The sequence below is a fragment of the Paludibacterium purpuratum genome (assembly GCF_004363805.1).
Lineage (GTDB): Bacteria > Pseudomonadota > Gammaproteobacteria > Burkholderiales > Chromobacteriaceae > Paludibacterium > Paludibacterium purpuratum.
On the sequence record NZ_SNZP01000013.1, the window covers coordinates 1 to 56686 of the forward strand.

The following is a 56686-nucleotide window of genomic DNA, read 5'->3' on the forward strand; positions in this document are numbered from 1 at the left end:
CCGATGATAGTGCGGCATTCGCCGTGTGAAAGTAGGACACTGCCAGACGCCTCTTGAGAAAAGCCCAGACCATTAGGTCTGGGCTTTTTGCTTTTGGCGTTGATGGTGCTTACTGCAGCGGTGGCGATGCGGGCGAGGTAGGTAGGATGTGAGTCACCTGGTCCGCCACGACTTGGCTCCAGCTGTCGAGCCAAGGCTGGAAATCGTCCATCGACACGGGGTCGGCACCGTACTTGTCTTCCTGGCGTAAACCCAGGGAGCCTGCGACCAATTTGCCGGTCAGGCTGTCGTTCAGTACCCCCATCGTGGAAATTTTGACGATGTAGGGCTCTTTCCCCGCGAGCCGGCGTGTCAGGTTGAAAACCATCTTGATCGGTAGCAGGTCGGTGGGATTAAGACTGTCATGTTCTTGTTGTACGTGTGTGACGGCTAGACGCAGCACGAGAACGTCCTCGCCTGGCTCGTCGACGACTGTCAGTCCTCGTTTTTGCAGTGCCTGACGCATCGTCTGCAAGAACATCTGTTCGGGCCGACTCTCCTTCTCTCCTACCAGGGCCTGCCATTGCTTGTGTGTATCCTCGGTGACGACCACGAGTGGCGCGATCATGACTCGGCTGTATTTGGCGAGAACGACATCGTGATTGATGTAGTAGTAGCGCTCCGGGTGCGCTTTGTCCTGCTGTAAGACCGATTTGTCCATGGTGAGTAACGCATCGGGATTAATGACCGGGAGGGCGGGCTCGACGGCCAATGCGGCGCCGCAGAACAGCAGCAGCGCGGAGGCCGCGGCAAATCGCGTATTGATAGGCATCGGGGTTCCTCGAAATGATAATGGTATATAGTGTCTACGAAAAGACATTATAGGAAATGTGCTGACTGACATCCTGATGGAGATTTGTGTGTCAGGCTGGCCGCCAGATGAATGGCTCGCCGCTGACGCTCAGACGATCGTCTGGCAGGCCGGGGTCGCCCAATAGCTGGCGCAGATCGCGCGTCGACAACTCGAATAGTATGCCGACACTGGCGCGCAGTTTGCGCAAGTGGACTTCGCCCGCCGATTGATCAATCTGGCAGGACACCGTATTCATGGCTTGCGTGCTTTGTTGGCGTAGCACGGAGGCACGGTGCACGAGTTGGTTTTGCTCCGCGATCAATACTTGAATCTGCTGATTGATGTTCGTCGCAGAGGCCAAGGTTGGTGTAATCCGCTGCTTTACTTTGACGAGATTGTCTTTCTGCGCGTCGTTCAGTGTCAGTTCTTTGCGCTGGATCTTGCCAGCGACAATGAGGTAATTGCGCACGTCCGCATCTGCGATCAGGGCGTCGTACTGGGTTCGCAATGCGGCGATATCGCTGGTGATTTCCGTGCTACGCAAGCGCATCTCCGCGATGCGAGCGCTCGCGCTGGCGAGATCCGGGAGGACGATCGACAGCATAGTCGGCGTGTTGCGCCGGCTGCCGACGTGGCCAATACGAATTTGCGTCGCGCCGATCATGCAGCTAAGCGCACTATTGATCGAGATCGACTCGGCCAGAATGCAGCAATTGGCTGCGATGTCGATTTCGACGGCCTGGCCGACAATGACAGCATTCTCCGCACGGGAGAGGACGATGCGGCCTTTTTTGGCAATCACGGTGGCGTTGCTGGTCAAGCCGGCGATATGGATGTCGCCATCGATATTGCTGGCTGCGCCGCCGACGAGATTTTGCTTGAGTTGGATCGTGCCGCCTTGCGATTCGACCTCGCCGAAGACGTCGGCCATCACCGTAATGTTCTTACCTTTGACGACCCGTTTTTCCTGAACCTCGCCATGTTCTTCGAAGTGCTCGCCCTTCAGTGCGATGTCGCCGGTCGTTCGCAGGCTGACGCCGGAGTAATTGATGATCTTTTCTGTGACGCTGATGCGATTGCTGGCGGCATCGACATTCAGGAAACCATCGATGTTCGCGACCAGGAACTCGTCTTTCGTTGTCTTGACGATGGCCGTACCGTCGCCGGCGAGTGGGGCGAGGTCGAAGTCCTCGGGGGGCGGCGGTAGCGTAGGGCGCGCCATCAGGCTGATACCGGGTTGGCCGGGCGTGCACGGGATTTTCTGCATCAGGCGTTCGCCTGCCTTGACCTGCGGAAAGCGATTGCCGAAGTGTCTTAGATCGATGGCGCCGTTGGGGAGCTTGAGCGGCGCGTCGTCGCGATGCAGCTTGCTGCCGATTTCTTGCAAGTCCGCATTCGTACCGGGCGTCGCCGGCAAGGCATGCGCGACGGCGATACGGGCAAATCGGCCATCGGCGATGGCGCTGCGTACGGCCGCTTCATCGATGCCGAAGCGGATGCCCTTGAGCCACATGGCGGCGACGAACTCATCGAAATTCAGTGTCGTTTTGACCTGTACCACTTTCTCTTCGAGGCCGATCGCGTTCTCTGTGCCATCTTCCAATTTTTCGTAGATCGGCACCGAGATGGTTTTTTCCATCATCACCGGTTCGAACAGGTATTCGGCACTCTCATCGGCCAGAAACGGATTGCGGTACAACGCCGAGCGTTCAGGCGGAAAGAGTTGGATTGAGCCCGCGAAGCGCACCACCCCGATTTTTTGCAAACTTACGCTGGCCCGGGTGGCTAATATTTCAGGGGCATAGCGACTGATCAGCTCGAGGAAGGCGGGGTAGTCGATTTCGTTTAGGTAATAGCCTGCCGTCACCACTCGTTCGATAAAGTCGCAGAACTGAGTGGAAGAATCTAGCGTAGACAAATCGACATGGACGCCTTGCCCATCCATTTTAATGAAATGAGCATCACCAAAATGTTTGAAGAATGGCGGGTGATTTGTCTTCATCGCTACGCTGCCTGAATGACCATGGGTTATGACAAAAGAAAGTCGGATTATGCCTCATCCCAATGCTTAAGCATTGCCTTTTGTCATGAAATTTCAAGCAGTCGCGTAGCGCGCGATTTAAAGAATGCGATAAAGCAGGCGATCGATCCGTACCCGGCTTAGGCGGGTGAGCAGTTTGCGCACGCTTTCGGGGTACTGACGCACTGTCTCCAATTCGCGGTGTTGCAGGATCGGGCGGGTGTGGCGGTGGATGTTGTCGAGTTCCCGCCGCTTCTGCGCGACGAGTTCGCCTTGTGGGTCGTGGATCAGCAGAGCGTTTTCCAAATCCAGGCTGAAGGCACGCGGATTGAGATTGTTGCCGGTGATCAGATGGAAGCGTTCATCGACCCAGATCCCCTTCAGGTGGTAGCTGTTACCGCCGTCTTGCCATAGGTGAAGCTTCAATTGCTGACGCAGCAGTGCGGAACGGTGACGCTTGGCAAAGCGGCGCAGATTGACTTCGTACAGGTATGGCAGTGCCCCGATGACCTTGAATGACTCTTGTGGCGGGATAAAGAAATCGTTGGCGGTCTTGTCGCCGACGATGATGTCGACTTTGACGCCGCGTAGGATCAGGCGGTTGATTTCGCGCGTTACCGCCTTGGGGAAATTGAAATAGGGGGTGCAGATGATGACCTGCTCGCGTGCGGTAGCCAGCAGTTCCAATAGGTGGCGGTTGAGCTGGTTGTTGCGTCCGATACCGACGAGCGGTGTCACCGCCAGACCAAAGTGGTGCGTCGCGGCGTGAGACAAATCATAGCGGCTGAGTGTCAATTGCTTGCGCAGCAGGCGGATTTCGCGTCGCAGCGATCGGGTCGGAGGGCAATCGGACTGATCTAGCCGGTGCACGGCCGGGGAGGACAGCAGACATTGCCGGAGCAAGTTCACCATGGCATCGGCCAATTCGCGGCTGTGCAGCAGGTGGTAGCGGTCATGGCGATACTTGTCGTGCCGCTGCAGGTAGACATCGTTCAAGCTGGCACCGCTATACAGTACCGTATCGTCAAGCACAAACCCCTTGAGGTGCAGTACGCCGAACAGTTCCCGCGTTTGCACCGGCACACCGTAGACCGGAATGGCACCGGCGGGGTCGGCCTCGCTACAGGCGCGATACCAGCCGGCATTGCCGGCTTGCTTCGCGGCGCCGATCAGCCCGCGCTCTGCGCGATGCCTGTCGACCAATACCCGGATGTCCAGCTGAGGATTGGCCTGTCTGGCCGCCTTCAGCGCGGCCATGATCTCGCGTCCGGCATCGTCCTCCTGCAAATAAAGTGCCGTCAGATAGATGCGCTGCCGGGCTGTTGCAATCAATTGCAATAGCGTGTGGCGAAAGTCGGCGGCGCTAGTCAGCGTTTGAACCGATTCGGCGGACAGGGGAAAGCGCGGAAGTTGCTCCAGGGACGGGCGAGGGTAGAGAAGCGCCATGTGATATCGATTGCCAGCGTTCAAGCAGAGCGAACTATGTTAACACTTCTTGCCTGCGCTGTGGCGCCTCAAATCGTCAAAGCCCGAGCCGGTCGCGCAGGCGGTAGAACGTCACACCGAGTCGGATCAGCGCATCGTCCGCCCGCCCCGCGAACGGGATCGTCGGCGCGCGTAGGCCTGCTAGCAGATCGAAGCCGGCATTATCCTCTTCGATGGCGCGCGCCATCAGTTGGCCGGCGATGCCGGTCAGCGCCACGCCGTGGCCGGCGAAGCCCTGGGCATACAGGATGCGCTGGCCCAGACGCCCGAATTGCGGCACTTTGTTGAGTCCCATGTCGATGTAGCCGCCCCAGCTGTAGTCGATGGCGACCTCTCCGAGTTCGGGAAAGATGCGCGCCATTTCCGCCCTGCGTTCGGCGCGGATGCCGGCCTGGTCGGCTTGCGGTCGTTTCAGCCTACCGCCGAACAATAGTCGACCATCGGATGAAAGGCGGAAGTAGTTGAGTACATGGCGGCTGTCGCAAACGGCGGCTTCGCGCGGCAAAAGGCGACTGCGCAGTTCGGCGGGCAGCGGCGCGGTGGCCACGATGTGCGAAGCCACTGGTAGAAAGCGTCGGGCCAAACCGGGCTTCAGCGCGCCGATGTCCACATTGCAGGCCAAGATCAGCCGGTCGGCGCGTATCGTGCCGCCGCCGGCGGTGTGCACGATGACGCCGCGGGTGTCCTCGTCGATCCGGCTCACGCGGGTGCGTTCGAAGAGTTGCGCGCCTTGCGCGACCGCGGCGCGTGCCAAGCCCAGGGTATAGCGAAGTGGGTGCAGGTGGCCGCAGCCGCTGTCGTGGAGGCCGCCGATATAGGCCGGCGAGTCGATCTCCTCGCGTAAATCGGCACCGGTCAGCAACGTTGTGCGCGGGTAACCCTGACCATGTAGTGCTTGTCGCCAATCGGCCAGCGCACGTAGCTGACGCGCGTTTTCTGCAACCGTGACGTAGCCCCAGTGCAGATCGCAATCGATATTGTGGCGCTCGACACGTTCTTTGAGCGCCGCCACGCCCGCCAGCGACAACGCCCAGCATAAGCGGGCGCCGTCGTCGCCGAGTTGGCGCGCCAGCCGTGTCTGCGGGCAGGCGAAGCCGTGCAGTACCTGGCCGCCATTGCGGCCGGAGGCGCCGAACCCTACCAGCGCGCCCTCCAGTACCACGGCGCGGATACCGTTTTCCGCCAGCGTCAGCGCGGTGGTTAGCCCGGTTAGCCCCGCGCCGACGATACAGACGTCGGTCTCAAGCACTTGCTGTTCCAACGCGGGGAAGACGGGTAGGTCGTCGAGGCTGTCGGCGTACCAGGAATCGGCATGGCGACCCTGGAAAGTGTCGAGGTGCGGGGCGGTATGCCGCATGGGAATTCCGATCGGAAAAGGCGGTTCCCCATCTTCGCGGCGGCCTACTCTAGAAGTCAATAGCCTGACGGCGGAAGCCGTTTATTCCTACTTTGCTATCGCCGTACGCCGAATCACGCGTGGCATGGATGGGCGAAATGTGCAAAAATTCAGCCAACTTGACGAATTGTAGGTTTTTTTCATGCTGGACCGGGACGGATACCGCCCCAATGTCGGAATTGTCATCGTCAATGCCCGTAACGAGGTCTTCTGGGGCAAGCGTGTGCGCGAGCACTCTTGGCAGTTCCCGCAGGGGGGCATCAAACCTGGCGAAAGCCCGGAGGCCGCGATGTATCGCGAACTCTTGGAGGAGGTCGGGCTTTTGCCGCAACATGTGAAGATCCTTGGGCGAACCCGCGACTGGCTGCGTTATGAAGTGCCTTCCAACTGGGTGCGCCGCGAATGGCGCGGCAGTTACAAGGGGCAGAAGCAGATCTGGTTTCTGCTGCGCTTGGTTGGACGCGACTGCGATGTCTGTCTGCGCGCCACCAATCATCCGGAGTTCGACGGGTGGCGTTGGAGCCCGTATTGGGCACCGGTGGACGCCGTCATCGAGTTCAAGCGCGATGTCTATGAACGCGCATTGCGCGAGCTGTCCCGCTTCATCAAGGGCGTGGAGAGTCGGGAAGATTTCCTGGCTCGTCACCCGCCCAGCGTGGTGCCTGGCGGGGAGCATTGAGCCTTTTGTTGATTTTGATGCGGCAGGCGTCCCAGGGCGCCTGCTTTTGTTTGATCGATCATTCGTAACCCACTGCCATGACACAACAATACGACGAATCCTCGGTACGCGTCCTGAAAGGGCTGGAACCGGTCAAGGAACGGCCGGGCATGTACACCCGCACCGTCGATCCCACCCACATTTGCCAGGAGGTGATCGACAACGCCGCCGACGAGGCGCTGGGCGGCTTTGCACGGCGGATTGCGGTGACGGTACATCAGGATGGATCGTTGTCGGTCGACGATGACGGTCGAGGCATCCCCGTGGGCGAGCATCCGACCGAAAAACTGCCGGTGGTGGAGCTGGTTTATACCCGTTTGCACGCCGGGGGCAAGTTCGACAAGAAGGACGGCGGTGCCTATGCCTTCTCCGGTGGTTTGCACGGTGTCGGCGTCTCGGTGACCAACGCCTTGTCAACTCGGCTGGAGGTGGAGGTCAAGCGCGAAGGCGGAGTGTGGCGCATCGTGTTCGCCGGCGGCGACGTGATCGAGCCGTTGGCGCGCATCGGCGATTGCGGCGCGCGTACCAGCGGCACCCGGGTACGAGTATGGCCAGACAGCAAATACTTCGAGTCCCCGCGCTTCTCGTTGCCGGAACTGGAGCGCATGCTGCGTGCCAAGGCCGTGTTGCTGCCTGGCGTGTCGGTTAGCCTGACCATCGAGCGTGCCGGCGGCGACGAGATCAAGTCCTGGCACTATCCTGAGGGCTTGAAGGGCTATCTGGCCGAACTGTGCAACGGCGATGAGCCGGTGGCGCCTTTCTTCGCCGGCGAGAATTTCATCGGTCCCGAGCACGAGCAGTTTGCGCTGGGCGAGGGCGTGCAGTGGGCGCTGGCCTGGTTCGAGGATGGCGCAGGCGGCGAAAGCTACGTCAACCTGATTCCGACCTCGTCGGGCGGTACGCACGAGGCCGGCATGCGTGCCGGCATCTACGAGGCGGTCAAGAGTTTCATCGATCACCACAACCTGTTGCCGCGCGGTGTCAAGCTAATGGCCGAGGACGTGTGGAGCCGGGTGCGCTTCGTGCTGTCGGCGCGCGTGCTCGACCCGCAGTTCCAGGGGCAGACCAAGGAAAAGCTCACCAGTCGCGATGCGCTCAAGTTGATTGCCGGTCTGACGCGCGATCCGACCGAGTTGTGGCTCAACCAACATGTCGAGGCCGGCAAGAAAATCGCCGAATTGGCGATCCGCCAAGCGCAAAGCCGGCTCAAGTCGGTCAAGAAGGTAGAGAAGAAAAAGGGCTCCGGCGTGGCCGTGTTGCCCGGCAAGCTGACCGATTGCGAAAGCGAAGATATTGCGCGCAACGAACTGTTCCTGGTCGAGGGCGACTCGGCCGGCGGCTCGGCCAAGCTTGCGCGCGATAAGGAATTCCAAGCAATCCTGCCGCTGCGCGGCAAGGTGCTCAACAGTTGGGAAACCGACAAAGATCAGTTGTTCTCCAACGCCGAAATCCACGACATCGCCGTGGCCATCGGCGTCGATCCGCACCTGCCGGGGGAGGCGGCCGACCTGTCGGGGCTGCGATACGGCAAGATCGCCATCCTGTCCGATGCGGACGTCGACGGATCGCATATCCAGGTGCTGCTCTTAACGCTGTTTTACCGGCACTTCTCCGCCTTGATGAATGCCGGGCACATCTTTATCGCGCAACCGCCGCTATTCCGGGTCGACGTGCCGGGGCAAGGCAAGAACCGGCCGCCGAAGAAGCTGTATGCGCTGGACGCCGACGAGCTGGAGGCCATGCTCGAACGGCTGCGCAGCGAGGGGGTGCGCGAAGGTCATTGGAGCATCAGCCGCTTCAAGGGGCTGGGTGAAATGAACCCCGAGCAGCTCAAGGACACGACCATGCACCCGGATACCCGACGTCTGGTATGCGTTCGTCTGCGGCCGGATAGTGCCGACGAGACGCGGCGGATGTTCACCATGCTGATGGGCAAGGGCGAGGCCGCCAGCCGGCGCAGTTGGATGGAGGTGCGCGGTAACGAGGTGGAAGCCGACATCTGATGCCATATAATGCAGCCTGAATAAAATGACGAGCAAACCATGACGCCACTGAAGAACGATCTCTTTTTGCGGGCTTTGCTGAAACAACCGGTCGAGCACACGCCGATTTGGATGATGCGCCAAGCCGGGCGCTATCTCCCCGAGTACCGCGCCACCCGAGCCCGTGCCGGCAGTTTCCTGGCGCTGTGCAAGAATCCTGAGCTGGCCTGCGAGGTCACCCTGCAGCCTTTGGATCGTTTTCCACTCGATGCCGCGATCCTGTTCTCCGATATCCTGACCGTACCGGACGCCATGGGGTTGGGGCTGTATTTCGCCGAAGGCGAGGGGCCGAAGTTCGAGCGCCCGTTGCGCGACGAAACGGCGATCCGCCAACTGGCGGCGCCCGATCCCGAGGACGAGCTCGGCTATGTGATGGATGCCGTGCGCACTATCCGCCAGGCGCTGGATGGCCGCGTGCCGCTGATCGGCTTCTCAGGTAGCCCGTTTACGCTGGCCTGCTACATGATCGAGGGCGGCGGCAGCGACGACTTCCGCCATACCAAGGCCATGCTGTATTCGCGGCCCGATCTGCTGCATCGTATTCTGAGCGTCAACGCCGACGCGGTGACGGCCTATCTCAATGCGCAGATTCGCGCCGGTGCCCAGGCGGTGCAGATTTTCGATACCTGGGGCGGCGCGCTGACGCGTTCGGCCTACCTCGAATTTTCCCTACCCTACATGCAGCGTATCGTCGACGGGCTGATTCGCGAGCACGATGGCCGCCGCGTGCCTTGCATTCTGTTCACCAAAGGGGGCGGGCAGTGGCTGGAAGCCATGGCCGATGCCGGCGCCGATGCGCTCGGACTCGACTGGAGCACCGATATCGCCGACGCGCGGCGGCGGGTCGGCGAACGCGTGGCGTTACAGGGTAATCTTGACCCTTGCGTACTTTTTGCCGCGCCGGAGGCAATCGAGGCCGAAGTGGCAAAAATTCTCGCGAGCTTCGGCAGCGGCAACGGCCATGTCTTCAATCTGGGCCATGGCATTTCGCAGCATGTCGATCCGGCGCATGCCGCCGTGCTGGTCGATGCGGTGCATCGACTTTCCGCGCGTTGAGTTTTTCTGATTTTCCGTTCATTCCCCGGCTATGGAGAGGATGAGCGATCGATTCGGCTGCGGCACGGCCGCCGCCGAATCGGACCGCTTCAACAATCGAGATTGACATTCTGCCTGTCTGTTGTTCCACGAGTTATGCACACGAACTAGTCGTTTGGCGGGTGCTTGTCAAGAGTTTGGCGGTGGTGTTTTTTGTCGTTCGTAACTCATTGAAATAAAAAGGCTTTCACGATTGCTTAATTTTTGTGCAATCTAATGGTAGCCGGCTATTCCTTCGAATTTGAGCATTGGCCAGGGGGTTATGCACAAAGTTATCCACAGCGGCTGTGCACAGGAAAGGCAAAGCCTTGTCTGATCTTGATTTGCGCCTGGAAGAGGGTGTTTCGCCGATGTCTCTTTCGGTGGAAGTAGCAGTGGATGTTCCGCTATGGAGTACGTTTAGCTACTTAGCCGATAGGTCGCTACCCAGAGGGCAGCGCGTACGTGTGTCTTTCGGTTCGCGCAGAATGTGTGGCGTGGTTACAAATAATGGCAACGCCGAGCAGCAGTATGCATTTCGCATTAAATGCGTCGACGAAGTGTTCGACGAGTTGCCGCCATTGCCGGAGGCTTTTCTCGATCTGGTGAATTTCGCCGCCGGTTATTACCACCACCCTTACGGGCAGACCTTGTTTACCGCTTTGCCGACCGCATTGCGCGAGCCGCGGGCGGTGCGCCTGCCCGATCGTCGTGTCTGGCGGCTCACGCCGGCCGGGCGTGACGCCGAGGTCGCGCCTAGACACAAGGTGCGTCACGCACTGTGGCAGGCGTTATGCGCCGACGATCTGGCGCCGGAAGGGGCGCGCGCGGTCGCGCCGTCCGCTGCGACCATTCTCAAGGCTTGGCAGGATAGTGGCTGGGTGACGCGCGTCGATGCCGCCGTGCCGCCGCTGGCGGTCGAAGGCGTCATTCCTCTCAATACGGCGCAGCGTGCCGCCCTCGATGCGATCGAGGCGAGCTCGGCGCCGCACAAACCCTGGTTGCTGCATGGTGTGACCGGCAGCGGCAAGACCGAGGTTTACCTGCAACTGATCGAACGGCAACTGCGCGCGGGGCGCCAAGTGCTGGTGTTGGTGCCGGAAATCAACCTCACGCCGCAATTGATCGCTCGCTTTACCCAACGCTTTCCCCTCACCCCGACGGCGGTGCTGCATAGCCATGTCGCCGACGGCGAACGGCTGGTCGCCTGGGTCGATGCCTGGCAGGGGCGTGCCCGCATCGTGATCGGTACGCGGCTGGCGGTGTTCACGCCGATGCCAGAACTTGGGATGGTGATCGTCGACGAGGAACACGACGGTTCGTTCAAGCAGCAGGACGGATTGCGCTACCATGCGCGCGACCTGGCGGTATGGCGCGCGCACCGTGCGGCGGTGCCGATCGTGCTGGGCAGCGCCACGCCCTGCCTGGAGACGCTGGCCAATGTGGATGCCGGTCGCTATCGGCGCCTGGTGCTGGCCGAGCGTGCGCACCATGCGGCGGCGTTGCCGACCGTCCGTCTGGTTGACGTGCGTCGTGCCAAGCGCAGCGAAGGCCTGACCGACGAGGTGCTAGCCGCACTCGCCGACCGCGTCCGAAAACGTGAACTCAGCCTGGTGTACATCAACCGCCGCGGCTTCGCTCCAGTGGTGGCCTGTACCGAATGCGGTTGGCTATCCGGTTGTCCGCGTTGCTCCGCCAAATTGGTGGTGCATCTGCTGGAACGCAAACTACGCTGCCATCATTGCGGTTGGGAAGAGGCTGTGCCGCATGTCTGTCCGGATTGCGGCAATACCGACATCAAGCCGCTGGGCGAGGGCACGCAGCGCTTGGAGGCGGCGCTGGGACGCGCCTTGCCGACGGCGCGCATCCTGCGCATCGATCGCGATACCACACAGCGGCGCGAGGCTTGGAACGATATTTACCGACAGGTGCATGCCGGCGAGGTCGATATCCTGGTCGGCACGCAGATGCTGGCCAAGGGACACGATTTCGGTGCGCTCAGCCTGGTGGCGATCTTGAATGCCGATGCCGCGTTGTATTCGGCCGATTTTCGCGCCTCGGAGCGACTGTTTTCCCAGTTGATCCAGGTGGCCGGCCGTGCCGGTCGGGCCGAGCGGCCGGGAGAAGTGCTATTGCAGACGCAGTGGCCGGAGCATCCGCTCTATCAGGCCTTGGTGGCGCACGACTTCGACCGCTATGCGGCCGAGCTGCTTGGCGAGCGACGTCAACTGGGATTCCCGCCGGCCAGTTTTCAGGCGCAACTGCGCGCCGATGCCCCAACGCTCGCCGAAGCGAGCGATTTTCTACACACGATTCGCGAGCGTTTGGCGCAACCCGCGCAGGCGTCGGGTGTTGCCGTCTGCGGACCGGCCCCTGCATTGATGGTAAAACTTGCCAATCGCGAGCGCGCGCAGCTGGTGCTGGAAAGCCCACAGCGAGCGGCACTGCATCAGTTGCTGAACCAATTGACCGAATGGCTGCCTGCGCAGAATGTCGGCCGCGGTCTGCGCTGGTCGTTGGATGTGGATCCGCAAGATACCTGATTGGGGGAGAAATGATGCGTAACAAGTGGATCTTGATGGCGATGCTGGTCTGCCTGCGCGCCGGCGCCATCGACCTGCATGGCTTGCCGCAGGATAGCCTGTCCCTGTGGGTGGCGCCGGTCGAATCGGATCGCGTCGACATCGCCTACCGAGCCGACCAGCCGGCCAGCCCCGCCTCCACCATGAAGCTGTTGACCGGTTGGGCCGCGCTGGATCGCCTGGGGCCCGACTTCACCTGGCACACCCGGCTGATGTCGACCGCGCCGGTGGTCGACGGTGTGCTCGAGGGCGACCTCTATTGGGTGGGCGAGGGCGATCCGCGCTTTTTCGGCGCACGGCTACGCGAGTTGCTGGACGGTCTGCGCCAACGCGGTATCCGCAAGATCGCCGGGCGGTTGGTGCTGGATGCTTCCGCTTATAGCCGCTTATCGTCGGCGGATGGCTTCGAGCAGGATGAGGGCGAAAGTTTCATGGCGCCGCCCGATCCGCTATTGACCAATCTCAATGTCGTTTGGTTGCGCTTCTTCAACGATGAGCAAGGCGTGCGCGTGGTGCTGGATCCGCCACTGGCTGGCATCACGCTCGAATCGCATTTGACCGATGGCGGCGGTGCCACCTGCGGCGATGTACGTCGATGGGTTCTGATCAAAGCGACCGGCAATACCATTTTTGCCGCCGGCAAGGTGCCGAGGGATTGCGACGGCAGCATGGCCTATTTGCAGCCGCTAGAGCCGGAGCAGTTCGCCGCGGCGGCCTTTGCCGGCGTGTGGCAGTCGCTCTCGGGCAGCGGGCCGCTGGGGGTGGCGAGCGGCAAGGTGCCGGAAGGCGCGCGCGCGCTGGCCTCGGTGACATCCGACCCGCTGTCGCGCGTGTTGGTGGACGTGAACAAATTCAGTAACAACCCGATGGTGCGATCGCTGTTCCTAACCATGGGGCGGCAGGCTCCGGAGAGTGGGGATACCGTGGCCGACGCCGAGCGGGCGGTGCGCCAGGCGTTGGTGGCGCATGGTCTCGACGGCCATGGGCTCAAGCTGGAGAACGGCGCCGGCCTGTCGCGCGACGAGCGCGTGACCGCCAGTTTGCTGGGGCAGGTGCTGCGTGTGGCCGCGCGCGGCCCCTACGCCGACGAGCTGTTGGCCAGTCTGCCGATCGCCGGCCAGACCGGCACGCTTAAGCATCGTTTCCTCGACCTCGGTCCGGCACTACGCCTGAAAACCGGCACGCTCAAGGACGTGGCGGCCGTGGCGGGCTATTGGCAGCGGCGCGACGGTCGTCGCCTGGTGATTGTCGCGTTTGTGAACCATCCTCAGGCCGCTAGCTTGAAGCCGGCACTGGACGCCGTGGTTCGCGATGCCATTCGGCGTTATGAGTCCGACGGGATATAATTCGCGATTGTGCTTATGCGTTGTTGTCCCAATATTCAATTGGGTCACTCTGATTGCAAGGAAATGTCATGAATCCGGTTGTCATGTATACCACCGCGGTCTGCCCGTACTGCCAGCGAGCCAAGATGCTGTTGGCGAGTAAAGGGGTGGCCGATATCCAGGAAATCCGCGTCGATCTCGACGCCGCAGAGCGCGAGAAAATGATGGCCATCACCGGCCGCCGGACCGTGCCGCAGATTTTCATTGGCGAAACCCATGTCGGCGGCTGCGACGACCTCGTGGCGCTGAACAATGCCGGCAAGCTGGATGTTTTGCTCGGCAAATGATGCGACGGCCTTGTCTTGCGGCGGCTGGCCCGCACGGAGGTTTCGTGCGATGATGCCGCGGGGCGCCGAACTGTCCCAATCATTGTTTCCGTCGCCGACGGATTGTTTTTTTGATCAAACCTGCAGGTGAGATTTAGATGAGTGAACAGCAAGAGCAGCAACCGGTCTTCTCCATCGACAAGATCTACGTGAAGGACATGTCCCTTGAAGTGCCGAACGCGCCGGAGGTATTCCTGGTGCAGGTTCAGCCGGAAATCGACATGCAATTGGCTTCCGAAGCCAAGCAGATCGAAGAGGGCTATTTCGATTGCAGTCTGACCGTGACCGTGACCGCCAAGGTTGAGGACAAGGTGCTTTTCCTGGCTGAAGTGGCGCAATGCGGCATCTTCCAGATTCGCAACATCCCGGCGGAAGATATCGACCCGATTCTGGGCGTGGCCTGCCCGAACATCTTGTTCCCGTACGCACGCGAAACCGTGTCGAACATCGTCAACCGCGCTGGCTTCCCGCCGGTACTGCTGTCCCCGATCAATTTCGAGGCGCTGTACATGCAACAACGTGCGGGCCAGCTCGACGCAGGGAATGCCTGATGAGTCCGCGGCGCCTTACATGGCTGGTTGCCTGCCTTTCGATGGCGTACGCGCCGCTGGCCGGCGCGCTGGAATTCCGTTCGGTCAAGGAATCCGGCGCCGTGCTATATGAGGCGCCCGCGCTTTCGGCCAAGAAATTATTCGTGGTCAGCCGCTACTATCCGGTGGAAGTGCTGAGTACGCAGGATGCATGGGCGCGCGTGCGCGATGCTACCGGTGCGATCTCTTGGCTGCCGTCCGCAGCCTTATCGGCGCAGCGCTGGCTGCTGGTGGTCTCCGAGCGCGCCGATGTGCGCACAACGCCGACGGCTGCCGGCGTCGCCTTTTCCGTACCGAAGAATGGGGTGCTGCAATTGATGGATCCGCCGTCCAACGGTTGGGTTCATGTGCGCCATCGCGACGGTAGTACGGGTTATGCCAGCATCACCGATCTGTGGGGCCTCTAGTATGAAGCTTGCCGTGATGGGTGCCGGCGCCTGGGGAACCGCCCTGGCGATTTCTTTCGCCCGGCAACACGACGTTGTCCTTTGGTCGCGTAACGGTTCGCATGTCGCCGAATTGGCGGCGAACCGGGTCAACCAGCGTTACCTGCCCGATGCACCGTTCCCCGAGCGACTGTCGCTTTGTGCCGAATTGCCGCGTGCCATTGCCGATGCCGAATTGATCCTGATCGCCACACCGATCGCCGGTTTGCGTCCGGCGTTGCGGGCGCTCAAGGCCTCGTCTTCGACGTTGGCGCCGCTCATCTGGGCCTGTAAGGGTTTCGAGGCGGGCTCCAGTTTGTTACCGCACCAGGTAGTGGCCGAAGAATTGCCGGTGCAACATCCGTGCGGGGTGCTGTCCGGTCCGAGCTTCGCGCGCGAGGTGGCTGCCGGCCTGCCGGCCGCCGTGACCATTGCCTCCGACGATGCGGCGTTCGCCGAACGCATCGCTCGCGAGTGGCACAGTCCGTTGCTGCGTTTATATGCCAACGACGACCTGGTCGGCGTTGAAGTCGGCGGGGCGGTCAAGAACGTCATGGCGATCGCCACCGGGGTGGCCGACGGCTTGGGTTTCGGGCTCAATACCCGCGCCGCGTTGATTACGCGTGGCCTCGCGGAGATCACCCGCTTGGCGGTGGCATTGGGCGCCAGTCAAAAAACCATGATGGGCCTGGCCGGCATGGGCGATCTGATCCTGACTTGCACCGGTTCGCTATCGCGCAACCGCCAAGTCGGCCTGCGGCTGGCCGAAGGGCTACCGCTGGCGCAGATTCTGACCGAGCTTGGGCATGTCGCGGAAGGGGTGCCGACCGCCCGCGAAGTGCTGACCATGGCCGAACGCTTGGAAGTGGAAATGCCGATTACCGCCGCCGTATGCGGTTTGCTGTATTACGGCGCCGAGCCCGCCCAGGTCGTGGACGAGCTGCTGAGCCGTTCTCCGAAATCCGAATCCTGAGCCAAGCGTGTTGCGGCGCGAACAAAAGACGGGGCAACCCGTCTTTTGTCATTTGGGTGCGTTCTGTCGCACCGTGTCGATCATCGCGCGCTCCTGGCGTTCGCGTTCATCCGCTTCGGCCCGTGCCCGGGCGGCCTCTTCTTCCGCGCGTTGCAGTGCCTCATTTTCAGCCGCCTCGAGCGCCTGCATGACGGGCAGCATTTGGTCAGTACGGAAATCATCCAACGTATCGCGTAGCCGTTCGGCGTATAGCACCGTGTTGTCGGCATCGGCGATGATGATGGCGGGCGCGGTATAGCCGGCCAGTGGATATTCGGTGATCAAGACACCGAAGTGCTTATGGAAGTCGCGGCCGCGCAAGGTGGAGAGCAAGGTCGTGCGCGGCAGGCCGCGCTCCTTGCGTACTCGGCGTAGCGTGGATGGCGAGTCCACCGAAATGACCACGATTTGCAGCATGGGCCAGCGTTCAAGAAAGCGCAGGGTTTCGCGTAGCAAGCGCATGCCGCCATGCACGTCCTCGTCGAGCGACAGTAGGGTGATGATGGCCTTGGGTTGGCCTGCGAATTGCCCCAGGGCGACGTCGTTGAATTGGTCGTCGACCAACATGAAGCTAGGCAGTCGGCTTCCTGGCGCCGGGAATTCCCCGATCAGCGGCAGAATCTCTTCCCCGTACAGTAACCTGAACTGGTTCATTGCGAACTCCTTTCCATGTTTCTCTCATGGTGGAGTCCGTCTGGGCAAAAAACAAGGAAATCATGTAGACCGGGCGCACGGATGCGCGCCCGGGGGACAAGTTCTTAAGGATAGAACCAGTAGAGGCTGTAGCCTTGGGCATGCACCTTGCCGACATCGAAGCGCATGACGATCTTCTCTTCGCTGCGGGCATCGAAGCGCTTCAGCTTCTGGCTATCCGGTTTCAGATACTCGCGCGGGGTGAATACCTTGCGGATCAGTACTTGGTTATCGGCATCCTTCAGCGTGACCTCGAGCATCGGGAACGCTTGCGGATAAGGGGCGTGATTCTTCAGGGTGGCCGACAATTGCACCAGGTTGGCGTGTTCGGGCACGAACGACAGTTCCGACCACTCCGTGCGGATGTACTCCTGGTCGGTCGAATAGGGGACGGTGCAGCCGAACTGCTTGCACACCCGTTCGAACATTGGCCGGGCCTCAGGCGCTTGCGCGGTGATCAAGGTGCGGTTGATGTAGATCAGTTGGCCGGCGAGCAACAGCAGGGCGAAGAACGAGGCCAGCAACACCAGAACCGTGACGAACGGATTGGGCCGTTTGCGCGGCGAAGCCTCGCTGCCGAGCGCCGGGTCGAAGGGGGGCGCTGCCTCCTCTGCGGGCTCCGGCTCGGGAGGCGCGACGATCTGCGCTTCGGGAGCGTGCGGCACTTCTTCTTGTGGATGTACGATGCGGCGGCTATCGAAAATCGCCGGGACTTCGTCATCGTCAACGATCGGCGATATCGTCGCTTGCGGTTCGTACTCCGCATCGTCTTCGGCGAATGGGTCGCCGATAGGCGCGCTGACGGTCGGCTGTTGGTGAAGCGCTTGGTTGAGCGCCTGCTGAAAGGCCTCCACATCGGCCAGAGACGGCGCGCCGGCGTCGACCGGGTCTGTCTGCGGCGGTTCGGGCAGGCTGGCCGTCATCGGATCGAAATCGGGCACCTCCAGCTCGAAGTCGTCGATGTCGGCAACGGACTGTTCGGGCGAAACGGGGGGCGTCGGCGGTGTCGCCACCGGCGGACTGGGCGGCGGCGCGACAGCCGCCGCCTGCGCTGGCGCGATCAGGCGATCGATGGCGTTGAATACATGGGCACAGCGCCCGCAGCGCACGAGGCCTTTGGCTGCGGTCAATTGCGTGTCACTGACCTTGAATCGAGTCTGGCAAGCGGGGCACTGTGTTGTTTTGGTCATACCGTTTGTCGTCGTGTTCCGGTGAGTCGGGTCCAACCCTCGTCGAAGACCGGCGGGTCCATGTCGAACCAACTGGAATAAATCGCCGAGAGTTCTTCTGCTTGTTCGGCAAGTATGCCGGATAAGACGATTCTACCACCGGTTTTAACATGGTTGGCTAGCATGCCGCCAAGCATACGTAGCGGGTTGGCCAAAATATTGGCCAACAGGACGTCGACTTGGGTCGGCGGCGTGTCGTCCGGCAGGCAGAACAATGCCGAGACCCCGTTTTGCGCCGCATTGTCGCTGCTGGCACGTACCGCTTGCGGGTCGATGTCGACACCGGTGGTGGCGCCGGCACCTAGCTTGAGGGCGGCAATGGCCAGGATGCCCGAGCCGCAACCGTAATCCAGCACGGTGGCTCCCGGTGTCAGGTGGGCGTCGATCCATTGCAGGCACAGCCGGGTGGTCGGATGACTACCGGTACCGAATGCCAGGCCAGGATCGAGCTGCAGGTTGACGGCGTTCGGCGCCGGTGCCTCGTGCCAGGTCGGGGTGATCCACAGCCGGTCGGAGATGCGGATCGGCTCGAACTGCGATTGGGTCAGGCGCACCCAGTCCTGTTCCTCGATGCGCTCGGTGGTGAAGACCGGCATCGGTTGTTGGCAGGCATTGGCCGCCGCGGCGATCAGCAATGCCACCTCCGCGTCATGGGCGAACAACGCAAGGATGCGGCTTTGCGACCACAGCCTGTCGACCGGTTCGCCGGGCTCGCCGAAGATCGGTTCTTCCTGGGTGGTACCGGCCCAGGCGTCCTCGATGGCGGCCGACAGGGCGCCGGCCTCCATCAGGGCATCGGCGAGTTTCTCCGCGATCTTGGAGTCAGCCTCGATGGAGGCCTGGATCCACGCCATCAGATGCTACCTTTCTTCATATTGGCCAGCCGCTCTTCCAGGTAATGGATGCTGGTGCCGCCGCGCACGAAGGCCGAATCCATGAACAGCTCCTGATGTAACGGGATATTGGTCTTGATGCCGGATATTGCCATTTCGGACAGGGCGACGCGCATGCGAGCGATCGCTTGGTCGCGGGTGTCGCCGTAGGCAATCAGCTTACCGATCATCGAGTCGTAATGCGATGGCACGGTATAGCCCTGATAAATATGCGAATCGATGCGGATGCCCGGGCCGCCGGCCGGGTGGTAGCCCTCGATCTTGCCCGGCGACGGGATGAACGAGAACGGATCTTCCGCATTGATGCGGCATTCCATGGCATGACCCCGAATCACGATATCTTTTTGCTTATAGCGCAACTTTTCGCCGGCGGCGATGCGGATCTGCTCTTGCACGATGTCGACGCCGGTGATCATCTCGGTCACCGGGTGTTCGACCTGCACGCGGGTATTCATTTCGATGAAGTAGAAGCCGCCGTTCTCGTACAGGAATTCGAAGGTGCCGGCGCCGCGATAGCCGATGCGGCTGCAAGCTTCGGCGCAAGCCGTGCCGATCTGTTGGCGCTGCTTGTCGGTGATGCCGGGGGCAGGGGCTTCTTCGATGATCTTTTGGTGGCGGCGCTGCATCGAGCAGTCGCGTTCGCCGAGATAGATGGCGTTGCCGTACTCGTCGGACAGGATCTGAATCTCGATGTGGCGCGGCTGTTCGAGGAACTTCTCCATGTAGACCACCGGATTGCCGAAGGCGGCTTCGGCCTCGGCGCGGGTCATGCCCACCGCCGTGATCAACGCCGCTTCGCTGTGCACCACGCGCATACCGCGTCCGCCACCGCCGCCGGCTGCCTTGATGATCACCGGGAAGCCGATTTTGCGGGCGATGCGGACGATTTCCGCCGGATCGTCCGGCAAGGCGCCTTCCGAACCGGGCACGCAAGGTACCTTGGCGGTCAACATGGCGTTTTTGGCCGAGACCTTATCGCCCATCAGGCGGATGGTGTCGGGACGCGGGCCGATGAACACGAAGCCCGATTGCTCGACACGTTCGGCGAAATCCGCATTTTCGGATAAGAAGCCGTAGCCGGGATGGATGGCCTGGGCGTCGGTGACTTCGGCTGCGGCGATGATGGCCGGAATGTTCAGGTAGCTCTTGCCGGATGGGGCCGGGCCGATGCAGACCGACTCGTCGGCCAGCTTGACGTACTTGGCTTCGCGGTCGGCCTCGGAGTGCACGACGACGGTCTTGATGCCCATTTCCCGGCAAGCCCGCTGGATGCGCAGTGCGATTTCCCCGCGGTTGGCAATCAGTATCTTTTCAAACATGGTTTGGCGTGTCCGTAGAAGGTCGGAACAAACAACAAGGGCACGCTTGGTCGTGCCCTGTCATCTCTATGTGCTGGCGTCCGGTGTTTACTCGATGACGAACAGCGCTTCGCCGTATTCGACCGGTTGGCCTTCCTCGACCAAGATCTTGGTCACGGTGCCGGCGCGATCGGATTCGATCTCGTTCATTAGCTTCATGGCTTCGATGATGCACAGCGTCGCGCCCACTTCCACTTTGTCGCCGACTTCGACGAACTTCTTGGCGCCCGGGCTCGGCGCGCGGTAGAACGTGCCAACCATCGGCGACTTGACGACTTGGCTGTCGTCGTAGGCCGGCGCGCTGACCGCCGGCGCTGCTGGGGCGGCCGCGGCCGCAGCCACCGGGGCGGCTTGCTGGACGGGGTACTGCATGGCGTTCATCTGCTGGGCGTAGGCGATCTGGGCATTGGCCGAGACGCGGGTGATCCGCACTTTCTCCTCGCCTTCGGTCACTTCCAGCTCAGCGATGCCGGATTCTTCGACGAGGTCGATCAGTTTTTTGAGTTTACGCAGATCCATGAATTGTCCTTCGGATGTTTTGACTCGCGGATACGATTAGACTTGCTCGCCTAAGCGGGCAATGGCGTGGCTTAGTGCCAGTTCGTATCCATGAGCGCCCAGCCCGCAGATGACGCCGACCGCCAGATCTGAAAAATAGGAATGCTGGCGGAACGGTTCGCGGGCGTGGACGTTGGAAAGATGTACTTCGATAAATGGCACCTTGACGCCTGCCAGCGCGTCGCGCAGTGCGACGCTGGTATGGGTGAAGGCGGCCGGATTGATGATGATGAACTCGGTCTTGTCGCCCGTGCAGGCATGGATACGGTCGATCAGCACATATTCGGCGTTGCTTTGCAGCGTTTCCAATTCGAAACCTGCCTGGCTTGCCTGTTTTTTCAGGCGCTGATTGATCGCGTCCAGCGTGTCCCGACCGTAGTGCTGCGGCTCTCTGGCGCCCAGAAGGTTCAGGTTCGGGCCGTGCAGCACAAGGATTTTTCGGGCCAAGATAGCGGTCCTTCGTTCAAATGATGGGCGGAAGTTTGCCGCAAATGGCAGCAAAATGTCCAGCTTTGGCTGAAATTCATCTACGAATTTTCGTATGTCATTCAGCGGGATTGCCGGAAAAGTGGAGTGAAAGCACTAGTTTAGCCACGTTGTTCCGACTGTGGCTATTGTGCGCCAACCGGCGTGTCCGGCGTTGATCTGCGCCAAATTTTGCCCTGTGCGAAGCGAGATGCCCGGCATGCCTAAACCCGTGCCGGGGAGAGCAAGCGCAGGTATAATCTCACGGTTTCAAGCTTTTGGATCGCCATGCATATTTCGGAATTCGATTACTTCCTGCCGGAACGCCTGATCGCCCAGCACCCGCCGACCGAGCGCGGGGCTAGCCGTATGCTGCATGTCGATGGCGGCGCGCTCGACGATCTGATGTTCGCAGATTTCTTCGATCAGGTGCAGTCGGGCGATGTCATGGTGTTCAACGATACGCGCGTCATCAAGGCGCGCCTATTCGGCGAGAAGGCCAGTGGCGGGCAGGTCGAGGCGCTGATCGAACGCGTGCTGGACGACCACGTCGCGCTGGCGCATGTCCGTGCCTCCAAGTCCCCTAAGCCAGGTACCCAGCTGACCTTCGCCGGCCGCTGGCAAGCCGAAATGGTCGAACGGGTCGGCGATCTGTTCAAGTTGCGCTTCCTGGCCGATACGCCGCTGTTCGATATTCTGGCCGAGTCCGGGAAGCTGCCGCTGCCGCCGTATATCGATCGCGGCGCCGACGGTGAGGACGACGAACGCTATCAGACCGTCTATGCGCGCGAGCAGGGCGCGGTAGCGGCGCCGACTGCCGGATTGCATTTCACCGAGGAGATGCTGGCGCGGCTGGCGGACAAAGGCGTCAAACTTTGCCGTGTGACGCTGCACGTCGGTGCCGGCACTTTCCAGCCGGTGCGGGTCGACGACATCCACGAACACAAGATGCATAGCGAGATCTACGAGATCCCCGAGACCACCCGGGTCGAGATCGCCGCCGCTCGCGCGGCTGGCCGTCAAGTGCTGGCCGTGGGCACCACCAGCCTGCGCGCGCTCGAATCGGCTGCGCAATCGGGGCAACTGGTGGCCGGGCGCGGCGAAACGGACATCTTCATCACGCCGGGCTATCGTTTCCGCGTGGTGGATCGACTGCTGACCAATTTCCACTTGCCGAAATCGACGCTACTGATGCTGGTGTCGGCTTTCGCCGGGATGGACACCATTCGCGCGGCCTATCTGCATGCCGTCGCGCACGAATACCGGTTTTTCAGCTATGGCGACGCCATGCTGCTGGAAAAACAACGAATCTGACACGGAGAACCCGCCATGGCCGGATTGAAGAAAGACAGCGCCCGCCCGGTCGAGCTTTGCCTGCACACCCGTACCCGGGTGCTGGAAATCAGTTTCGACGATGGTGCGCATTTCGAATTGCCGAGCGAATATCTGCGGGTGTACTCGCCGTCGGCCGAGGTCCGCGGACATGGCGTTGGCCAGGAGGTGCTGCAGACCGGCAAGCGCGACGTGGCGATTGTCGCCATCGATCCGGTCGGGCAATACGCCGTCAAGCTGGTGTTCGACGATGGACACGACTCCGGCCTGTACAGCTGGGCCTATTTGTATGAGCTGGGCAGCAAGCAGTCGGAAAATTGGCAGCATTATCTGGATCGGCTGGCCGCTGCGGGCGCGAGTCGGGATTAGCTGTCTACCATGGGATGTCGCGTGCGTTCGCATCGCAACGCACGCCCACAAAAAACGGGACGAAGGAAGCACGACATGGAGAAAACGACGCACTTCGGTTTTAAGACCGTGGCTGAAAGCGACAAAGCGCAGAAAGTGGCCGAGGTATTCCACTCTGTGGCGCAGAAATACGATGTGATGAACGACCTGATGTCGGCCGGCTTGCATCGCGTCTGGAAGCATTTCACCTTGACGACCTCCGGTGTGCGCCGCGGCGACCGGGTGCTGGATATCGCCGGCGGCACCGGCGACCTGGCGCGCGGCTGGGCCCAGCGCGTGGGGCGCGATGGCGAAGTCTGGCTAACCGACATCAATAGCTCGATGTTGACTGTCGGCCGCGACCGCTTGCTCGACGCCGGCATGATTCTGCCCGTGGCGCTGGCCGACGCCGAGAAACTGCCGTTTCCGGATAATTATTTCGATTGCGTGTCGGTGGCCTTTGGCCTGCGCAACATGACCCACAAGGAGGCCGCACTGGCCGAAATGTGCCGTGTGCTCAAGCCGGGCGGCAAATTGCTGGTGCTCGAATTCTCCAAGGTCTGGAAGCCTCTGTCGCCGCTGTATGATCTGTATTCGTTCAAGGCTTTGCCGTTGATGGGCAAGCTGGTCGCCGACGACGCGGATAGCTATCGTTACCTGGCCGAGTCGATTCGCATGCATCCCGACCAGGAGACGTTGCGCCGGATGATGCTCGATGCCGGCTTCGGCAAGGCCGACTTCCATAACCTGACCGGCGGCGTCGTGGCGCTGCACAAGGGTTACAAATTCTAATCGGCGGGGCGCGAGATGCATCCGACACTGACTAGTTGGCTCATGCTGGCCGGCGCGATCGCCGCCGAAGTCACCGCCACCAGTTCGCTGAAGCTGGCCGCTGGCTTTAGCCGGCCGCTACCCTCGATGGTGGTGGTTCTCGGCTATATCGTGTCCTTCTGGCTGCTGGGCCGTGTGGTGCAGCGACTGGAGCTGGGCCTGGTGTATGCCGTCTGGTGCGGCGTCGGCATGGCCGTGGTGGCCATGGTGGGCGTGTTTGCCTATGGCGAGAGCCTGACGTGGCTGAAATGTGCCGGTATCGTTTTCATTACGGCAGGCGTCGTGATGCTGAGCTTCGCCAAATCCTCTGCCTGACCGATCGAGAGCCCGCCATGCAACCCATTCTCGCCTTGTTCAACCACATCCTCGGCCAGCATCCCGAAGTGCGCGCCGAATTGGCCGAACTGGCCGGCCGGCGCGTGGCGCTGGCGATGCCGCCGATGACTTTGTCCGGCGTGATTACCGACGTTGGCCTGCTTGCCGCAAGTGCGGGCGAGCCGGAGGCCACGGTGCGCGTCAAACCGCTGGCGGCACTCTCGGCGCAATGGTCGGGCCGGGTGCCGGATTTTTCCGACCTCGAGCTTGCCGGCGATAACGAACTGGCCCAACGCTTCGGCCATTTGGCAGGCCAGTTGCGCTGGCTACCGGTGGAGGATCTGTCCGGCCTGCTCGGCGATGCCGCCGCGCATCGTATCGAGGGCTGGCTGCGCCGAAGCGCCGGCTTCAAGGGGGCGGTGGCGTGGCGCGTACTCGACAGTTGGATCGAGCACTTGCGCGACGAGATGCCTCTGTTGACGCATAAACGGGATGTCGAACGATTCGTCGCCGCTGTCGATGCCTTGCGCGACGACGCGGCGAGATTGGAAAAACGCCTGGCTCGGCTGGAAGCCGAGCGCGGGTCTCGGAGCGAGCCGGCATCGCCGGCCGTAACACCATGCGGATAGCGCGCGCCTACAAGATTTTTGCCACCTTTTACCGTTTTGGCCTGGATGATTTCTTTCGCGGACACTCGCGCCTGAAATGGTTGCATACCCTATGCCGGTTGTTGCCGTTGCCGCGGCATCGCCGCGACAGCCTGCCGGTGCGTCTGCGCTTGGCATTGGAGAGCCTGGGGCCGGTATTCGTCAAATTCGGCCAGGTGTTGTCGACTCGACGGGATCTGCTGCCGACCGATTTCGCCGACGAACTGGCCAAGTTACAGGACAAGGTGCCGCCGTTCGACGGTCAACAGGCGCGTCAGGTCGTCGAGGCCGGCCTGGGCCGACCGCTAGGCGAAACCTACGTCGATTTCGACGATGTGCCGGTGGCCAGTGCCTCGGTGGCCCAAGTGCACCATGCCTGGTTACGCAACGCCGACGGCAGCCGGGGCCGCGAAGTGGCGGTCAAGGTGCTGCGCCCCGGCATTCTGCCGGTGATCGAGCAAGATCTGGCGCTGATGCGTCTGCTGGCCCGCGTGGTCGAGGCCGGTTTTCCCGACGGCAAGCGGCTCAAGCCGGGCGAGGTGGTGGCCGAGTTCGACAAGTATTTGCACGACGAACTGGATATGATGCACGAGGCAGCCAACGCCTCGCAGTTGCGGCGCAACTTCCAGGGTTCGGACATGCTGCTGGTGCCCGAGGTGTTCTACGATTACACCGCGCGCGACGTGCTGACGCTCGAGTGGATGCGCGGCACGCCGATCGGCCAGATCGACCGCCTGCGCGCCGATGGTGTCGACCTGAAGAAACTGTCGCGCTTTGGCGTGGAAATCTTCTTCACCCAGGTGTTCCGCCATGGCTTTTTCCATGCCGATATGCACCCGGGCAATATTTTCGTCGCCGCAGACGGCCGTTATATTGCGCTCGACTTCGGCATCGTCGGTAGTCTGACCGAAGTCGACAAGCACTATCTGGCCGTCAATTTCCTGGCCTTTTTCAATCGCGATTACCACCGGGTCGCCACCGCACACATCGAGTCCGGCTGGGTGCCGGCCGATACTCGCCCGGAAGAGCTGGAAGCGGCGGTTCGCACCGTGTGCGAACCATTCTTCGAACGCCCGCTATCGCAGATCTCCTTCGGGCTGGTGCTGTTGCGTCTGTTCGAGACCAGCCGCCGTTTCAACGTGGAAATCCAGCCGCAGCTGGTGTTGCTGCAAAAGACGCTGCTGAACATCGAGGGACTTGGACGGCAACTCGATCCGGATCTCAATTTGTGGGATACCGCCAAGCCCTTCCTCAATAAGTGGATGAACGAACAGATCGGCTGGCGCGGTTTTGTCCGCGCGGTGAAGAACGAGGCGCCGCAATGGGCGACTTTGCTGCCGACTCTGCCGCGCAAGCTCAACGAAACGCTAGGTGGCCGAACTCAGGACATGCTGGTGCAAAGCTACGTGCTGCTGATGAAGGAGCAGAAACGGCAGAACTTCCTGTTGACGCTGATCGCCATTTTGCTGGTGGTCGTGCTGCTTAAGGGCTGGCTGTAAGACGCGGGGGCCGGTGAATATCGTGCCTCCGAAGGCATTTCCCATCATGTTTATTGTCGAGAACCTGACCTAATATTCCACCAATTGGAAGATAGTCAACAGGCCCTAGCAATGGCAGGCGGGGAGGAATGCCGATGTACAGTCAAGAAGAGATCGATTCCGCCATCGAGGCTGGCGTACTCAATCAGGAAACGGCCCAGGCCTTGCGCGAGCACGTCGAAGGTCTGCGCAAGCTGTCGAACGAGGATGAGCCGTTCCGTTTGATCGTCGGCTTCAACGATGTGTTTGTCGTCATCGCCTGCCTGTTGTTGCTTGGCGCCGTGTGCGTGTTGGGCGCGTCGCTGTCGCCCTGGGTGGGCGCCGTCGCCACGGCGGGCGCGAGTTGGGGGTTGGGCGAATGTTTCGTCCGCCGTCGCCGTATGGCGCTGCCGGCGGTGGTGCTGTCGTTGGCCTTTCTCGGTGCCGTCGCCTTCCTAGGCGGCGCGCTGTTGGGCGCGTTCGCCGTTGTGGCGTTTCATGCGGGCAAAGAGGGACAGACCGCGGCCACCAGTTTGGGGATGGCGATCGGCGCCGTTCTGGCCGCCTGGTGGCATTGGCGACGGTTTCGCACGCCGATCACCGTCGCCGCGGGGACGGGGGCGGTGCTGGGCGTGATCTTGTTCTTGCTCATTCCGCTCATCAAGGACTACTGGCCCGTCTTTCTATTCGTCGCCGGATGCGGAACCTTCGCGCTGGCGATGGCTTGGGATGCCCGCGACATGGCGCGCACAGGCTACCAAAGCGATGTGGCGTTCTGGCTTCATCTGCTGGCGGCGCCGCTTTTGGTGCACCCGGTATTCAATCTTGTCGGTCTCATGACGGCGACTGAGATCCATGTCGGCCAGGCACTCGCCGTACTCGTGCTCTATCTGTTGATCGCCCTGTGCTCGCTGGCGATCGACCGGCGTGCGCTCATGGTGTCGGCGCTGGGTTATGTGCTGTATACGCTGAGTGCCTGGATCAATCAAAGTCGTTTCATTAGCGATAGCTTCGCCTTGACCGCGCTGGTGATGAGCACGGCACTTTTAACGCTGTCGATGTTCTGGCATCCGTGTCGCGTCGCGGTGATGCGCTTGCTGCCCCGGTGGCTTGCGCGTCGCCTGCCGGCATGACCTGCGCCTATCCCAGCGCCGCCAACACCACGCGGCGGTCTTCCGCCATCAAAATATTGTAGCTACGGCACGCGGCCTGGGTGTCCATCGCTTCGAAGCCGACGCGTGCCGCGGCCAGCGCGGCGGTCAGACGCGGGTGCGGGAAGCGAAGGGTGTTACCGCTGCCGAACAGCACCACCTCGGGTTCGAAGGCCAGCAACGCTTCGAAATCGTCGGCGACGAGCGTTTCGAACGATTCGACCTGCCAGGGAACGATGCTGTCCGGTGTCACAATCAGATTGCCGCTGAAATAATCCTGATTGATGCGAATACGGTCGGCCTCGTAGGCGGTGATCAGATTGCGGCCCTGGGCCGCTGCCTCATGCAGTTTCATGCTGGTTTCCATCAGAAAATTAATATGCCCGCGCTGGCGCGTTTAGGATAGGATTATAACTCGACCCGGCCAGGCGGGTTGCCTGGCCGCCGGGAACAAAGAGTATTCAACAAGCGCGAGAAACGCGCGTGAAAACAAGTAGATCGCCATGCAGCCAGTCAAAAAATCTCAGAAACTCGCCAATGTCTGCTACGACATCCGCGGGCCGGTGCTTGAATATGCTAAGCGGATGGAAGATGAGGGCCACCGCATTCTCAAGCTGAATATCGGCAACCCCGCACCGTTTGGCTTTTTCGCGCCGGACGAAATCATCGAAGACGTCATCGCCAACCTGCAGGACGCATCGGGCTATTCCGATTCGCGCGGCTTGTTCGCCGCTCGTAAAGCCATCATGCATTATGCGCAGGAAAAGCAATTACCCAATGTCGGCATGGAGAACATCTATATCGGCAATGGCGTATCCGAACTGATCGTCATGGCCATGCAGGGCTTGCTCGACGTCGGCGATGAAGTGCTGGTGCCGGCGCCGGACTATCCGCTGTGGACGGCGGCGGTCAGTTTGGCCGGCGGGCGCGCGGTGCACTACGTGTGCGACGAAGCGGCCGGCTGGTTTCCCGACATCGAGGACATGCGCGGCAAGATTACGCCCAACACCCGCGCCATCGTGGTCATCAATCCGAACAACCCCACCGGTGCGGTCTATCCGCCGGCATTGTTGGCGCAGATCGTCGAACTGGCGCGTCAGCATCAACTGATCATCTACGCCGACGAAATTTACGACAAGGTGTTGTACGACCAGGCATCGCATACTTCGATCGCTTCACTGGCGCCCGATGTGCTGTGCATCACCATGAACGGTTTGTCCAAGAACTACCGCGCCGCGGGCTTTCGCGTCGGTTGGATGATCGTTTCGGGCGAGAGGCACCACGCACAGGACTATATCGAAGGCCTGAACATGCTGGCTTCAATGCGGCTGTGTTCGAACGTGCAGGGGCAATATGCGATTCAGACCGCACTCGGCGGCTACCAGAGTATCGACGACCTGGTGCTGCCCACGGGGCGGCTTGGTCGGCAGCGCGATCTGGCCTGGGAACGGCTGACGGCGATTCCCGGTGTGAGCTGCGTCAAGCCGCAGGGTGCGCTGTACCTGTTTCCGCGCCTGGACCCCAAGATGTATCCGATTGCGGACGACCAGCAGTTCATCCTGGAGTTACTGCGCCAGGAACAGGTGCTGCTGGTGCAAGGTACCGGTTTCAACTGGGTCAACCCGGATCATTTCCGCGTGGTGTTCCTGCCGAATACCGACGATTTGAACGAAGCCATGGATCGCATCGAGCGCTTCCTGGATGGCTATCGTCAGCGCCACGCCTAACTACTCATAATTAAAAATGACCAGGAGATCTAAGCTATGAAGCCAATCAATATCGGCCTGATGGGGGTCGGTACGGTGGGCGGCGGCACCGCCACCGTGTTGAAACGCAATGCGGAAGAGATCAGCCGTCGCGCCGGTCGACGCATCCGTCTGTTCATGGCGGCCAATCGCGATACCGAGCGCGCGCGCGAGCACGTCGGCCCCGAGGTGATCGTGGTCGACGATGCCTTCCAGATCGTCAACCACCCCGAGGTCGACATCGTCGTCGAGCTGATCGGCGGCACCACCATTGCCCGCGACCTGGTGTTCAAGGCGATCGAAAACGGCAAGCATGTGGTGACGGCCAATAAGAAGTTGATCGCCGAGTTCGGCAACGAAATCTTCGCCCGCGCCCAGGAAAAGGGCGTGATCGTGGCCTTCGAAGCCGCAGTGGCCGGCGGCGTGCCGATTATCAAGGCATTGCGCGAAAGCTTGGCGGCCAACCGCATCGAATGGATCGCCGGCATCATCAACGGTACCGCCAACTATATCCTGACCGAGATGCGCGAAAAGGGCGCGAGCTTTGCCGACGCGCTGGCCGACGCGCAGCGCCTGGGTTATGCCGAGGCCGATCCCACCTTCGACGTCGAGGGGCACGACGCCGGCCACAAGCTGACCATCATGGCGTCGATCGCCTTCGGTATCCCGATGCAGTTCAGCAAGTGCTACCTGGAAGGGATCAGCCAGCTGTCGTCCAAGGACATCAGCTACGCCGAAGAATTGGGTTATCGCGTCAAGCTGTTGGGCCTGACGCGCCGTACCGACGACGGCATCGAGTTGCGCGTGCATCCGACGCTGATTCCGGAAGGGCGGTTGATCGCCAACGTCAACGGCGTCAAGAACGCGGTGTTGGTCAACTGCGACGCGGCCGGACCGACACTGTATTACGGCGCCGGCGCCGGCGCGTTGCCGACCGCCTCGGCGGTGGTGGCCGACATCGTGGACGTGACGCGCCTGCTGGCCGCCGACCCCGAGCATCATGTCCCGTTGATGGCTTTCCAGCCGGATCAGTTGCGCGATCTGCCGATCCTGCCGATCGACCAAGTGGTCAGCTCCTACTATCTGCGTATTCAAGCCATCGACCGTGCCGGTGTGCTGGCCAATATCACCCGCATCTTGGCGGAGGATGCGATATCCATCGAGGCGGTGATCCAGAAGGGGTCGATCCACGATGGCGCGGCCGAGGTGGTGATTCTGACGCACCGGGTCAAGGAAATGGACGTCAACCATGCCATCGAGGCCATCGAGGCTCTCGATAGCGTCGCCGGACCGGTCGTGCGGCTGCGCATGGAAGAACTCAACGCCTAAGGAGAGTGCGCGATGGACTATATCAGTACGCGCGGCGGCATGAGCCCGCAGCGCTTCTGCGACATCCTGCTGATGGGGTTGGCGCCGGACGGCGGCCTAGTGATGCCGACCCACTATCCGCGCGTCGACCGAGATCAACTGGCGGCCTGGCGCGGGCTATCCTATCCGGCACTGGCGTTCGAGATCGTGCGCTTGTTTGCCGACGATATTCCGGCTGACGAGCTGCGCGACATCGTCGAGCGAACCTATCGAGCCGAGGTGTTCGGCTCGGCAGAGATCGCGCCGCTGACCAGGCTCGAAGATGGATTGTTCGTCGAACAGTTGTCCAACGGGCCGACCCTGGCCTTCAAGGACATGGCGATGCAGTTGCTTGGCCATTTGTTCGAATATGTGTTGGTCAAGCGCGGACAGCAGCTCAATATTCTCGGCGCCACCTCCGGCGATACCGGCAGCGCGGCGGAGCATGCCATGCGCGGCCGTGCCAATATCCGCGTATTCATGTTGTCGCCGCACGGCAAGATGAGCGCCTTTCAGCGCGCGCAGATGTTTTCCTTGCCGGACGAAAATATCCACAATCTGGCGATCGAGGGCATGTTCGACGACTGTCAGGACATCGTCAAGGCGGTGTCGAGCGACGCCGAGTTCAAGGCCAAACACGCCATCGGCACCGTCAATTCGATCAACTGGGCGCGGGTGGTCGCCCAGGTGGTGTATTACTTCCACGGTTATTTCGCCGCGAGCGACAGCAACGATCAGAAGGTCAGCTTTTGCGTGCCGTCGGGCAATTTCGGCAATGTCTGCGCCGGCCATATTGCGCGCCAGATGGGCTTGCCGATCGATCGGTTGATCGTGGCGACCAACGAGAACGACGTGCTGGACGAATTCTTCCGCACCGGCCGTTACCGTCCGCGCACAGGCGCCGAGACCCGCGTTACCTCCAGCCCGTCGATGGATATCTCCAAGGCGTCCAACTTCGAACGTTTTATTTTCGACCTGGTCGGGCGCAACCCGGTGGCGCTGTCCGAGCTGTGGCGAGGCGTGGATAAGGGGACGGGCTTCGATTTGAGCGCGCTGGAAGGCGACATGATGTTCGCCGAGGTATCGCGCCGCTATGGCTTTGTCTCCGGCCGCAGTACCCATGCCGACCGTTTGGCCACCATCCGTCAAGTGGCGGCGGAAACGCCAGCGCGGGTGCTCGATCCGCATACCGCCGACGGCGTCAAGGTGGCGCGCGAACTGCGTCGTCCGAGCGAGATCGTGGTGTGCCTGGAGACCGCACTGCCGGCCAAATTCGCCGAAACGCTACGCGAGGCGTTGGCGCAGGATCCGCCGCGCCCCGCCGGTTTCGAGGGCTTGGAGGATCTGCCGCAACGCTTCACCGTATTGCCGGCCGACGTGTCGGCGGTCAAGCAGGTGATCGAAGCCCATACCTAAACGCGTCGACGGGCGGATCGCCCGTCGACGTCCGCTACAACCCGAGTTCCTGAATCTTGCGCGTCAGCGTATTACGGCCCCAGCCCAAAGCTTGCGCCGCTTCGATTTTCCGCCCGGCGGTATGCGCCAAGCTTGTCAGAATGCAGCAGGTTTCGAAGCGGTGCAGCAAGTCGTCGATGATGCCGGTTTCTCCCGCCGCCAGCCGGCGGTCGATTTCCGCCGCCAGTCCCTTGATCCAGTCGGACTCTGCGGCCGGCTGCCCGAATGCCGGCGCATCCGGTGCCAGGGAGAGGGGTTGGGCCTTCAGTTCCGGCGGTAGGTCGGAGACTTCCACCATCTGTCCCGGCGCCATCACCGTGATCCATTGGCACAGGTTTTCCAGTTGGCGTACGTTGCCGGGAAATTGGTAGTCGACGATGCATTGCATGGCGGCCGGACTGAGCCGCTTGGGTTCGACGCCGAGGTTGGCCGCGCTTTTGCCGAGGAAGTGCTGAGTGAGCAGCGGGATATCCTCGCTACGCTCGCGTAGCGGCGGCAGGCGCAGGCGGATGACATTGAGCCGGTGGTACAAGTCTTCGCGGAACTGCCCGGTGCGTACTCGCTCTTCCAGGTTTTGGTGTGTCGCGGCGATGACGCGCACGTTGGCCTTGATCGGGGTATGGCCGCCGACGCGGTAAAAGTGCCCGTCGGACAGTACACGCAACAGCCGGGTCTGCAGCTCGGTCGGCATATCGCCGATTTCGTCCAGAAACAGCGTACCGCCCTCGGCCTCTTCGAAGCGGCCGCGCCGCGTTGCTTGGGCGCCGGTGAAGGCGCCTTTTTCGTGGCCGAACAGCTCGCTTTCCAGCAGATCCTTAGGGATCGCGGCGGTGTTGAGCGCGATGAACGGCCGACCGGCGCGTACCGAGTGCTGGTGTAGCGCCTCGGCCACGCGTTCCTTGCCTGTGCCGGATTCGCCGGTGATCAGCACGGTGACGGTGGATTGCGACAGACGGCCGATGGCGCGGAAGACGTCCTGCATGGCGGGCGCCTGACCCAGCAATACCGGCAGGGCGACTTGCGGCGCCGGGCTATTGTCGTGCTGGCCGGCCTCGGCCAGCGCGCGCTCGATCAGCTCCACCGCCTGGTCGATGTCGAAAGGCTTGGGCAGGTATTCGAACGCGCCGCCCTGGAAGGCCGAGACCGCGGAGTCGAGGTCGGCATGGGCCGTCATGATGATGACCGGTAATTGCGGATGCCGCTCCTTGACGCTCGCCAGAAACTTCAGGCCGTTGGTGCCCGGCATGCGAATATCGGAAATGATGACCCGCGGCTGCTCGTCTTCCAGTAAGTTGAGTGCGTCGTCGGCGCTGGCGAAGCTGCGGTAGTCGATGGCGCTACGCGCGAGCGCCTTCTCCAGTACCCAACGGATGGCCTTGTCGTCATCGATGATCCAGACCGGCATCGTTTATTCTCCTTGCGCGCCAGGTGCGGTGGCGTGTGATTGTTCTTGTATGAACGGCAGCATGACGGTGAAGCAGGTCTGCCCAGGCTGCGAGTCGAACTCGATGCTGCCGCCGTGTTGATGGACGTAGGCTTGGGCCAGCGTCAGACCCAGGCCGGTGCCTTCGGCCCGTCCGGTGACCAGCGGGTAGAACAGATGGTCGCGGATGTCGTCCGGAATGCCGGGGCCGTTGTCGATGATCTGCAATTTCAATGCCAGGTTGTGGCGTTTACGCGCCAGCGTCGTCTGGCGAGCCACCCGGGTGCGCAAAATCACCTGTCCCTTGCCTTTCATGGCTTGGATGGCATTTTTCACGATGTTCAGTACCACCTGGATCAATTGTTCCTTGTCGGCGAACAGCATCGGCAGGCTGACGTCGTAGTCGCGTTGAATGATCAGGTCTTGCGGGTACTCCGCCAGCGCGATGCTGCGCACGCGCTCCAGTACTTCGTGGATGTTGACTTCGCCGACCACATGGCGCCGATGCGGCGCCAGCATGCGATCGACCAGGGACTGCAGCCGCAGCGCCTCTTGCTTGATGACTTCGGTGTATTCCTTGAGCTCGGGGCGATCCTGCAGTTCGTGCTCCAGCAATTGCGCGGCGCCGCGGATGCCGCCAAGCGGATTCTTGATTTCGTGCGCCAGGTTACGGATCAATTCGCGGTTGGCCTGATGTTGCAGTAGCCGTCGTTCTTCGTTGACGATGCGCAGCTGCTGGTCGAGCGAGCGCAATTCGATCAGCGCCTGGCTCGCGACGGCATCGATCGGTGTGACCGATAGGGCGACGTGCAAGGGCTGGGCGGTTTGCGCGGTGACCAGTGCTAAATCGTGTTCGATGTAGCTGGCGTTGTGGGCGAAGGCGGTGGCCAGTGCCTGCTGCAACGCTTCGTTCGGCAGGAACAAGTCTGTCAGCCTGTGGCGCAGTAGTTCGCGCAGACCTTGCCCCAGCAGGCTTTCGCTTGCCGGATTGGCATAGACCAGTTCGCCGTTCTGGCAGACGATCAGAACCGGCGTATCGAGCAGTTCGAGCCCGGCGAAGCCGGGGTGCGTCAGGTCAGTTCCGGTCATGGCGTAAGGTTTTCTCTGGTAGCAGACGCGGGGCGCGGCGCCACATGCCTGTAGTATGCACTATTTTGGTGCATCGCTTCTCGACCGTGCCGGAAAAAAACCCGCCTCCCTGACGGGAGAGCGGGTTTGTCGGGACGACCGCCCCCCGGCGCTGCGATGCGCCGTTTTACAGGCTGTAGTACATGGAGAACTCAACCGGGTGCGTGGTCATGCGCGTCAGGTTGACTTCTTGCATCTTCAGCTCGATGTAGGCATCGATCCACTCGTTGCTGAACACGCCGCCGCGGGTGAGGAACTCGCGGTCGCGGTCGAGCGCGTCGAGCGCTTCGTCCAGCGAGGCGCAGACGGTCGGGATCAACTTGTCTTCTTCCGGCGGCAGGTCGTACAGGTTCTTGTCGGCAGGATCGCCCGGGTGGATCTTGTTCTGGATACCGTCCAGGCCAGCCATCAAGAGTGCCGAGAACAACAGGTACGGGTTGGCCAGCGGATCCGGGAAGCGCGCTTCGATACGGCGTGCCTTGGGGCTTGCCACGTGCGGGATGCGGATCGAGGCCGAACGGTTCTTGGCCGAGTAGGCCAGTTTCACCGGCGCTTCGTAGTGCGGCACCAGGCGCTTATAGGAGTTGGTGCCCGGGTTGGCGATGGCGTTGAGCGCCTTGGCATGCTTGATGATGCCGCCGATATAGTACAGCGCGATATCGGACAGGCCGGCATAACCGTCGCCGGCGAAGGTGTTCTTGCCGTCTTTCCAAATCGATTGGTGAACGTGCATACCGGAGCCGTTGTCGCCGACGATCGGCTTGGGCATGAAAGTCGCGGTCTTGCCGTAGCTGTGGGCGACGTTGTGCACCACGTACTTCAAGATCTGGGTCCAGTCGGCGCGCTGGGTCAGCGTGGAGAAGCGGGTGCCGATTTCGTTTTGGCCGCCGGTGGCCACTTCATGGTGGTGCACTTCGACCGGCACGCCCAGCTCTTCCAGCAACAGAACCATGGCAGAACGGATGTCTTGCGAGGAATCGACCGGAGGCACCGGGAAGTAGCCGCCCTTGATACCCGGGCGGTGGCCGGTGTTGCCGCCTTCGAATTTCTGGGCGGAGGCCCAGGCACCTTCTTCGGACTCGATCTTGACGAAGCAGCCGGACATGTCGGCATTCCAGGTGACGGAGTCGAAGATGAAGAATTCGGGTTCCGGACCGAAGTAGGCGGTGTCGCCGATGCCGGTTGCCTTCAGATAGGCTTCAGCGCGCTTGGCGATGGAGCGCGGGCAGCGGTCGTAGCCTTTGCCGTCGGCCGGGTCGACCACGTCGCAGGTCATGATGACGGTGGCTTCGTCGAAGAACGGGTCGATCTTGGCGGTGGTCGGATCGGCCATCAGCAGCATGTCGGAAGCTTGAATGCCCTTCCAGCCGGCGATCGAGGAGCCATCGAAAGCGTGGCCGTGTTCGAACCAGGCATCGCCATCTTCGGTGAGCACATGCGCCGGGATGGTTACGTGTTGCTCCTTGCCGCGGGTGTCGGTAAAGCGCAGGTCAACGAACTTGACGTCGTTTTCCTGAATCAATTTCACTACGTCTGCAACCGCCATGTTGATCTCCTAAATGGGCTACGTGCTTCAAAGTGATGCTTTTAGATAGTGGGTGACGTTTCCATAGCATGAAGCGTGCCACCCTTTCCCAAGGCGATGAAACCATGTCTTGGCCGCTACTTAGCCGGTTGTCATGGGGCTTGTCCGACCCATTTTAGTGCTGGCATGCTGCAAATGCACCAAAATGATGCGTCGGCGTGCCCGGAAATGAACGCGTTGCCATGTCGCCCAACGCGCATGATAATTGCTGTGTCATATTTTGTGCGGTTTAGCGAGGAGGAAGTCATGGATCAGGTGCAGACCATTTTGCAACAAGCGGCCGAGCGCGGCGCGGCGCTCGGTGTGCCCTATCAGGGTTCACTGCTGCCGCAAGAGGCGCACGATCTCATGCAGCTGCTGCCCTCGGCGGTGCTGGTGGATGTGCGTTGCGCCGCGGAATGGCAGTTTGTCGGCATGGTGCCGAATGCGCTGTGCATCGAGTGGCGCAGCTTCCCGGGTATGCAGCCGAATGCGCAGTTCCTGCCGGCTTTGCAAAAGCAGGTATCGCAAGACGACACGCTGATGTTGATGTGCCGCTCCGGCGTGCGTTCCGACGAGGCGGCGCGCGCCGCCCTCGCGGCGGGCTACCGTGCGGTCTACAACGTGCTGGAGGGGTTCGAGGGCGATAAGGACGGTATGAGTCAGCGCGGCCACATCAATGGTTGGAAAATGCACGGTTTGCCCTGGGTACAGGGCTGACTCTATTGATGTTGGCCGCTTATCAAGGCTAAAGTAGCAGACCTGGCAGGAACCGGATTTTCAGAAAGCAAATCATGACCGAACGTTACGCTGTCATCGGCAACCCCGTCGACCATAGCCAATCGCCCTTTATTCATGCCGAATTCGCCCGGGCGGAAAACCGTTCGATACGCTACGAGCGCCTGCAGGCGGCCACCGATCGTTTCTCCGATGTGGTGAGCGCTTTTATCAAGACCGGCGGCAACGGCTTGAATGTGACCCTGCCTTTCAAGGGGGATGCCTACCGCTACGCCACCGAGTTGTCCGAGCGGGCCCGCGCCGCCGAGGCGGTGAACACGCTGACTTTCCGCGACGGCAAGGTCTACGGCGACAATACCGATGGCATCGGACTGGTGCGCGACATCGTCGAGAACCTCGATTTCCCCATCGCCGATAAGAGCGTGTTGATTCTCGGCGCAGGCGGTGCCGTGCGCGGTGTGCTCGGACCGATCCTCGAGGAAAAACCGGCGTCCGTCACCATCGCCAATCGTACCTTGATCAAGGCCGAGGCCGTGGCACACCATTTCGAGGCACTCGGCATGGGACGTTGCCGGGCGGTCGGTTACGAGCAACTGACCGGCGAACATTTCGATATCGTCATCAATGGCACCTCGACCAGCCTGCAGCATGAGCTGCCGCCCATCCCGCACGGCATCTTCACCACGCGCTCGCTGGCATACGATATGGTCTACAGCAGCGGTTTGACGATGTTCTTGCAGCGGGCGCAGTCGGAAAACGCCGGCATGCTGGCCGATGGTCTGGGCATGCTGGTCGAGCAGGCGGCCGAGTCGTTCCATATTTGGCACGGTGTCAAACCGGAAACCCGAAAAGTCACCAACATGCTGCGCGAACTGTTGGCCTGACGATGCGCTTGATCAGCAAATTGCTGGCGGTCCTGGTGGCCGCCTTTGCCTTATATAACTTGTGGATTTTCGGGCACATCGTCTATTGGCGCTCGCACAATCCGTCGGCGAGTGCCTTCATGAACCAGCAACTGGCCAAGTTGCAGGAGGATGACCCGGAGGCCGAGCTGCGCCAGAAGTGGGTGCCGTACCAGCAGATCTCGCCCAACCTGAAGCGCGCTTTGATCGCCGCCGAGGATGCCAAGTTCGTCGATCACGTCGGTTTCGACTGGGACGGCATGGAGGCGGCCTTCGAGAAGAATCTGAAGAAGGGGCACATCGTGGCCGGCGGCTCGACCATCAGTCAGCAATTGGCCAAAAACCTATTTCTGTCGGATAAGCGCACGCCTTGGCGCAAGGCGGAAGAGGCGCTGATCACCGTGATGCTGGAGGCGGTGATGGATAAGCGGCGCATCTTCGAAATCTATCTGAACGTGATCGAGTGGGGCAACGGCGTATTCGGCGCCGAGGCCGCGTCACGCCATTACTTTCATACCTCGGCCTTGCGCTTGAGTGCCGGGCAGGCCGCCAAGCTCGCGGCGATGGTGCCTAATCCGCGTTATTACGACGACCACCGCGGTGCGCCCGGCCTTGGACGCAAGACCCGTATCATCCTGCGGCGCATGCCCTACGCCGATTTGCCCGATTGAATTCGCCATGATGACCATCGCTCAAGCGCTGACAGCTTTCCCGCTGCCGCGCCTCGAATCCCGTCTGTTGTTGATGCACGTACAGCCGGATCTGACACATGCCCGCATCGTGGCTTACCCCGAGCGCGAATTGGCGCCGGAAGAGGAAGATCGCTTTCGCCGGTTGGCCGTTCGCAGAGTGGCCGGAGAACCGTTGGCCTATTTGCTGGGGATGCGCGAATTCTACGGCCGCCCCTTTACGGTGACGCCCGACGTATTGATTCCGCGCCCGGAAACCGAGCACCTGGTCGAGGCGGCCATGTCTCGTCTCGCCCATGAGCCTGCCGATGTGCTCGACCTGGGGTGCGGCAGCGGCGCGATCGCCGTGACGCTGGCGTTGGAGGTGCCTGAGTGGCGCGTCAATGCGGTGGATGTCTCCGCGGCGGCGTTGGCGGTGGCGCAGGGCAATGCCGAGCGTTTGGAGGCCTCCGTGGCCTTCATGCAAGGCTCATGGTTCGCTCCCTTGGCCCGCGAGCGCCGCTTCCATCTGATTGTGTCCAATCCGCCTTACATCGCGGCCGACGATCATCATCTCGGCGAGGGCGATGTGCGTTTCGAACCGCGCTTGGCGTTGACCGACGAGGGCGACGGGCTGGCGTGCCTACGGACGATCGCCGCCGAGGCGCCTGCCCGCCTGCATGCGGATGGTTGGTTGATGGTCGAACACGGTTATGACCAAGGGGAAGCTGTCAGGGCTTTATTCTCGGCGCAGGGATTGGCCGAGGTGGCGACACTGCCGGACTTGGCCGGCCACGACCGGGTCACGATCGGCCGCCGGGCCTGAAACGAGCGGCCGGGCGGCGTTCCACCGTCGGTTTTGCTATCGCTGGGTGCCGTAGCGCACCGGCAGGTTGATCCAATGCTCGGCGCGCTCGCCCTGATGGATGCGGACCAGGTCGGCCATGAGTGCGTCCACCGTGTTGTACGGCAAGGCGAACACGCTATCGAACAGCGCCGCCACATCTCCCTCTAGCACATCGGGTTGGTTCAGCTGCGCCTGCACCACGTCCAGCAATTGCTGCACATTGTTCACCAAGCGAGCGAATTGACAGGTCAAGGCGCAGAAGCGGGGATGTTTGGCGCACTCGTCGGCCGGGATGAAGAAAATCGGCCGTTGGCGGGTGAGCATTTCGTACACGAAAGCGAAGCCGGACATGTCCGTGAGCAGCACATCCGGGTCGGCGTACAAGGTGGGCGGCGGGGTGACGGATAAATCGAAGCTCACGTTATCCATGCCTTGCGAGGCGAATAAAGCCATCATGTGCGGCACAAAGTCGCGGGTGCGGTCCGACGGGTGTGGTCGGCAGACGATGCGGGCATGCGGGAATGCGCGTGCCAGAGAGAACAGAATTTGGTTGCCATCCAGATGGAAGCGGTGGCCGGTATGCTCGGGCGAGAGCACCGACGGGGCATACAGAATGAGCGGCTGTTCCGGACGCGGGCCGCCGGGTTTGCGCGCTGGCGGCAATGCTTTGGCATATCCGCCTGGGATGACATATTTGGTGATGCCGTGGTCCATCGCATTGGCGTAGCCTAAACCGACATAGTTGGCATCGTACAAAGCGCGGATAGTCCATTCTGCGTAGAAGGTCGATGGCGCGAAAAAGTAGTCGAATTCGAAATAATGGTCGGCCCCCTGCTCGATTGGCGTGGGGATGGTGTCGCGAATGAAAAACGAGTGGGCGAGCAGGACTTTTGCCGATCTGGTGAAACCCGAAATGAATTCGCCTTCATTGGTGCTGATCACCACTTTCGGCGGCTGAACCTGGCCGGTATGGCAATCCTGAGCCAGCGCCAGCGCTTGATCGGGGTTCAATAGCATGCATTGATAACCGGCCTCGCGCAGCTTGGCGAGAATCGGACCAATGAAATCGGAAAATTCCGGGCGCGGTAGAACAAAGGCAAAATCGGCGATGGCACGGACTGTTTCCGTGTCTTGTTCGGTAAGTTCGACTGCGGCTGGCATTGTAGCTCCAGAAAGGCGCCTGACTTGGCGATAGCGGTGACACGTTACCGCCAAAGCTCATCGCCTGTCCACAAGGGCGCTTTACGCCCTGCGCGGTAAATGCCCGGTTGCGGCGCCTTTTCGAAATGACGTTTTCAGAGTGGTGACGCAGTGCGACATCCTGCACAATATCGCCAATGAGCGAATTTGCCACGATGGAGGAGATGCGGGTCATGACAAAAGGCCGGGTGATTTGGATAACCGGACTGTCCGGAGCGGGTAAAACCACCTTGGCGCTGGCGGTATCGGAGGCACTGCGGGCCGAGGGGCATCCGGTGGTGATGCTCGATGGCGACGAACTGCGCGATCTGCTGGGGGCGGCCAGCGTCACGCGCGCCAACCATGGCCGCGAAGGACGATTGGCGTTGGCATTGAAGTATGCGCGCCTATGCCGGATGATCGCCGATCAGGGCTGTACCGTGGTGATTGCCACCATTTCCTTGTTTCAAGAAGTCCATGCCTGGAATCGCGAGCATTTGCCCGGGTATTTCGAGGTTTATCTCAAAGTGCCGGAAACGGAGCTTCGGCGTCGCGACCCCAAAGGTATTTATCGTCGTTTCGATGCGGGGGAAATCTGCGATGTGGCCGGGTTGGATTTGCCGGTGGATGAGCCGCAATCGCCGGACTGGACCGCCGAATTTGTCGAGGGACGTTCCGCGGCACAGCAAGCGCAGGCGTTGATCGCGGTGCTGCAGCAAGCCATTTGATCGATATCAGGGGTGGTTATAACAAAATCTCATAATATGGAGATGCTTAATAAAAATTCACACAAAGTGCACAAATGGTCAGCCCACACCTTGGTCGCGATATCAGCGCAGACGAAGCAGTCGACACAGTCAAAAATAATGCTTCATTACACAGCCTGGATTTAAACACCCCTATCCACTGGCTTTTCCCGCAGGATCGCGAAAAACTTTATTTTCATCATATGTTGGGTACGGGGGGGACGACGTTCGTCCGCGCACTGGCAAGCTCGACGCCGCAACGAAACATGATCCACCTGACGCAGGGTGCGCCAGGTTACCGGATCGGCGACACCAGCATGTTGCTCAATTGCGGCCCGAAAAGTATTTGCTACGGCCATAATTTATTCGGGTTGCTCGAACGGGCGGCGATCGCCGATCGTTATATGACGATGCTACGCAACCCCTATGACCGTTTGCTGACGGACTTTTTCTGGAAGTATGCCCACCAGCCGGAAATCTCTACGCTGAATGCCCTCGATGCCATGAAGTGTTTCGAACATTTTGTCGAGAGTAGCGAGCATCTGGAGTTTTATATCCATCATTGCGGTGCTGTCGGCTACGATAATAAGCAGCATTTTGATCTAAAGGAGTGCTCGCGCATCTCGAACCCCGAGGCGGATGTTCTTGCGCGTCGGAATTTGCGCGATCGTTTCTGGTTTGTCGGTATTACGGAGTTGTTCGAAGAATCGCTGTTCGTGGCCGCGATCGCCACGGGCGTGAACGTTATCAATGCCTGGTGGGTGGTGCGCCATCCCAAGACGACATTCCGTCCCGCTTTCCTAGATCTGTCGAAACGCCTGCGAAATCTCATCGAAGACAAAACGGCCTACGACTTTGCGCTTTATGAGGACTACCGGCTGTTGATGGCCCGGCGTTTCAAAGAGCAAGGGGCGTGCGAGCTATTCAATGGGTATTACAACCAAGCGCATCCTGTGATTTAAATCCGACGCCTATGTGCGCCAGGTTGTGTAGGATATGGCTTACTGCTTTCGTCTCTTATTTTTTGCTGGAGAGTTCTCTCGATCATGACGCAAACACTCAAAGCCGGCGATTTCACCGGTCTCGCCACGGACTATTCGCAACACCGGCCCGATTATGCTCCTTCGGTACTCGATGCCCTGTTGGGGATGCTGCCTAAACCCGTGGATCGGATCGATTTTGTGGACGTGGGCGCCGGTACCGGCATTTGGACGCGTATGGTCAGCGCGCGCGGTGTCAATAGCTCGACGGCGGTAGAGCCGAATGACGATATGCGCGCCAACGGCGAGCGCGACAGCGCCGGCGCGCCGATTGCCTGGTATGCCGGCAGTGCCGAAACCACTGGCCTGGCGACGGGCTGCTGCGACTGGCTCACCATGGCTTCGAGTTTTCATTGGGCCGATTTCGATGCCGCGACGCGGGAATTTCACCGCATGCTGCGCCCGGGCGGTCGTTTTACCGCACTGTGGAATCCGCGCCTGATCGAGGTCAACCCGTTGCTCGTCGAGATCGAAGCCCATTTGGCGACCTTGCGCAGCGACATCAAGCGTGTATCGTCCGGCCGCTCCGGCATTACCGAAACCTTGACCGAACAATTGTGGGCGTCGCCGTACTTCGAGGATGTGGTCTATCTGGAAGGTCGCCATGTGATCGCCATGACGCCGCAACGGTATCTGGGCGCATGGCGTTCGGTAAACGATCTACGCGTTCAGTTGGGGGCCGAGAAATTCGACGCGTTTCTCTCCTTTGTCGAACAGCGCATCGCCGGTCTTGACGTCATCGAGGCGACTTATCTGACGCGAGCCTGGTCGGCCAAACGAAAGGGCTGATGATGTCCCTGAGCTTTTCCACCAAGGCGGGAACGCTGCATTGCCTGCAAGATCGTCTGCCTATGGCGCGTATCGCGCCGTTGGCGTACTTCACGGTGGAGGAGTGGCAGGCGGCGCCCGATACGTGTTTGGCGCGTGTCGCTATGCTGCCGCAGCCCGGTCCGTGGATCGTGCGCTCAAGTTGCCGCGCGGAGGACAATGCCGAGCAGTCCAACGCCGGCGCCTTCTTGTCGCTACCCGATATCGCCACGGAAGATCTGCCCGAGGCAGTCGCGCGGGTGATTGCCGCGTATGGCGAGGCCGGTGCACAGGATGAGGTGCTGATTCAGCCGATGCTGCGCAATGTGCTGCGCTCGGGCGTGGCCTTTTCGCACGATCCCAATACTTGCGCGCCGTATCGTGTGATCAATTGGGTCGAAGGTGCCGATACCGCGGCGATCACCGGCGGTCGTAGCGGTCGAGTTTGGCAACAAGCCGCGTGTTCGCCGGTGGCTGAGCCCGCTGAATTGTCGGGCGTGGTGGCGTTACTGGAGACGTTGCTGGATCTGTTCGGCCAGCAACCGGTGGATTGCGAATTTGCCGTCACGGCAGAGGAGGGGAGGCGGCAACTATGGCTATTGCAAGCACGGCCGTTGATTCTGCCGCACGCGCCGGAAAGCGATGCGGTTCAGGCCGCGCGCCTGGCGCGGATTCACGACAAAGTCGCGCGCGGCATGCTGCCATATCCTTTCTTGATGGGCAGCCGGACCGTGTATGGGGTCATGCCCGACTGGAACCCGGCCGAGATCATCGGGATTCGGCCTAAGCCTTTGGCCTTGTCGCTGTATCGCGACCTGGTGACGGACGCGATCTGGGCCTATCAACGCCACAACTACGGCTATCGCAATCTGCGCAGCTTCCCGTTGATGCCTCACTTTTTCGGGTTGCCCTATATCGATGTGCGTTTGTCGTTCAACTCGTTCATCCCGGCCGATTTGGACGAGGGACTGGCCGGGCGCCTGGTCGACCATTACATCGACCGGCTGTTGGCCGAACCGACCTTGCACGACAAGGTTGAATTCGAAATCGTGTATTCCTGCTATACCCTCGATCTACCCAAACGGTTGGAGCGCCTCGAAGAGGCCGGCTTCACCAGGGAGGAGCGCAAGAGTATCGCGGATAGTTTGAGGCGATTGACCAACCGTATCGTGCATCCCAAGGAAGGTTTGTGGCGCGAGGACGCGGCAAAGCTGGAAACGCTGCAGTCGCGGCGCGAGGAGCTGATGCGTTCGTGTGCCGACCCATTGGAGCGCATTTACTGGTTGCTGGAAGATGCGAAGCGTTACGGCACTTTGCCGTTTGCCGGTTTGGCGCGCGCAGGCTTCGTCGCGGTGCAAATGCTCAAGTCGCTGGTGTCCGCCGGCGTGTTTTCCCAGTCCGATTACGATGCCTTCATGGGCGGCGTATCGACCGTCAGCGGGCAACTGGGCCGCGATCGCGCGTCGCTGGACAAAGCCACTTTCCTCGCGCGTTATGGCCATCTGCGTCCCGGTACTTACGACCTGCTGTCCCCGCGTTACGACGAGGCTCCCGAGCGCTATTTCGACTGGACGCAAAAAATAGCCCCGCCCGAACCTTTGCGGCCATTCTCGTTGACGTTGCCGCAAATGCGCGAAATCGTGAAGCTGCTGGATCATCATGGTTTGCATCCCGATCCGGTCGGCCTGCTCGATTTCCTGCAAGCCGGTATTGAATTGAGGGAGTTGGCCAAATTCCATTTCACTCGAAATCTGTCCGATGCGCTGGCACTCGTCGCCGAGTGCGGCGGTCGCTGGGGCTTCGACCGCGAGGAATTGGCGTATTGCGATATTGGGGTGTTCAAAGAGTTGCATATCGCCGCGGTCGATCCGCAAGAGATGCTGCGGCGCAGTATCGAGCAGGGCAAGCAGCACTATCGCGAAACGCTGGCGGTATCGCTGCCACCGTTGATCGCCAGGCCTGACGATGTCTGGGCCTTCGAGTGGCCGGAAACCGCGCCGAATTTCATTACGCAAAAGCAGGCCACTGCGCCGGTGGTGGGGTGCGACGATCGCCAACGCCTGGCCGGGGCTATCGTCTGTATTCCCAATGCCGACCCTGGGTTCGACTGGCTGTTCGCCTACCCGATTGCCGGGCTGGTGACCGCCTGGGGCGGGGTGAACTCGCATATGGCGATCCGTGCGGGGGAGCTGGGTTTGCCGGCGGTGATCGGTACGGGCGAATTGCTTTACCAGCGATGCTGCGCGGCCAAGCGGCTGTTCCTCGATTGCTCCGGACGCCGCATCGAGGTGCTGGCGTGAAGATCGTCGCGGTCAGCCAGCGGGTCGATGTCTATCCCGAGCGGCAGGAGCGGCGAGATGCGCTGGATCAGGCTTTGTGCGCCTGGCTGTTGGCCGCAGGCTATTTACCGGTACCCGTTCCCAATCTGGCGAAGACGCCGGCATTGCACGCCTGGTTCTCGGCGGTGCGTCCAGAGGCCATTGTCTTGTCCGGGGGCAACGATATCGGGAAATGCCCCGATCGCGACGCCAGCGAAGTTTTTTTGCTGGAACAAGCGCAGTCGCTACACTTGCCGCTGCTTGGCATTTGTCGCGGCATGCAGATGTTGGCGCATTGGCTCGGTACCGAATTGCAACCGATCGACGGCCATGTTCGCACCCGACACCAGTTATACGGCGAGATCGAGGGCGAAGCCAACAGTTACCACACCATCGGCGTGGTCGGTTGCCCGCGGGATTGCCGTGTCCTGGCATGTAGCGAAGACGATCGTATCGAAGCGGTGGCGCATCGGAGTCTGCCTTGGGAGGGCTGGATGTGGCATCCGGAGCGCGAGCCGATTTGGGCCGCGCGCGACCTCGAACGGCTTCGCCAGTTATTCGGCGCCTAAGCCCCCCACCGTAAAAGCCTGTTCAACCATAGAGACATTATGAAAGCGATCATTCTTGCCGCCGGACGCGGCAGCCGCATGCGCAATCTGACAGACGATCGGCCCAAATGCCTGGTGACCTTGCGTGGCAAGGCATTGCTGGACTGGCAATTGGCGGCATTGCGCGAAGCCGGAGTCGACGAGATCGCGATCGTTACCGGCTACCGCGACGAACTGCTCGTTCGCCCCGGTGTCGCCCGATTTCATAACCCGCGCTGGGCCGAAACCAATATGGTGTCGTCGCTTGCCTGCGCCAGCGAGTGGTTGTGCGCCGCCCCCTGCATTGTCAGCTATTCGGATATCTTCTATGAGGCCTCGGCGGTGCGATCGCTGATCGAAAGTTCGGCCGCCCTGGCGGTGACCTACGATCCGGGGTGGCTTGCGCTGTGGCAGGAGCGTTTCGGCGATCCGTTGCTCGATGCCGAAACCTTTCGCCTGCGTCCGGACGGCTCGCTGGCGGAGATCGGACAAAAGCCGCAAACGGTCGATGAAGTCGAAGGGCAGTATATGGGGTTGTTGCGCTTTACCCCGGAAGGTTGGGCCGAAACCGAGCGTGTCAGATCGACGTTGGCGCAGGCCGTGCGAGACAAAATGCATATGACCGGCACGCTGCAGCATATCGTTCAGGCCGGGCGGTTACCGGTCGTTGCGATTCCGTACACCGGCTCGTGGGGGGAAGTGGATACTGCGGATGATCTGGCGGTATACAACCGCGCCTGATCGTCGGTGTCGGTTATCGCGCTGGCGAGTCGAGCAAAACAAAGACGGGGACATGATTGTCCCCGTCTTTTTTCCTGCGAGCACGCCGCGGGTGTTTCCTGCGCTTAGTGCTCGTGGTGATGTCCGTGAGCGCCGTGCGCGTGGCCATGAGTGACTTCATCGTCGGTCGCTTGGCGGACTTCGACGACCTTGGCGGCAAAACGGATGGTCGTGCCAGCCAGCGGGTGGTTGGCGTCGACGACGGCTTTGCCATCGGCGATGTCGGTGACGCGGAACAACAGGATTTCACCGCTTTCCGGATCGTCGGCTTCGAACATCATGCCGACTTCGACATCGGTCGGGAATACGTCAAGCGATTCGACCCGGATCAATTCTTCTTCCGGCTCGCCGAAAGCATCGTCCGGTGCCAACTTTACATCGACCGATTCCCCAACGTTCTTGCCATGCAGTGCTTCCTCAACCAGCGGGAAAATGCCGTCGTAGCCGCCATGCAGATAGCTGATGGGCTCTTCGGTCTTGTCGAGCAGGTTGTTGTCGGCGTCGAACATCTCGTAGTGGATGGTCACGACAGTGTTTTTTGCGATTTGCATGAAAATGTCCGTGCAGGAAGGTAATAAAGGCTTGTCGGGCGAACGGCAGGCATCGGCCGACAAGGGGGGGCGCAGTATGTCCTGCGCTTGACGGCATTGTAAACCATTCGGCGCCGGATGCCGAACCGCGCGTTCTCCGGGTCTGAAGGACAGGGGGAGCCCTGGGCGTAATATCGAAAGCGATGAGAAAAATCTGGCCGCGTGCGCGAATTTCAGCTAATTAAAAGAAGTCGATCTACCCGGGTGTCGCTTGATGGCAACACTTGATCATGGGGCGGCGTGGAGGGGGCTCGGTATTGTCTATGGCGTTTTTCTGCCTGCATTGTCGGAAGTCGGCGGATTTCGTCTTGGCATTCCGATCGTTTTGTAGCACAATAACAACAAAATCTGTTCGTAATTGCGCATGTTGTCGGTTCGGAAACGGAACGAGGGAACTTTGGACCCCCGTTTTGACTGCAATGTTGCTTTGCAATAAGCTTTAGTCGCGTTCGTGGTATTTTTGGACGTAATGCACTCTATGCAGCATTTTTTTTCGTGCTACAATTTGCGCACTGAAGGATTTTCAGCCGTTCCCATCGTTTTAGATGGCTGCGATTAAACTGACGTCTTGTTCAACTTATCTTCAAAGGTAAAGAAAAAATGAAACAGTCGCTCCTCGTTGCTGCCCTGCTGGCTGTGGCTCTGACCGCTTGCGGTAAGAAAGACGAAGCTCCTGCTGCTGACGCATCCGCTCCGGTTGCCGCATCCGCTCCGGAAGCTTCCGCTCCGGCTGCTTCCGCTCCGGCTGCTTCCGCTCCGGAAGCTTCCGCTGCAGCTGCTTCCGCTGCCAAGTAAGCGGAAATCGAGCAGTAATAAAAAGCCGGCCTCGAGCCGGTTTTTTATTTACAGTTTGAGAGTGGTAAATAAAAAGCCCGCGAAGCAATTCGCGGGCTTTTTGTTTAGGGCGCCATGGCGCCAAACATTATTGCAGTTCGGCCTGTAGTTTTTGCAGCGCGGATTTGGCCGGCCCATTGGCCAGTACTTTACCTTGCTTGTCGGTGATCTTGATCGTCGTGATGCCCGCGGCGGTTTCCTTGACCACGACCTGCTGGCTGCCATCGTCCTTGGCCGAGGCCTGCTGCGAATCGCTGCTGCGCCAGAAGGCCATGCTGGACCAGAAGCCACCGCTACTGTTGTCCTGATTCTTCTGGTCGGGATCGACCTGAGCCGACTTGACGTAGTAGATGCCTTGCGAGCGATCGCGATCGACCACGTTCAGGCCGATGCGATCCAGCGCCAGGCCGACACGGCGCCAGGTGCGATCGAAACTGTCTCCGACGGTCAGCGTGCCGTCGACGATCGGGTTGGCTTGAGCCTGGGCCGGCACGGCGACCTGTTTGATGGCTTCCTTCGCCTGATCTTCCGACAATCCCAGCCGCATCATGAATCGGCCGAGCATTTCCGCTTCCAGCTCTGGGTCGACCGGACGTGGCTGCCAGATGGTCTGAGTCTTGTCCTTGTCCGCATAGACTTCATCCAGGCCGCGATGCGAGAAGTAGACTTCGGTCGCGCCGTTCGCGTCTTTTTCAAGGCGAATGCGGAACATGTCGCGTTGCGAGGTGGAATAGACGCCGCCAAGGCCGACTTTGTCCAATAGCGCGCGGACGCCGTCGTTGGGCAGCTTGGCCCGGTTTTCCGCCCAGTCGGTTTCCATCACGCCGATATCCGGTTCCTCGGTCTTGATGGTGAAGCCGCTATCCTGCCAGAACGCCTTAAGCAACGGCCAAAGCTGCGCCGGGGCCTTATTGTTCACCACCAGCCAGCGCTGGCTGCCGGCGCGCATCATCTTGACTTGGTCGACATTGACCACGACGCCGTCGCCATCGGCATTTGCCGCGGCGGCCTTCGCGGGGGCTGCCTGCTGCTTGGCCATCTGGCTGGCCGATGCGCTACCGGTGCCCGGGATGGCGTATTTGTCCTGGGCTTGCGGTGCGGTCAGATCCGGCGGGATTTCCAAGCCGACATCGCTCTTCTTGGCGGGAACGACGGATTCGAAATTGGCTTTCTGGCTAAGCGGTTCACTTGTGCTGCAACCTGCGATCAGGCCGGTTGCCAGCAGAATCGCGGCGGGCGCGGTTCGTTTCATGCGAGCTCCCATCTTGGGGTTAGATGACTTCAGCTTGTTTCATGGCGGCCTCGACTTGCTGCTGGCTGACTGCGGTCAGCGGCAGTAGCGGTAGTCTGATGCCGTTTTGTATCAGTCCCAGTCTGGTTAGCGCCCATTTGCTAGGCGCGGGGCTGGGTTCTATAAACAACCGGTGGTGCAAATCCTGGAGCATATCATTACAGCTTCGCGCCAGGGGAATATCTCCCGACAGCGCCGCGCGGCACAGGCGGCTCATCTGGGCCGGCGCCACGTTGGCGGTGACCGAGATCACACCATGGCCGCCGCACAACATATGGGCCAGGGCCGTGGCGTCGTCGCCGCTGTATAGGGCGAAATCTGCCGGCGCGCGGCGCACCAGGTCGCAATGACGCGCGATGTTGCCCGAGGCGTCCTTGAGGCCGACGATATTATCGATCTGCGCCAGACGCAGCACGGTGTCGTTCGCGATGTCGGCGACGGTACGGCCGGGAACGTTATAGAGCAGGATGGGCAAGGCGACCGATTCGGCCAGCGCACGGTAATGCTGGTACATGCCTTCCTGGTTGGGCTTGTTGTAGTAAGGCGCGACTGACAGCAGCATGTCGGCACCGACCGCCTGCATCTCGCGGGCGAGTTCGATGGCGTGTGCCGTCGAATTGGAGCCGGCGCCGGCGATCACCGGTACGCGGCCCGCGGCCTGTCGGACCACGGTTTCGACGACGGCGCGATGTTCTTCGGTTTTGAGTGTGGGGGATTCGCCGGTGGTGCCGACGGCAACGATACCAACCGTGCCATTTTCGATGTGAAACTCGACCAGGCGCGAGAGCGCCGTGAAATCGACCTGCCCATCCTCCTGCATTGGAGTGATCAGGGCGACCAGACTGCCAGTGAACATAAACCTGCCTATCAAGGTCTAGAAATGTTAGAGCCCGATTGTAGCGGAATTCCTGCTGGCGTCGAAGGACTCTTTCTGTTTCGCTATTTGTCCGGAATGGGGGGCAAATGTGATAGAATCCGACGTTTTTCCCGATACTTACGGCTAGCAGGCTGAAGGATCCAAGCGTGATTACCACACAGAACATTACCATGCAGTTTGGCGCGAAACCGCTTTTCGACAAGGTTTCGGTCAAATTCGGTGAAGGCAACCGTTACGGCCTGATCGGCGCGAACGGTAGCGGCAAGTCGACTTTTATGAAAATCCTCGGGGGCGACCTGGAGCAAACCGGCGGCGAAGTCGCGATCGAGACCGGCCTGCGCCTCGGTAAACTGCGCCAGGATCAGTTTGCCTATGAAGATCAGCGCGTGATCGACGTGGTCATGATGGGGCACACCGAGATGTGGGCTGCCATGAGCGAGCGCGATGCGATCTACGCCAACCTCGAGGCGACCGAGGCCGACTATATGCACGCGGCCGAACTGGAAGCGAAATTCGCCGAATACGGCGGCTATACCGCCGAGGCGCGCGCCGGCGAGCTGCTGATGGGCGTGGGTATTCCGGTCGAGCAGCATTTCGGCCCGATGAGCGAAGTGGCGCCGGGTTGGAAGCTGCGCGTACTGTTGGCCCAGGCACTGTTCGCCGACCCGGATATCCTGTTGCTCGACGAACCGACCAACAACCTGGACATCAATACCATCCGCTGGCTGGAGCATGTGCTCAACGAGCGCAATTCGACCATGATCATCATTTCGCACGACCGACACTTTCTGAATTCGGTCTGCACCCACATGGCCGACCTGGACTACAACACCATCCGCATCTATCCGGGCAACTACGACGATTACATGATCGCCTCGACCCAGGCGCGCGAACGTCAACTGTCGTCCAACGCCAAGGCCAAGGAACGTATCCAGGAACTGCAGGAATTCGTGGCGCGGTTCTCGGCCAACAAGTCCAAGGCCCGTCAGGCGACCTCGCGACTGAAACAGGTCGATAAGCTCAAGGCCGATATGGTCGAAGTCAAGCCGTCGTCGCGTCAGAGCCCGTTCCTGCGCTTCGAAGTGGAAGACAAGAAAAAGCTGCACCGTCAGGCGGTGGAGATTGCCGGACTGTGCAAATCGTTCGATAGGCCGTTGTTCCAGAATCTGGATCTGATTCTCGAAGCCGGTCAACGCTTGGCGATCATCGGCCCCAACGGCGCCGGTAAATCCACGCTGGTCAAACTGCTGGCCAGTGCCTACGACGGTTCGTACAGCGATGTGACGGCGGACGCCGGCAGCATCAAGTGGGCGGAAAAGGCTCAGATCGGCTATTACCCGCAAGATCATGAAAACGACTTCGATTCCGAGCGCACGCTGTCCGAGTGGATGCGCGACTGGGCCCAGGAAGGCGACGACGAGCAGGTGATTCGCGGTACGCTGGGCCGTCTGCTGTTCTCCGGCGACGATGTGGGCAAGGCGGTGCGCGTGCTGTCGGGCGGCGAAAAGGGCCGCATGCTGTACGGCAAACTGATCCTGACCAAGCCGAACGTGCTGATCATGGACGAACCGACCAACCACATGGACATGGAAACCATCGAAGCCCTGAACATGGCGTTGGAAAAGTACCGGGGCACGCTGATTTTCGTATCGCACGACCGTCAGTTCGTCGGTTCGCTGGCTACCCAGATCCTGGAACTGGACGGTAAGGGCGGCTATCAGCACTATATGGGCGAGTACGAGGACTACTTGTCGAGCCGAGGCCTGGAATAAGGCCTAGCCGCAAAGAGAGAATGGCCGCATGCGCGGCCATTTTTTTTTGTGCTGGGCAATGCAACATTTTATCCGTCGGACTCAGGCTTTACCGCTCGAAAGGGCTAGTCTATAGTCAGCTTACCGCTTTGTGCGGCGCAATATGCGCGCCGCACAAAGCCCGGGTAATATAGGCCGGTGCGGGCAATAACAACAATCGATGTACAGGGAGACAGGCAGGCATAGGCCAGTCTGTCGGAGAATTTAGCCACAGAAGGATGCATCATGAAATTACAAGGGAAGGTTTCGATCATCACCGGCGCGGCCAGCGGTATCGGTAAGGCCACTGCGGAGAAATTCGTCAAGGAAGGCTCGATCGTGGCGGTCTGCGATGTCAATATCGAAGCTGCGCAAGCCGTGGCCAACGAACTCTTGGCTGCAGGCGGCCAAGCAGCGGCCTACCGCGTCAATGTCACCGACAAGGCCGAGATCGCCAGCATGGTGGCCGACGTTAAACAGCGTTTCGGTCGCATCGATGTCCTGGTCAATAATGCCGGCATCGTGAAGGATGCGCAGCTGATCAAAATGACAGACGATCAGTTCGACGCGGTGATCGACATCAACCTCAAGGGCGTCTACAACTGCACCCGCGCCGTGGTCGACACCATGGTGGAGCAGGGCAGCGGCGTCATCCTCAATGCGTCCTCGGTCGTTGGCTTGTATGGCAATTTCGGCCAAACCAACTATGCCGCCACCAAGTTCGGCGTCATCGGCTTCGTCAAGACTTGGGCCAAGGAGCTGGGCAAGAAGGGGATTCGCGCCAACGCGGTTTGCCCGGGCTTCGTCGCCACACCGATTCTCTCCGCTATGCCGGAGAAGGTGATCCAGGCGATGGAGGAGCGCGTGCCGATGCGCCGTCTGGCGCAGCCGGAGGAAATCGCCAATGTCTACGCTTTCCTGGCCTCCGACGACGCGAGCTACATCAACGGCGCGGCCATCGAAGTCACCGGCGGCCTGACCCTGTAAGGCCTGCGGGCAAATGACGATATGAGAAAGCGCGGCAAATCTTGCCGCGCTTTTTGTATGCCCCTACCGGATCGTCAGGCTTCTTCGTCCAACTCTTCCTCGTGCACATTGGCCAACAGTGCGGTCTCTACCTCGCGCCGATGCAGATGCGGGGCGAACAGTTCGATGAAGGTGTAGGCGAAGCCGCGCAGATAGGCATCGCGGCGGATGCCGATCTTGGTGGTCGATGGCTCGAACAGGTGGCTGGCGTCGATGATGCGCAGGCCGGTATCGCGCGCAGGTTCGAAGGCCATGTTGGCGATGATGCCGATGCCAAGGCCCAGGCCGACATAAGTCTTGATCACGTCGGTATCGATAGCGGTCAGCACCACCGACGGGTTCAGCCCTTCGTTGGCGAAAGCCTTGTTGATCTTGGAGCGGCCGGTGAAGGCAAAATCGTAGGTGATGATCGGATAGCGGGCGATGTCCGCCAGCGTGATCGGGCGATCCAGCGCCAAGAGCGGATGGTCGACCGGCACGACCACGCCTCGGTTCCACTCGTAGCACGGTAGCATCGCCAGCTCCTTGAATAGTGCGATGCCTTCGGTTGCGATGGCAAGGTCGGCTTCGCCGCTGATGACCATATCGCAGATCTGCGTCGGGCTGCCTTGCTTGATGGATAAACGCACCGCTGGGTAGCGTTGCATGAACGCCGTGATGGTCGCGGGTAATGCATAACGCGCTTGGGTGTGCGTGGTGGCCACGGTCAGCGAGCCCTCGGCCTCGCGCGAAAACTCGTCGCCGACACGTTTCAGATTCTGGGCTTCCCGCAAGATCCGCTCGGAGATCTTCAGCACTTCCTTGCCCGGATCGGAGACGGCGACCACCCGCTTGCCATTGCGAATGAAAATCTGGATGCCGAGTTCGTCTTCCAGCAGGCGGATTTGTTTGCTGATGCCCGGTTGCGATGTGTGCAGCTTCTCGGCAGCTTCCGACACGTTCAGACCCTGTTTGGCCACTTCTACCAAGTAGCGTAACTGCTGCAGCTTCATGCGGGGGGCACCTTACTTGTTAAAACCAGGAGTAATTAAATACTAACACAATATTCTTTTAGGTTCGTAGGTCATTTGGGTAGCATGCATCAGTATATAAGGAGTGGAGAGTCCCCATGAGTTACGAGCAACGGCTGGCCGCCACGCGGATCCTGCTGCAAGAGATTCACGCCGAGTTCGGCGCCGTCGTGCTGGCCAACAGCCTGGGTGCCGAGGATATGGTGTTGACCGATCTGATCGCCCGCCAAGCGCTGCCGTTCGGGATTTTCTGTCTGGACACCGGGCGCCTGCCGGCTGAAACCTATGATCTACTCGACCGGTTGCCTACGCATTATCCCGGTTTGGCGTTCAAGGTGTATTACCCCGACGCCGGCGCTCTGGCGGATTGGGTCGGCGCCAATGGCGTCAATGCCTTTTATCGCAGCATCGAACTACGCAAAGCCTGCTGTCATCTGCGTAAGGTCGAACCGTTGGGCCGTGCGCTTGCCGGCCAACAGGCGTGGCTGACCGGCATGCGCCGGGCACAGTCCAGTACTCGCGGCGATCTGCCGTTACGCGCTTTCGACGACGACCACGGATTGATGAAGTTCAATCCGCTGGCCGAATGGCTGGAAGCCGATGTCTGGCAATATCTGCGTGAAAACCAGGTGCCGTACAACGCGTTGCACGATCGGCATTACCCTTCCATCGGCTGTGCGCCCTGTACGCGGGCAATTGCCGTTGGCGAAGATGTGCGCGCCGGCCGCTGGTGGTGGGAAAATCCGGAAACCAAGGAATGCGGCTTGCATGTGCGCATTCATCAAGGCTGAGCTATGTACCAATACAACGAAATCGACCAACGCATTGTCGATGAACGGGTGGCGCAGTTCCGCGATCAGACCGAACGCTTTCTGACCGGCGGTTTGAGCGAAGACGAGTTCCGCCCGTTACGGCTGATGAATGGGCTGTATATTCAACGCCATGCGCCGATGCTGCGCGTGGCGATTCCCTACGGCATGCTGGCGGCGCGCCAGTTGCGCAAGCTGGCCGAAATCGCCCGACGCTTCGACCGCGGCTATGGCCATTTCACCACCCGGCAGAACATGCAGTTCAACTGGGTTCAACTGCCTCAGGTGCCGGATATTCTGGCGGAATTGGCGACGGTGCAGATGCATGCCATCCAGACTTCCGGCAATTGCGTGCGTAACACCACCACCGATGCCTTTGCCGGGGTGGCGGCCGACGAGATCGTCGATCCGCGTCCTTGGTGCGAGATCATCCGTCAATGGAGTACGCTGCATCCCGAATTTGCCTTTTTGCCGCGTAAATTCAAGATCGCCGTTTCCGGCAGCATCGACGACCGTGCCGCCACCTTGGTGCACGATATTGGATTGACGGCCTGTCTGGGGGCGACCGGGGAGGTGGGGTTTCAGGTCGCCATCGGTGGCGGGCTTGGGCGTACACCGATTGTCGGCGACGTCATCAAACCCTTCCTGCCGGCCCGGCACTTGCTGACCTATCTCGATGCCGTGCTGCGCATCTATAACCGCTTCGGCCGTCGCGACAATAAATACAAGGCGCGTATCAAGATCCTGGTCAAGGCCATGACGCCGGAAGGCTTTGCCGCCAAGGTCGAGGACGAATGGTTGCATTTGCAGGACGGCCCGGCGACGTTGAGCGACGAGCATGTGCGCCATTATGCCGATTTCTTTACCGAGCCCGACTACCCTGCGCCCGATAGTGGCGATTTTGCGGCGCGCCGTGCCGACGACCTGGCGTTCGACCGTTGGGTCGAGCGCAATACCCGGCCGCAGCGCCAGACGGGTTTCCGCAGTGTGATCCTGTCGTTGAAGAAAACCGGCGTGCCGCCTGGCGATATCACCGCCGAACAAATGGAGGCGGTGGCGGATTGGGCCGAACGCTTCGCCTTCGGCGAGGTGCGCATCGCCCACGAGCAGAACCTCATCCTGCCCGACATCTCGGAACGTGATCTGCATACCCTGTGGCAACTGGCTCGCGCCCAAGGATTCGCCACACCGAACATCGGCCTGCTGACCGACATCATCTGCTGTCCGGGCGGCGACTTCTGCTCGTTGGCCAATGCCAAATCGATTCCGGTGGCAGAAGCCATTCAGCGCCGGTTCGACGATCTGGATTATTTGTACGACCTGGGATCGATCCAGCTCAACATGTCGGGCTGCATGAATGCCTGTGGTCATCACCATATCGGCAACATCGGCATCCTCGGCGTCGATAAGAACGGCGAGGAGTGGTACCAGATTCTGTTGGGCGGCAGCCAGGGGAACCAGGCTGCGATCGGCAAGGTGATCGGCCCATCGTTCGCCCGTGAATCGATCCCCGATGTCATTGAAAAAATCTTGCAGGTTTTCGTCGAGCGCCGCCTGCCGGACGAGGCCTTCCTCGAGGCCGTGCAGCGCCTCGGTGCCGAGCCCTTCAAGGAGCGCGTCTATGCAAAACATCATTGACCAGGCGGGCCTGAGAGACGACCGCTGGCAATTGCTGCGCGTCGAGCCCGGCGAGACGTTGCCCGAGATCGCCGAAGACCAAGACGTGATCGTGCCCGTAACGCATTGGCTGGCCGATCACGCGAGGCTCGGCGCCCGCCAGGGACGGACGGCGGTATGGCTGGCCGCCGATGGCGATCCGGCAGTTTTACAGTCCACGTTTAATCTGTTGCCGTTGATTGCTATTGACTTTCCCAGTTTTACCGATGGGCGAGGCTATAGCAGCGCCAGATTGTTGCGTGAAC

Annotated in this window: 53 protein-coding genes (1 of these 53 cut by a window edge); 34 read left to right on the plus strand and 19 right to left on the minus strand. The window is 60.7% G+C overall.

The genetic code is table 11. The features are described 5' to 3' along the window. Positions 1 to 109: 109 nt before the first annotated feature. The 4 genes from DFP86_RS14925 to DFP86_RS14940 form a co-directional block, all read right to left on the minus strand. On the minus strand, positions 110 to 811 hold the full coding sequence (locus tag DFP86_RS14925; RefSeq protein WP_166642290.1) for a DUF3313 family protein: 702 nt from the start codon (positions 809 to 811) through the stop codon (positions 110 to 112). Between the two features lie 91 nt (positions 812 to 902). Continuing rightward, complete coding sequence (locus DFP86_RS14930; protein WP_166642291.1) at positions 903 to 2750, minus strand: flagellar assembly protein A; 1848 nt, start codon at positions 2748 to 2750, stop codon at positions 903 to 905. Between the two features lie 201 nt (positions 2751 to 2951). Continuing rightward, the gene (pssA, locus tag DFP86_RS14935) at positions 2952 to 4298 is read right to left on the minus strand and encodes a CDP-diacylglycerol--serine O-phosphatidyltransferase (protein ID WP_133682670.1); all 1347 of its coding nucleotides are present in this window, start codon (positions 4296 to 4298) and stop codon (positions 2952 to 2954) included. Between the two features lie 76 nt (positions 4299 to 4374). Further along, a complete protein-coding gene (locus tag DFP86_RS14940) occupies positions 4375 to 5694 on the minus strand; it encodes an NAD(P)/FAD-dependent oxidoreductase (RefSeq protein WP_133682672.1) in 1320 nt (439 codons plus the stop codon). A 181-nt stretch (positions 5695 to 5875) separates the two neighbouring features. Between DFP86_RS14940 and DFP86_RS14945 the strand changes: the two genes are divergently transcribed. The 9 genes from DFP86_RS14945 to DFP86_RS14985 all read left to right on the plus strand — a co-directional run bounded on the left by DFP86_RS14945 (position 5876) and on the right by DFP86_RS14985 (position 15848). Continuing rightward, a complete protein-coding gene (locus DFP86_RS14945) occupies positions 5876 to 6412 on the plus strand; it encodes an RNA pyrophosphohydrolase (RefSeq protein WP_133682673.1) in 537 nt (178 codons plus the stop codon). A gap of 77 nt (positions 6413 to 6489) precedes the next feature. Continuing rightward, positions 6490 to 8454, plus strand: coding sequence for a DNA topoisomerase IV subunit B (locus DFP86_RS14950; RefSeq protein ID WP_133682675.1), 1965 nt, complete (start codon positions 6490 to 6492; stop codon positions 8452 to 8454). A 39-nt stretch (positions 8455 to 8493) separates the two neighbouring features. Further along, a complete protein-coding gene (hemE, locus tag DFP86_RS14955) occupies positions 8494 to 9549 on the plus strand; it encodes a uroporphyrinogen decarboxylase (protein ID WP_133682677.1) in 1056 nt (351 codons plus the stop codon). A 389-nt stretch (positions 9550 to 9938) separates the two neighbouring features. Continuing rightward, positions 9939 to 12110, plus strand: coding sequence for a primosomal protein N' (locus tag DFP86_RS14960; RefSeq protein WP_133682918.1), 2172 nt, complete (start codon positions 9939 to 9941; stop codon positions 12108 to 12110). Positions 12111 to 12121: 11 nt separating this feature from the next. Then, positions 12122 to 13495, plus strand: coding sequence for a D-alanyl-D-alanine carboxypeptidase/D-alanyl-D-alanine endopeptidase (gene dacB, locus DFP86_RS14965; protein ID WP_133682679.1), 1374 nt, complete (start codon positions 12122 to 12124; stop codon positions 13493 to 13495). Positions 13496 to 13563: 68 nt separating this feature from the next. Continuing rightward, positions 13564 to 13821, plus strand: coding sequence for a glutaredoxin 3 (grxC, locus tag DFP86_RS14970; RefSeq protein WP_133682681.1), 258 nt, complete (start codon positions 13564 to 13566; stop codon positions 13819 to 13821). Between the two features lie 137 nt (positions 13822 to 13958). Further along, complete coding sequence (gene secB / locus DFP86_RS14975) at positions 13959 to 14411, plus strand: protein-export chaperone SecB (protein ID WP_133682685.1); 453 nt, start codon at positions 13959 to 13961, stop codon at positions 14409 to 14411. Then, positions 14411 to 14857: an SH3 domain-containing protein gene (locus DFP86_RS14980; protein ID WP_133682687.1), complete on the plus strand. Its 447-nt coding sequence runs from the start codon at positions 14411 to 14413 to the stop codon at positions 14855 to 14857. The genes secB and DFP86_RS14980 overlap by 1 nt, the downstream gene beginning before the upstream one ends. Before the next feature lies 1 nt (position 14858). Continuing rightward, entirely contained in the window at positions 14859 to 15848 is a 990-nt protein-coding gene (locus DFP86_RS14985) for an NAD(P)H-dependent glycerol-3-phosphate dehydrogenase (RefSeq protein ID WP_133682689.1), read from the plus strand. 48 nt (positions 15849 to 15896) lie between these two features. On the opposite strand, the gene DFP86_RS14990 is transcribed toward DFP86_RS14985, so the two are convergent. The 6 genes from DFP86_RS14990 to aroQ form a co-directional block, all read right to left on the minus strand. Beyond that, positions 15897 to 16541, minus strand: a complete 645-nt coding sequence (locus tag DFP86_RS14990) for a redoxin family protein (protein WP_133682691.1) — start codon at positions 16539 to 16541, stop codon at positions 15897 to 15899. A gap of 104 nt (positions 16542 to 16645) precedes the next feature. Further along, on the minus strand, positions 16646 to 17770 hold the full coding sequence (locus DFP86_RS14995) for a DUF3426 domain-containing protein (RefSeq protein WP_133682694.1): 1125 nt from the start codon (positions 17768 to 17770) through the stop codon (positions 16646 to 16648). Next, positions 17767 to 18663 (minus strand): 50S ribosomal protein L11 methyltransferase, encoded by an 897-nt coding sequence (prmA, locus tag DFP86_RS15000; RefSeq protein WP_133682696.1) that lies wholly within the window; start codon positions 18661 to 18663, stop codon positions 17767 to 17769. Before prmA ends, DFP86_RS14995 begins: the two co-directional genes overlap by 4 nt. Beyond that, positions 18663 to 20021, minus strand: a complete 1359-nt coding sequence (gene accC / locus DFP86_RS15005; RefSeq protein WP_133682698.1) for an acetyl-CoA carboxylase biotin carboxylase subunit — start codon at positions 20019 to 20021, stop codon at positions 18663 to 18665. Before accC ends, prmA begins: the two co-directional genes overlap by 1 nt. 87 nt (positions 20022 to 20108) lie before the next feature. Next, the gene (gene accB, locus DFP86_RS15010; RefSeq protein ID WP_133682700.1) at positions 20109 to 20579 is read right to left on the minus strand and encodes an acetyl-CoA carboxylase biotin carboxyl carrier protein; all 471 of its coding nucleotides are present in this window, start codon (positions 20577 to 20579) and stop codon (positions 20109 to 20111) included. A gap of 36 nt (positions 20580 to 20615) precedes the next feature. Beyond that, on the minus strand, positions 20616 to 21065 hold the full coding sequence (gene aroQ, locus DFP86_RS15015) for a type II 3-dehydroquinate dehydratase (RefSeq protein WP_133682702.1): 450 nt from the start codon (positions 21063 to 21065) through the stop codon (positions 20616 to 20618). Between the two features lie 306 nt (positions 21066 to 21371). Here aroQ and queA point away from each other — a divergent pair, with 306 nt between their 5' ends. From queA to DFP86_RS15050, 7 genes are all read left to right on the plus strand, one after another. Continuing rightward, entirely contained in the window at positions 21372 to 22397 is a 1026-nt protein-coding gene (queA, locus tag DFP86_RS15020) for a tRNA preQ1(34) S-adenosylmethionine ribosyltransferase-isomerase QueA (protein WP_133682704.1), read from the plus strand. Between the two features lie 15 nt (positions 22398 to 22412). Then, the gene (locus DFP86_RS15025) at positions 22413 to 22784 is read left to right on the plus strand and encodes a gamma-butyrobetaine hydroxylase family protein (protein ID WP_133682706.1); all 372 of its coding nucleotides are present in this window, start codon (positions 22413 to 22415) and stop codon (positions 22782 to 22784) included. A 75-nt stretch (positions 22785 to 22859) separates the two neighbouring features. Beyond that, entirely contained in the window at positions 22860 to 23594 is a 735-nt protein-coding gene (gene ubiE, locus DFP86_RS15030; RefSeq protein ID WP_133682708.1) for a bifunctional demethylmenaquinone methyltransferase/2-methoxy-6-polyprenyl-1,4-benzoquinol methylase UbiE, read from the plus strand. 15 nt (positions 23595 to 23609) lie between these two features. Then, the gene (locus tag DFP86_RS15035) at positions 23610 to 23948 is read left to right on the plus strand and encodes a DMT family transporter (RefSeq protein ID WP_133682710.1); all 339 of its coding nucleotides are present in this window, start codon (positions 23610 to 23612) and stop codon (positions 23946 to 23948) included. Between the two features lie 17 nt (positions 23949 to 23965). Further along, on the plus strand, positions 23966 to 24577 hold the full coding sequence (locus DFP86_RS15040; protein ID WP_133682712.1) for a ubiquinone biosynthesis accessory factor UbiJ: 612 nt from the start codon (positions 23966 to 23968) through the stop codon (positions 24575 to 24577). Continuing rightward, positions 24568 to 26094, plus strand: coding sequence for a ubiquinone biosynthesis regulatory protein kinase UbiB (gene ubiB, locus DFP86_RS15045; protein WP_133682714.1), 1527 nt, complete (start codon positions 24568 to 24570; stop codon positions 26092 to 26094). The genes DFP86_RS15040 and ubiB overlap by 10 nt, the downstream gene beginning before the upstream one ends. A 134-nt stretch (positions 26095 to 26228) precedes the next feature. Next, positions 26229 to 27245 carry a hypothetical protein gene (locus tag DFP86_RS15050; RefSeq protein WP_133682716.1) on the plus strand — a complete coding sequence of 339 codons (1017 nt, stop codon included), beginning with the start codon at positions 26229 to 26231 and terminating at the stop codon, positions 27243 to 27245. Positions 27246 to 27252: 7 nt separating this feature from the next. Here DFP86_RS15050 and DFP86_RS15055 read toward each other — a convergent pair whose 3' ends face one another. Then, positions 27253 to 27618: an Mth938-like domain-containing protein gene (locus DFP86_RS15055; protein WP_133682718.1), complete on the minus strand. Its 366-nt coding sequence runs from the start codon at positions 27616 to 27618 to the stop codon at positions 27253 to 27255. 148 nt (positions 27619 to 27766) lie between these two features. Here DFP86_RS15055 and DFP86_RS15060 point away from each other — a divergent pair, with 148 nt between their 5' ends. The 3 genes from DFP86_RS15060 to thrC are packed head-to-tail and all read left to right on the plus strand — an operon-like array spanning position 27767 to position 31771. Further along, positions 27767 to 28990, plus strand: a complete 1224-nt coding sequence (locus DFP86_RS15060; protein ID WP_133682720.1) for a pyridoxal phosphate-dependent aminotransferase — start codon at positions 27767 to 27769, stop codon at positions 28988 to 28990. A gap of 36 nt (positions 28991 to 29026) precedes the next feature. Further along, positions 29027 to 30337, plus strand: a complete 1311-nt coding sequence (locus tag DFP86_RS15065; RefSeq protein WP_133682722.1) for a homoserine dehydrogenase — start codon at positions 29027 to 29029, stop codon at positions 30335 to 30337. Between the two features lie 12 nt (positions 30338 to 30349). Next, complete coding sequence (gene thrC, locus DFP86_RS15070; RefSeq protein WP_133682724.1) at positions 30350 to 31771, plus strand: threonine synthase; 1422 nt, start codon at positions 30350 to 30352, stop codon at positions 31769 to 31771. Between the two features lie 34 nt (positions 31772 to 31805). Here the strand turns inward: thrC and ntrC are convergent, their stop codons facing one another. The 3 genes from ntrC to glnA all read right to left on the minus strand — a co-directional run bounded on the left by ntrC (position 31806) and on the right by glnA (position 35907). After that, positions 31806 to 33215 (minus strand): nitrogen regulation protein NR(I), encoded by a 1410-nt coding sequence (gene ntrC, locus DFP86_RS15075; protein ID WP_133682726.1) that lies wholly within the window; start codon positions 33213 to 33215, stop codon positions 31806 to 31808. A gap of 3 nt (positions 33216 to 33218) precedes the next feature. Next, positions 33219 to 34322 carry a nitrogen regulation protein NR(II) gene (gene glnL, locus DFP86_RS15080; RefSeq protein ID WP_243729416.1) on the minus strand — a complete coding sequence of 368 codons (1104 nt, stop codon included), beginning with the start codon at positions 34320 to 34322 and terminating at the stop codon, positions 33219 to 33221. Positions 34323 to 34488: 166 nt separating this feature from the next. Further along, the gene (glnA, locus tag DFP86_RS15085; RefSeq protein ID WP_133682728.1) at positions 34489 to 35907 is read right to left on the minus strand and encodes a type I glutamate--ammonia ligase; all 1419 of its coding nucleotides are present in this window, start codon (positions 35905 to 35907) and stop codon (positions 34489 to 34491) included. A gap of 285 nt (positions 35908 to 36192) precedes the next feature. Between glnA and DFP86_RS15090 the strand changes: the two genes are divergently transcribed. From DFP86_RS15090 to prmC, 4 genes are all read left to right on the plus strand, one after another. Further along, complete coding sequence (locus DFP86_RS15090) at positions 36193 to 36645, plus strand: rhodanese-like domain-containing protein (RefSeq protein WP_133682730.1); 453 nt, start codon at positions 36193 to 36195, stop codon at positions 36643 to 36645. A gap of 74 nt (positions 36646 to 36719) precedes the next feature. Next, positions 36720 to 37547: a shikimate dehydrogenase gene (gene aroE / locus DFP86_RS15095; protein ID WP_133682732.1), complete on the plus strand. Its 828-nt coding sequence runs from the start codon at positions 36720 to 36722 to the stop codon at positions 37545 to 37547. A gap of 2 nt (positions 37548 to 37549) precedes the next feature. Continuing rightward, positions 37550 to 38236, plus strand: coding sequence for a monofunctional biosynthetic peptidoglycan transglycosylase (gene mtgA, locus DFP86_RS15100; protein ID WP_133682734.1), 687 nt, complete (start codon positions 37550 to 37552; stop codon positions 38234 to 38236). Between the two features lie 10 nt (positions 38237 to 38246). Beyond that, complete coding sequence (gene prmC, locus DFP86_RS15105) at positions 38247 to 39059, plus strand: peptide chain release factor N(5)-glutamine methyltransferase (protein ID WP_133682923.1); 813 nt, start codon at positions 38247 to 38249, stop codon at positions 39057 to 39059. Between the two features lie 36 nt (positions 39060 to 39095). Here the strand turns inward: prmC and DFP86_RS15110 are convergent, their stop codons facing one another. Further along, positions 39096 to 40241: a hypothetical protein gene (locus DFP86_RS15110; RefSeq protein ID WP_133682736.1), complete on the minus strand. Its 1146-nt coding sequence runs from the start codon at positions 40239 to 40241 to the stop codon at positions 39096 to 39098. 212 nt (positions 40242 to 40453) lie between these two features. Between DFP86_RS15110 and DFP86_RS15115 the strand changes: the two genes are divergently transcribed. The 6 genes from DFP86_RS15115 to DFP86_RS15140 all read left to right on the plus strand — a co-directional run bounded on the left by DFP86_RS15115 (position 40454) and on the right by DFP86_RS15140 (position 46498). Then, positions 40454 to 40987, plus strand: a complete 534-nt coding sequence (locus tag DFP86_RS15115; protein ID WP_133682738.1) for an adenylyl-sulfate kinase — start codon at positions 40454 to 40456, stop codon at positions 40985 to 40987. Positions 40988 to 41061: 74 nt separating this feature from the next. Then, positions 41062 to 41967: a sulfotransferase family 2 domain-containing protein gene (locus tag DFP86_RS15120; protein ID WP_133682740.1), complete on the plus strand. Its 906-nt coding sequence runs from the start codon at positions 41062 to 41064 to the stop codon at positions 41965 to 41967. A gap of 84 nt (positions 41968 to 42051) precedes the next feature. Further along, entirely contained in the window at positions 42052 to 42834 is a 783-nt protein-coding gene (locus DFP86_RS15125; RefSeq protein ID WP_133682742.1) for a class I SAM-dependent methyltransferase, read from the plus strand. After that, the gene (locus tag DFP86_RS15130; protein WP_243729417.1) at positions 42834 to 45152 is read left to right on the plus strand and encodes a PEP-utilizing enzyme; all 2319 of its coding nucleotides are present in this window, start codon (positions 42834 to 42836) and stop codon (positions 45150 to 45152) included. Before DFP86_RS15125 ends, DFP86_RS15130 begins: the two co-directional genes overlap by 1 nt. After that, positions 45149 to 45739, plus strand: coding sequence for a gamma-glutamyl-gamma-aminobutyrate hydrolase family protein (locus tag DFP86_RS15135; RefSeq protein WP_133682744.1), 591 nt, complete (start codon positions 45149 to 45151; stop codon positions 45737 to 45739). Before DFP86_RS15130 ends, DFP86_RS15135 begins: the two co-directional genes overlap by 4 nt. Before the next feature lie 39 nt (positions 45740 to 45778). Next, complete coding sequence (locus DFP86_RS15140) at positions 45779 to 46498, plus strand: phosphocholine cytidylyltransferase family protein (protein WP_133682746.1); 720 nt, start codon at positions 45779 to 45781, stop codon at positions 46496 to 46498. A 104-nt stretch (positions 46499 to 46602) separates the two neighbouring features. Here DFP86_RS15140 and DFP86_RS15145 read toward each other — a convergent pair whose 3' ends face one another. The 3 genes from DFP86_RS15145 to dapA all read right to left on the minus strand — a co-directional run bounded on the left by DFP86_RS15145 (position 46603) and on the right by dapA (position 50108). Beyond that, the gene (locus DFP86_RS15145) at positions 46603 to 47088 is read right to left on the minus strand and encodes an FKBP-type peptidyl-prolyl cis-trans isomerase (RefSeq protein ID WP_133682748.1); all 486 of its coding nucleotides are present in this window, start codon (positions 47086 to 47088) and stop codon (positions 46603 to 46605) included. A gap of 961 nt (positions 47089 to 48049) precedes the next feature. Further along, the gene (gene bamC, locus DFP86_RS15155) at positions 48050 to 49213 is read right to left on the minus strand and encodes an outer membrane protein assembly factor BamC (RefSeq protein ID WP_133682751.1); all 1164 of its coding nucleotides are present in this window, start codon (positions 49211 to 49213) and stop codon (positions 48050 to 48052) included. Between the two features lie 19 nt (positions 49214 to 49232). After that, positions 49233 to 50108 (minus strand): 4-hydroxy-tetrahydrodipicolinate synthase, encoded by an 876-nt coding sequence (gene dapA, locus DFP86_RS15160; protein ID WP_133682753.1) that lies wholly within the window; start codon positions 50106 to 50108, stop codon positions 49233 to 49235. Between the two features lie 167 nt (positions 50109 to 50275). On the opposite strand from dapA, the gene DFP86_RS15165 reads away from it, so the two are divergent. Together DFP86_RS15165 and fabG are read left to right on the plus strand one after the other, a co-directional pair. Further along, on the plus strand, positions 50276 to 51901 hold the full coding sequence (locus tag DFP86_RS15165) for an ABC-F family ATPase (RefSeq protein WP_133682755.1): 1626 nt from the start codon (positions 50276 to 50278) through the stop codon (positions 51899 to 51901). A gap of 264 nt (positions 51902 to 52165) precedes the next feature. After that, entirely contained in the window at positions 52166 to 52906 is a 741-nt protein-coding gene (gene fabG, locus DFP86_RS15170) for a 3-oxoacyl-ACP reductase FabG (protein WP_133682757.1), read from the plus strand. 74 nt (positions 52907 to 52980) lie between these two features. Here the strand turns inward: fabG and cysB are convergent, their stop codons facing one another. Then, a complete protein-coding gene (gene cysB, locus DFP86_RS15175) occupies positions 52981 to 53937 on the minus strand; it encodes an HTH-type transcriptional regulator CysB (RefSeq protein WP_133682759.1) in 957 nt (318 codons plus the stop codon). 116 nt (positions 53938 to 54053) lie between these two features. Between cysB and DFP86_RS15180 the strand changes: the two genes are divergently transcribed. The 3 genes in view from DFP86_RS15180 to DFP86_RS15190 are tightly spaced (at most 3 nt apart) and all read left to right on the plus strand, a layout consistent with a single transcriptional unit that may run on beyond the window. Continuing rightward, positions 54054 to 54746, plus strand: a complete 693-nt coding sequence (locus DFP86_RS15180) for a phosphoadenylyl-sulfate reductase (protein ID WP_133682762.1) — start codon at positions 54054 to 54056, stop codon at positions 54744 to 54746. Between the two features lie 3 nt (positions 54747 to 54749). After that, a complete protein-coding gene (locus DFP86_RS15185) occupies positions 54750 to 56402 on the plus strand; it encodes a nitrite/sulfite reductase (protein WP_133682764.1) in 1653 nt (550 codons plus the stop codon). Continuing rightward, on the plus strand, positions 56386 to 56686 hold the 5' portion of the coding sequence (locus tag DFP86_RS15190) for a DUF934 domain-containing protein (RefSeq protein ID WP_133682766.1). It continues 212 nt past the right edge of the window; only the first 301 of its 513 coding nucleotides appear in the window; it begins with the start codon at positions 56386 to 56388; the stop codon falls past the right edge of the window. Before DFP86_RS15185 ends, DFP86_RS15190 begins: the two co-directional genes overlap by 17 nt.

Excerpts from the sequence above, each read along its gene's own strand:
- ntrC (WP_133682726.1), bottom strand. The coding sequence starts at position 33,215 with ATGCCGGTCTGGATCATCGATGACGACAAGGCCATCCGTTGGGTACTG.
- DFP86_RS15110 (WP_133682736.1), bottom strand. The coding sequence starts at position 40,241 with ATGCCAGCCGCAGTCGAACTTACCGAACAAGACACGGAAACAGTCCGT.
- ubiE (WP_133682708.1), top strand. The coding sequence starts at position 22,860 with ATGGAGAAAACGACGCACTTCGGTTTTAAGACCGTGGCTGAAAGCGAC.
- DFP86_RS15050 (WP_133682716.1), top strand. The coding sequence starts at position 26,229 with ATGTACAGTCAAGAAGAGATCGATTCCGCCATCGAGGCTGGCGTACTC.
- DFP86_RS14980 (WP_133682687.1), top strand. The coding sequence starts at position 14,411 with ATGAGTCCGCGGCGCCTTACATGGCTGGTTGCCTGCCTTTCGATGGCG.
- prmC (WP_133682923.1), top strand. The coding sequence starts at position 38,247 with ATGACCATCGCTCAAGCGCTGACAGCTTTCCCGCTGCCGCGCCTCGAA.
- DFP86_RS14940 (WP_133682672.1), bottom strand. The coding sequence starts at position 5,694 with ATGCGGCATACCGCCCCGCACCTCGACACTTTCCAGGGTCGCCATGCC.
- accC (WP_133682698.1), bottom strand. The coding sequence starts at position 20,021 with ATGTTTGAAAAGATACTGATTGCCAACCGCGGGGAAATCGCACTGCGC.
- grxC (WP_133682681.1), top strand. The coding sequence starts at position 13,564 with ATGAATCCGGTTGTCATGTATACCACCGCGGTCTGCCCGTACTGCCAG.
- ubiB (WP_133682714.1), top strand. The coding sequence starts at position 24,568 with ATGCGGATAGCGCGCGCCTACAAGATTTTTGCCACCTTTTACCGTTTT.
- DFP86_RS14945 (WP_133682673.1), top strand. The coding sequence starts at position 5,876 with ATGCTGGACCGGGACGGATACCGCCCCAATGTCGGAATTGTCATCGTC.
- DFP86_RS15040 (WP_133682712.1), top strand. The coding sequence starts at position 23,966 with ATGCAACCCATTCTCGCCTTGTTCAACCACATCCTCGGCCAGCATCCC.
- DFP86_RS15180 (WP_133682762.1), top strand. The coding sequence starts at position 54,054 with ATGAGTTACGAGCAACGGCTGGCCGCCACGCGGATCCTGCTGCAAGAG.
- DFP86_RS15130 (WP_243729417.1), top strand. The coding sequence starts at position 42,834 with ATGATGTCCCTGAGCTTTTCCACCAAGGCGGGAACGCTGCATTGCCTG.
- DFP86_RS15120 (WP_133682740.1), top strand. The coding sequence starts at position 41,062 with ATGGTCAGCCCACACCTTGGTCGCGATATCAGCGCAGACGAAGCAGTC.
- mtgA (WP_133682734.1), top strand. The coding sequence starts at position 37,550 with ATGCGCTTGATCAGCAAATTGCTGGCGGTCCTGGTGGCCGCCTTTGCC.
- DFP86_RS15065 (WP_133682722.1), top strand. The coding sequence starts at position 29,027 with ATGAAGCCAATCAATATCGGCCTGATGGGGGTCGGTACGGTGGGCGGC.
- cysB (WP_133682759.1), bottom strand. The coding sequence starts at position 53,937 with ATGAAGCTGCAGCAGTTACGCTACTTGGTAGAAGTGGCCAAACAGGGT.
- pssA (WP_133682670.1), bottom strand. The coding sequence starts at position 4,298 with ATGGCGCTTCTCTACCCTCGCCCGTCCCTGGAGCAACTTCCGCGCTTT.
- prmA (WP_133682696.1), bottom strand. The coding sequence starts at position 18,663 with ATGGCGTGGATCCAGGCCTCCATCGAGGCTGACTCCAAGATCGCGGAG.
- DFP86_RS15140 (WP_133682746.1), top strand. The coding sequence starts at position 45,779 with ATGAAAGCGATCATTCTTGCCGCCGGACGCGGCAGCCGCATGCGCAAT.
- DFP86_RS14995 (WP_133682694.1), bottom strand. The coding sequence starts at position 17,770 with ATGACCAAAACAACACAGTGCCCCGCTTGCCAGACTCGATTCAAGGTC.
- DFP86_RS15185 (WP_133682764.1), top strand. The coding sequence starts at position 54,750 with ATGTACCAATACAACGAAATCGACCAACGCATTGTCGATGAACGGGTG.
- DFP86_RS14925 (WP_166642290.1), bottom strand. The coding sequence starts at position 811 with ATGCCTATCAATACGCGATTTGCCGCGGCCTCCGCGCTGCTGCTGTTC.
- DFP86_RS15090 (WP_133682730.1), top strand. The coding sequence starts at position 36,193 with ATGGATCAGGTGCAGACCATTTTGCAACAAGCGGCCGAGCGCGGCGCG.
- secB (WP_133682685.1), top strand. The coding sequence starts at position 13,959 with ATGAGTGAACAGCAAGAGCAGCAACCGGTCTTCTCCATCGACAAGATC.
- DFP86_RS15125 (WP_133682742.1), top strand. The coding sequence starts at position 42,052 with ATGACGCAAACACTCAAAGCCGGCGATTTCACCGGTCTCGCCACGGAC.
- bamC (WP_133682751.1), bottom strand. The coding sequence starts at position 49,213 with ATGAAACGAACCGCGCCCGCCGCGATTCTGCTGGCAACCGGCCTGATC.
- DFP86_RS15145 (WP_133682748.1), bottom strand. The coding sequence starts at position 47,088 with ATGCAAATCGCAAAAAACACTGTCGTGACCATCCACTACGAGATGTTC.
- DFP86_RS15035 (WP_133682710.1), top strand. The coding sequence starts at position 23,610 with ATGCATCCGACACTGACTAGTTGGCTCATGCTGGCCGGCGCGATCGCC.
- dapA (WP_133682753.1), bottom strand. The coding sequence starts at position 50,108 with ATGTTCACTGGCAGTCTGGTCGCCCTGATCACTCCAATGCAGGAGGAT.
- queA (WP_133682704.1), top strand. The coding sequence starts at position 21,372 with ATGCATATTTCGGAATTCGATTACTTCCTGCCGGAACGCCTGATCGCC.
- DFP86_RS14985 (WP_133682689.1), top strand. The coding sequence starts at position 14,859 with ATGAAGCTTGCCGTGATGGGTGCCGGCGCCTGGGGAACCGCCCTGGCG.
- glnL (WP_243729416.1), bottom strand. The coding sequence starts at position 34,322 with ATGACCGGAACTGACCTGACGCACCCCGGCTTCGCCGGGCTCGAACTG.
- DFP86_RS15115 (WP_133682738.1), top strand. The coding sequence starts at position 40,454 with ATGACAAAAGGCCGGGTGATTTGGATAACCGGACTGTCCGGAGCGGGT.
- aroE (WP_133682732.1), top strand. The coding sequence starts at position 36,720 with ATGACCGAACGTTACGCTGTCATCGGCAACCCCGTCGACCATAGCCAA.
- DFP86_RS15025 (WP_133682706.1), top strand. The coding sequence starts at position 22,413 with ATGGCCGGATTGAAGAAAGACAGCGCCCGCCCGGTCGAGCTTTGCCTG.
- DFP86_RS14990 (WP_133682691.1), bottom strand. The coding sequence starts at position 16,541 with ATGAACCAGTTCAGGTTACTGTACGGGGAAGAGATTCTGCCGCTGATC.
- fabG (WP_133682757.1), top strand. The coding sequence starts at position 52,166 with ATGAAATTACAAGGGAAGGTTTCGATCATCACCGGCGCGGCCAGCGGT.
- glnA (WP_133682728.1), bottom strand. The coding sequence starts at position 35,907 with ATGGCGGTTGCAGACGTAGTGAAATTGATTCAGGAAAACGACGTCAAG.
- DFP86_RS14960 (WP_133682918.1), top strand. The coding sequence starts at position 9,939 with ATGTCTCTTTCGGTGGAAGTAGCAGTGGATGTTCCGCTATGGAGTACG.
- accB (WP_133682700.1), bottom strand. The coding sequence starts at position 20,579 with ATGGATCTGCGTAAACTCAAAAAACTGATCGACCTCGTCGAAGAATCC.
- thrC (WP_133682724.1), top strand. The coding sequence starts at position 30,350 with ATGGACTATATCAGTACGCGCGGCGGCATGAGCCCGCAGCGCTTCTGC.
- hemE (WP_133682677.1), top strand. The coding sequence starts at position 8,494 with ATGACGCCACTGAAGAACGATCTCTTTTTGCGGGCTTTGCTGAAACAA.
- DFP86_RS15060 (WP_133682720.1), top strand. The coding sequence starts at position 27,767 with ATGCAGCCAGTCAAAAAATCTCAGAAACTCGCCAATGTCTGCTACGAC.
- DFP86_RS15055 (WP_133682718.1), bottom strand. The coding sequence starts at position 27,618 with ATGAAACTGCATGAGGCAGCGGCCCAGGGCCGCAATCTGATCACCGCC.
- DFP86_RS14950 (WP_133682675.1), top strand. The coding sequence starts at position 6,490 with ATGACACAACAATACGACGAATCCTCGGTACGCGTCCTGAAAGGGCTG.
- dacB (WP_133682679.1), top strand. The coding sequence starts at position 12,122 with ATGATGCGTAACAAGTGGATCTTGATGGCGATGCTGGTCTGCCTGCGC.